The organism is Acinetobacter sp. YH16044, assembly GCF_013417145.1.
GTDB classification, from domain to species: Bacteria; Pseudomonadota; Gammaproteobacteria; order Pseudomonadales; family Moraxellaceae; genus Acinetobacter; species Acinetobacter amyesii.
The window spans coordinates 230,687-288,357 of sequence record NZ_VPEK01000001.1 but is presented as its reverse complement, the minus strand read 5'-3'; the positions used below and the strand labels follow the sequence as shown (position 1 = coordinate 288,357).

Annotated in this window: 54 protein-coding genes (2 of these 54 running past the window's edge); 21 read left to right on the top strand and 33 right to left on the bottom strand. The window is 39.4% G+C overall.

Going from position 1 to position 57,671, the window contains the following annotated elements:
- A protein-coding gene (locus FTV38_RS01280) for an Lrp/AsnC family transcriptional regulator (RefSeq protein WP_180020870.1) crosses the window boundary here: on the bottom strand, window positions 1-375 show its 5' portion. 81 nt of this gene lie to the left of the window's left edge; 375 of the gene's 456 nt are visible here — the first part of the coding sequence; the start codon lies at window positions 373-375; the stop codon falls past the left edge of the window.
- 142 nt (window positions 376-517) lie between these two features.
- On the opposite strand from FTV38_RS01280, the gene FTV38_RS01275 reads away from it, so the two are divergent.
- Window positions 518-1,264: an AzlC family ABC transporter permease gene (locus FTV38_RS01275; RefSeq protein WP_180020868.1), complete on the top strand. Its 747-nt coding sequence runs from the start codon at window positions 518-520 to the stop codon at window positions 1,262-1,264.
- A complete protein-coding gene (locus FTV38_RS01270; RefSeq protein ID WP_180020865.1) occupies window positions 1,261-1,560 on the top strand; it encodes an AzlD family protein in 300 nt (99 codons plus the stop codon). The genes FTV38_RS01275 and FTV38_RS01270 overlap by 4 nt, the downstream gene beginning before the upstream one ends.
- Window positions 1,561-1,717: 157 nt before the next feature.
- On the opposite strand, the gene FTV38_RS01265 is transcribed toward FTV38_RS01270, so the two are convergent.
- Entirely contained in the window at window positions 1,718-2,020 is a 303-nt protein-coding gene (locus tag FTV38_RS01265; RefSeq protein ID WP_168379360.1) for a hypothetical protein, read from the bottom strand.
- 200 nt (window positions 2,021-2,220) lie between these two features.
- Window positions 2,221-3,249 (bottom strand): type I glyceraldehyde-3-phosphate dehydrogenase, encoded by a 1,029-nt coding sequence (locus FTV38_RS01260; RefSeq protein ID WP_180020863.1) that lies wholly within the window; start codon window positions 3,247-3,249, stop codon window positions 2,221-2,223.
- A 175-nt stretch (window positions 3,250-3,424) separates the two neighbouring features.
- On the opposite strand from FTV38_RS01260, the gene FTV38_RS01255 reads away from it, so the two are divergent.
- The 4 genes from FTV38_RS01255 to csrA all read left to right on the top strand — a co-directional run bounded on the left by FTV38_RS01255 (window position 3,425) and on the right by csrA (window position 9,379).
- The gene (locus FTV38_RS01255; protein ID WP_180009413.1) at window positions 3,425-4,240 is read left to right on the top strand and encodes a hypothetical protein; all 816 of its coding nucleotides are present in this window, start codon (window positions 3,425-3,427) and stop codon (window positions 4,238-4,240) included.
- Between the two features lie 314 nt (window positions 4,241-4,554).
- Window positions 4,555-7,248, top strand: coding sequence for an alanine--tRNA ligase (alaS, locus tag FTV38_RS01250; RefSeq protein WP_180020861.1), 2,694 nt, complete (start codon window positions 4,555-4,557; stop codon window positions 7,246-7,248).
- 346 nt (window positions 7,249-7,594) lie between these two features.
- The gene (locus FTV38_RS01245) at window positions 7,595-8,875 is read left to right on the top strand and encodes an aspartate kinase (RefSeq protein ID WP_180020859.1); all 1,281 of its coding nucleotides are present in this window, start codon (window positions 7,595-7,597) and stop codon (window positions 8,873-8,875) included.
- 249 nt (window positions 8,876-9,124) lie between these two features.
- On the top strand, window positions 9,125-9,379 hold the full coding sequence (gene csrA / locus FTV38_RS01240) for a carbon storage regulator CsrA (RefSeq protein WP_078189080.1): 255 nt from the start codon (window positions 9,125-9,127) through the stop codon (window positions 9,377-9,379).
- A 91-nt stretch (window positions 9,380-9,470) separates the two neighbouring features.
- Here the strand turns inward: csrA and rnhB are convergent, their stop codons facing one another.
- Window positions 9,471-10,040, bottom strand: coding sequence for a ribonuclease HII (rnhB, locus tag FTV38_RS01235; protein ID WP_168379347.1), 570 nt, complete (start codon window positions 10,038-10,040; stop codon window positions 9,471-9,473).
- 93 nt (window positions 10,041-10,133) lie between these two features.
- Window positions 10,134-10,523, bottom strand: a complete 390-nt coding sequence (locus tag FTV38_RS01230) for a hypothetical protein (RefSeq protein ID WP_078189082.1) — start codon at window positions 10,521-10,523, stop codon at window positions 10,134-10,136.
- A 212-nt stretch (window positions 10,524-10,735) separates the two neighbouring features.
- Between FTV38_RS01230 and FTV38_RS01225 the strand changes: the two genes are divergently transcribed.
- Window positions 10,736-11,293 (top strand): cytochrome b, encoded by a 558-nt coding sequence (locus tag FTV38_RS01225; protein ID WP_180020857.1) that lies wholly within the window; start codon window positions 10,736-10,738, stop codon window positions 11,291-11,293.
- A 52-nt stretch (window positions 11,294-11,345) separates the two neighbouring features.
- Here FTV38_RS01225 and FTV38_RS01220 read toward each other — a convergent pair whose 3' ends face one another.
- From FTV38_RS01220 to yaaA, 4 genes are all read right to left on the bottom strand, one after another.
- Window positions 11,346-11,657, bottom strand: coding sequence for a hypothetical protein (locus FTV38_RS01220; RefSeq protein WP_180020855.1), 312 nt, complete (start codon window positions 11,655-11,657; stop codon window positions 11,346-11,348).
- Between the two features lie 119 nt (window positions 11,658-11,776).
- Entirely contained in the window at window positions 11,777-12,778 is a 1,002-nt protein-coding gene (locus FTV38_RS01215) for an adenosine deaminase (RefSeq protein WP_180020853.1), read from the bottom strand.
- A 66-nt stretch (window positions 12,779-12,844) separates the two neighbouring features.
- Window positions 12,845-14,167, bottom strand: a complete 1,323-nt coding sequence (locus FTV38_RS01210) for an NCS2 family permease (protein ID WP_078189086.1) — start codon at window positions 14,165-14,167, stop codon at window positions 12,845-12,847.
- Window positions 14,168-15,123: 956 nt separating this feature from the next.
- Window positions 15,124-15,906, bottom strand: a complete 783-nt coding sequence (gene yaaA / locus FTV38_RS01205) for a peroxide stress protein YaaA (RefSeq protein ID WP_180020851.1) — start codon at window positions 15,904-15,906, stop codon at window positions 15,124-15,126.
- 124 nt (window positions 15,907-16,030) lie between these two features.
- Here yaaA and FTV38_RS01200 point away from each other — a divergent pair, with 124 nt between their 5' ends.
- Window positions 16,031-16,657 (top strand): alpha/beta hydrolase, encoded by a 627-nt coding sequence (locus tag FTV38_RS01200; protein ID WP_078189088.1) that lies wholly within the window; start codon window positions 16,031-16,033, stop codon window positions 16,655-16,657.
- Window positions 16,658-16,938: 281 nt separating this feature from the next.
- A complete protein-coding gene (locus FTV38_RS01195) occupies window positions 16,939-17,463 on the top strand; it encodes a hypothetical protein (RefSeq protein ID WP_180020849.1) in 525 nt (174 codons plus the stop codon).
- A gap of 84 nt (window positions 17,464-17,547) precedes the next feature.
- On the opposite strand, the gene FTV38_RS01190 is transcribed toward FTV38_RS01195, so the two are convergent.
- The 4 genes from FTV38_RS01190 to pheA form a co-directional block, all read right to left on the bottom strand.
- A complete protein-coding gene (locus tag FTV38_RS01190) occupies window positions 17,548-17,919 on the bottom strand; it encodes a hypothetical protein (protein ID WP_180020847.1) in 372 nt (123 codons plus the stop codon).
- Between the two features lie 112 nt (window positions 17,920-18,031).
- Window positions 18,032-20,281 carry a bifunctional prephenate dehydrogenase/3-phosphoshikimate 1-carboxyvinyltransferase gene (locus FTV38_RS01185; RefSeq protein ID WP_180020845.1) on the bottom strand — a complete coding sequence of 750 codons (2,250 nt, stop codon included), beginning with the start codon at window positions 20,279-20,281 and terminating at the stop codon, window positions 18,032-18,034.
- Window positions 20,282-20,284: 3 nt separating this feature from the next.
- The gene (gene hisC, locus FTV38_RS01180; protein WP_078189092.1) at window positions 20,285-21,376 is read right to left on the bottom strand and encodes a histidinol-phosphate transaminase; all 1,092 of its coding nucleotides are present in this window, start codon (window positions 21,374-21,376) and stop codon (window positions 20,285-20,287) included.
- Between the two features lie 69 nt (window positions 21,377-21,445).
- Window positions 21,446-22,555, bottom strand: a complete 1,110-nt coding sequence (gene pheA, locus FTV38_RS01175) for a prephenate dehydratase (protein ID WP_078194414.1) — start codon at window positions 22,553-22,555, stop codon at window positions 21,446-21,448.
- 572 nt (window positions 22,556-23,127) lie between these two features.
- Here pheA and FTV38_RS01170 point away from each other — a divergent pair.
- Window positions 23,128-23,658, top strand: a complete 531-nt coding sequence (locus FTV38_RS01170) for a DJ-1/PfpI family protein (protein WP_078189095.1) — start codon at window positions 23,128-23,130, stop codon at window positions 23,656-23,658.
- A 145-nt stretch (window positions 23,659-23,803) separates the two neighbouring features.
- Here FTV38_RS01170 and FTV38_RS01165 read toward each other — a convergent pair whose 3' ends face one another.
- Both FTV38_RS01165 and FTV38_RS01160 read right to left on the bottom strand, forming a co-directional pair.
- The gene (locus FTV38_RS01165) at window positions 23,804-24,946 is read right to left on the bottom strand and encodes an acyl-CoA dehydrogenase family protein (RefSeq protein ID WP_180020843.1); all 1,143 of its coding nucleotides are present in this window, start codon (window positions 24,944-24,946) and stop codon (window positions 23,804-23,806) included.
- A 171-nt stretch (window positions 24,947-25,117) separates the two neighbouring features.
- Entirely contained in the window at window positions 25,118-26,464 is a 1,347-nt protein-coding gene (locus FTV38_RS01160) for a dicarboxylate/amino acid:cation symporter (protein WP_180005246.1), read from the bottom strand.
- Between the two features lie 408 nt (window positions 26,465-26,872).
- Between FTV38_RS01160 and FTV38_RS01155 the strand changes: the two genes are divergently transcribed.
- On the top strand, window positions 26,873-27,871 hold the full coding sequence (locus FTV38_RS01155; protein WP_180020841.1) for a glycosyl transferase family protein: 999 nt from the start codon (window positions 26,873-26,875) through the stop codon (window positions 27,869-27,871).
- Window positions 27,872-27,961: 90 nt separating this feature from the next.
- Here the strand turns inward: FTV38_RS01155 and FTV38_RS01150 are convergent, their stop codons facing one another.
- Together FTV38_RS01150 and FTV38_RS01145 are read right to left on the bottom strand one after the other, a co-directional pair.
- A complete protein-coding gene (locus tag FTV38_RS01150) occupies window positions 27,962-28,228 on the bottom strand; it encodes a YeaC family protein (protein WP_078189099.1) in 267 nt (88 codons plus the stop codon).
- 2 nt (window positions 28,229-28,230) lie between these two features.
- Window positions 28,231-29,169: an NAD(+) kinase gene (locus FTV38_RS01145; protein WP_078189100.1), complete on the bottom strand. Its 939-nt coding sequence runs from the start codon at window positions 29,167-29,169 to the stop codon at window positions 28,231-28,233.
- 152 nt (window positions 29,170-29,321) lie between these two features.
- On the opposite strand from FTV38_RS01145, the gene mrcB reads away from it, so the two are divergent.
- From mrcB to FTV38_RS01130, 3 genes are all read left to right on the top strand, one after another.
- Entirely contained in the window at window positions 29,322-31,715 is a 2,394-nt protein-coding gene (gene mrcB, locus FTV38_RS01140) for a penicillin-binding protein 1B (protein ID WP_180020839.1), read from the top strand.
- On the top strand, window positions 31,657-32,274 hold the full coding sequence (locus FTV38_RS01135) for a tetratricopeptide repeat protein (RefSeq protein WP_257220768.1): 618 nt from the start codon (window positions 31,657-31,659) through the stop codon (window positions 32,272-32,274). Before mrcB ends, FTV38_RS01135 begins: the two co-directional genes overlap by 59 nt.
- A 226-nt stretch (window positions 32,275-32,500) precedes the next feature.
- Entirely contained in the window at window positions 32,501-33,163 is a 663-nt protein-coding gene (locus FTV38_RS01130) for an IS1595 family transposase (protein WP_180020837.1), read from the top strand.
- Window positions 33,164-33,517: 354 nt separating this feature from the next.
- Here FTV38_RS01130 and FTV38_RS01125 read toward each other — a convergent pair whose 3' ends face one another.
- Window positions 33,518-34,417: an NUDIX domain-containing protein gene (locus FTV38_RS01125; RefSeq protein WP_180020835.1), complete on the bottom strand. Its 900-nt coding sequence runs from the start codon at window positions 34,415-34,417 to the stop codon at window positions 33,518-33,520.
- A gap of 147 nt (window positions 34,418-34,564) precedes the next feature.
- Here FTV38_RS01125 and hemP point away from each other — a divergent pair, with 147 nt between their 5' ends.
- On the top strand, window positions 34,565-34,735 hold the full coding sequence (hemP, locus tag FTV38_RS01120; RefSeq protein WP_078189103.1) for a hemin uptake protein HemP: 171 nt from the start codon (window positions 34,565-34,567) through the stop codon (window positions 34,733-34,735).
- Between the two features lie 198 nt (window positions 34,736-34,933).
- Here the strand turns inward: hemP and FTV38_RS01115 are convergent, their stop codons facing one another.
- The 4 genes from FTV38_RS01115 to FTV38_RS01100 form a co-directional block, all read right to left on the bottom strand.
- A complete protein-coding gene (locus FTV38_RS01115; protein WP_180020833.1) occupies window positions 34,934-36,253 on the bottom strand; it encodes a HAMP domain-containing sensor histidine kinase in 1,320 nt (439 codons plus the stop codon).
- Window positions 36,254-36,257: 4 nt separating this feature from the next.
- Window positions 36,258-36,926, bottom strand: a complete 669-nt coding sequence (locus tag FTV38_RS01110; RefSeq protein ID WP_180020831.1) for a response regulator transcription factor — start codon at window positions 36,924-36,926, stop codon at window positions 36,258-36,260.
- Window positions 36,927-37,059: 133 nt separating this feature from the next.
- Window positions 37,060-37,422 carry a NirD/YgiW/YdeI family stress tolerance protein gene (locus FTV38_RS01105; RefSeq protein WP_180020829.1) on the bottom strand — a complete coding sequence of 121 codons (363 nt, stop codon included), beginning with the start codon at window positions 37,420-37,422 and terminating at the stop codon, window positions 37,060-37,062.
- A 104-nt stretch (window positions 37,423-37,526) separates the two neighbouring features.
- The gene (locus FTV38_RS01100) at window positions 37,527-39,284 is read right to left on the bottom strand and encodes a GspE/PulE family protein (RefSeq protein WP_180020827.1); all 1,758 of its coding nucleotides are present in this window, start codon (window positions 39,282-39,284) and stop codon (window positions 37,527-37,529) included.
- 187 nt (window positions 39,285-39,471) lie between these two features.
- On the opposite strand from FTV38_RS01100, the gene FTV38_RS01095 reads away from it, so the two are divergent.
- Window positions 39,472-40,443 carry a hypothetical protein gene (locus FTV38_RS01095; protein ID WP_180020825.1) on the top strand — a complete coding sequence of 324 codons (972 nt, stop codon included), beginning with the start codon at window positions 39,472-39,474 and terminating at the stop codon, window positions 40,441-40,443.
- A gap of 39 nt (window positions 40,444-40,482) precedes the next feature.
- Here FTV38_RS01095 and tsaA read toward each other — a convergent pair whose 3' ends face one another.
- Window positions 40,483-41,193 (bottom strand): tRNA (N6-threonylcarbamoyladenosine(37)-N6)-methyltransferase TrmO, encoded by a 711-nt coding sequence (gene tsaA / locus FTV38_RS01090; protein WP_180020823.1) that lies wholly within the window; start codon window positions 41,191-41,193, stop codon window positions 40,483-40,485.
- A gap of 106 nt (window positions 41,194-41,299) precedes the next feature.
- On the opposite strand from tsaA, the gene FTV38_RS01085 reads away from it, so the two are divergent.
- Window positions 41,300-42,079, top strand: a complete 780-nt coding sequence (locus FTV38_RS01085; protein ID WP_078189109.1) for a ferredoxin--NADP reductase — start codon at window positions 41,300-41,302, stop codon at window positions 42,077-42,079.
- 73 nt (window positions 42,080-42,152) lie between these two features.
- Here FTV38_RS01085 and FTV38_RS01080 read toward each other — a convergent pair whose 3' ends face one another.
- The 8 genes from FTV38_RS01080 to FTV38_RS01045 all read right to left on the bottom strand — a co-directional run bounded on the left by FTV38_RS01080 (window position 42,153) and on the right by FTV38_RS01045 (window position 52,308).
- On the bottom strand, window positions 42,153-42,506 hold the full coding sequence (locus FTV38_RS01080) for a hypothetical protein (protein ID WP_373685140.1): 354 nt from the start codon (window positions 42,504-42,506) through the stop codon (window positions 42,153-42,155).
- Between the two features lie 552 nt (window positions 42,507-43,058).
- Window positions 43,059-43,820 carry a hypothetical protein gene (locus tag FTV38_RS01075; protein WP_180020821.1) on the bottom strand — a complete coding sequence of 254 codons (762 nt, stop codon included), beginning with the start codon at window positions 43,818-43,820 and terminating at the stop codon, window positions 43,059-43,061.
- Window positions 43,821-44,033: 213 nt separating this feature from the next.
- Window positions 44,034-44,846 (bottom strand): PoNi-like cognate immunity protein, encoded by an 813-nt coding sequence (locus FTV38_RS01070; protein WP_257220770.1) that lies wholly within the window; start codon window positions 44,844-44,846, stop codon window positions 44,034-44,036.
- A gap of 39 nt (window positions 44,847-44,885) precedes the next feature.
- Window positions 44,886-45,872 carry a PoNe immunity protein domain-containing protein gene (locus FTV38_RS01065; protein WP_180020819.1) on the bottom strand — a complete coding sequence of 329 codons (987 nt, stop codon included), beginning with the start codon at window positions 45,870-45,872 and terminating at the stop codon, window positions 44,886-44,888.
- 29 nt (window positions 45,873-45,901) lie between these two features.
- Window positions 45,902-47,251, bottom strand: coding sequence for a hypothetical protein (locus tag FTV38_RS01060; protein ID WP_180020817.1), 1,350 nt, complete (start codon window positions 47,249-47,251; stop codon window positions 45,902-45,904).
- 12 nt (window positions 47,252-47,263) lie between these two features.
- Window positions 47,264-50,116 (bottom strand): type VI secretion system Vgr family protein, encoded by a 2,853-nt coding sequence (locus tag FTV38_RS01055; RefSeq protein WP_180020815.1) that lies wholly within the window; start codon window positions 50,114-50,116, stop codon window positions 47,264-47,266.
- 690 nt (window positions 50,117-50,806) lie between these two features.
- Entirely contained in the window at window positions 50,807-51,370 is a 564-nt protein-coding gene (locus FTV38_RS01050) for a TetR/AcrR family transcriptional regulator (RefSeq protein ID WP_180020813.1), read from the bottom strand.
- 302 nt (window positions 51,371-51,672) lie between these two features.
- Window positions 51,673-52,308 (bottom strand): cation transporter, encoded by a 636-nt coding sequence (locus tag FTV38_RS01045; protein ID WP_180020811.1) that lies wholly within the window; start codon window positions 52,306-52,308, stop codon window positions 51,673-51,675.
- A gap of 76 nt (window positions 52,309-52,384) precedes the next feature.
- On the opposite strand from FTV38_RS01045, the gene FTV38_RS01040 reads away from it, so the two are divergent.
- From FTV38_RS01040 to FTV38_RS01030, 3 genes are all read left to right on the top strand, one after another.
- Window positions 52,385-52,801 carry a Cd(II)/Pb(II)-responsive transcriptional regulator gene (locus FTV38_RS01040; protein WP_168379319.1) on the top strand — a complete coding sequence of 139 codons (417 nt, stop codon included), beginning with the start codon at window positions 52,385-52,387 and terminating at the stop codon, window positions 52,799-52,801.
- Window positions 52,802-52,881: 80 nt separating this feature from the next.
- A complete protein-coding gene (gene yegQ, locus FTV38_RS01035) occupies window positions 52,882-54,276 on the top strand; it encodes a tRNA 5-hydroxyuridine modification protein YegQ (RefSeq protein ID WP_180010889.1) in 1,395 nt (464 codons plus the stop codon).
- Between the two features lie 9 nt (window positions 54,277-54,285).
- Window positions 54,286-54,540 (top strand): YfhL family 4Fe-4S dicluster ferredoxin, encoded by a 255-nt coding sequence (locus tag FTV38_RS01030; protein ID WP_168379317.1) that lies wholly within the window; start codon window positions 54,286-54,288, stop codon window positions 54,538-54,540.
- A gap of 286 nt (window positions 54,541-54,826) precedes the next feature.
- Here the strand turns inward: FTV38_RS01030 and ahpF are convergent, their stop codons facing one another.
- Window positions 54,827-56,392 (bottom strand): alkyl hydroperoxide reductase subunit F, encoded by a 1,566-nt coding sequence (gene ahpF / locus FTV38_RS01025; protein WP_180020809.1) that lies wholly within the window; start codon window positions 56,390-56,392, stop codon window positions 54,827-54,829.
- Between the two features lie 433 nt (window positions 56,393-56,825).
- On the opposite strand from ahpF, the gene FTV38_RS01020 reads away from it, so the two are divergent.
- Complete coding sequence (locus FTV38_RS01020; protein ID WP_257228618.1) at window positions 56,826-57,287, top strand: DsbA family protein; 462 nt, start codon at window positions 56,826-56,828, stop codon at window positions 57,285-57,287.
- Between the two features lie 232 nt (window positions 57,288-57,519).
- Here FTV38_RS01020 and FTV38_RS01015 read toward each other — a convergent pair whose 3' ends face one another.
- Window positions 57,520-57,671, bottom strand: the final stretch of a protein-coding gene (locus FTV38_RS01015; RefSeq protein ID WP_180020935.1) for a hypothetical protein. 769 nt of this gene lie beyond the right edge of the window; only the last 152 of its 921 coding nucleotides appear in the window; the start codon falls outside the window, past its right edge; it ends in the stop codon at window positions 57,520-57,522.

Sequence of the window (57,671 nt, the reverse complement as noted above, 5' to 3'; positions counted from 1 at the left end):
CGTTAAATGATGAATCTGAAACTTTCGATAGGCTTCTAAATCTGCCACGACGATACGTAAGAAAAAGTCACAATCCCCTGCCATGAGTTGACATTCAACCACCTCAGGCATCGTTTGAATCGCTGCGACAAAATCATTCACGGTTTTTGCATCTTGACCTTTTAGCCAAATCCGCGCAAATACCGTTAAACTTAAATTCATTTTTGACTGATTCAGTAAAGCCACATATTTCTCAATATAGCCTTCATCTTCTAGTTGCCTAACCCGTCTCAAACACGGCGAAGGTGATAAACCAACTAGTTGGGCCAATTCATTATTTTGTAGTTTTCCATTTTGCTGTAATGCTTGCAAAATGCGTTTATCTATCTGATCCATCAATAAAGGCACTAAATTTCACAATAATCTTTATTTTAGCAATTTTATTGCACAATAAAAGCAATCTTCCATAAAATAGCTGCCAAATGCTGCTCAGATATCCATAAAATATTGCTTTCGATCTCGCTTCATGGAAAACGTCATGTTGATGTTTAGACAAAGTACACTCAATCACACCCACTCACAGCATTCTATTGAGTTTAAACGAGGTCTAAAAACATCTATTCCAATGCTGCTGGGCATTATTCCTTTTGCATTAGTTTTGGGTGCTCAGGCAACACATAAAGGCTTTTCTAGTTTAGAAGTTCCGCTTTTGACTGGCCTTAACTTTGCCGGTGGTTCTGAATTTGCCATTTTGGAAGTTTGGACCAATCCCCCTAATATTCTCATGCTGATGTTTATTACGTTTTTAGTGAATAGTCGGCACCTATTAATGGGGGCGAGCCTTGTCCCGTATTTACGACATTTACCGAATCGTACGGTTTATACCGCTTTATTTTTTATGTGCGATGAAAGTTGGGCTGTGGGTTTGGCTGATGCGCAAAAAAAATCTAATGTTTTGGGAATTCAGCGCGCCTTTAGTTTGATGTTCTATGCAGGCTTATGCTGTGCTCTATATTTGATGTGGGTTGGCTTTACCACGCTAGGGGCAATGATCGGGCCGATACTTGGCGATATTAGTCGACTTGGTTTTGATATGGCTTTCCCTGCTGTATTTCTTTTTTTACTGCGTGGCATGTGGAAAGGCTTTAAAGCGGCGCGTCCATGGCTGGTCAGTTTGATTGCCGCATCTTTGGCTTACTTGTATCTCCCTGCGGGCTGGTATGTTCCGATTGGTGCAGTTACTGGCATTGCTTCTGCATTTTTCCTAATTGGAGATGATGTATGATCCACACTAGCACCCTGATCGCGATTCTATTTATAGCCTTAACCACTTACCAGACCCACATCTTGGGTTATGTATTACTGAAAAATCGTAGCCTCACCAACAAACAGCGTCAAATCATGGAAGTTGTTCCCGGCTGTGTATTGATCTCAGTGATCGCGCCCTATTTTGTCAAAGATCATCCTGCTGATTTAATCGTGATGGCCATTACCCTATTTGCAGCATCACGTTTTTCATTATTGCCTACCGTTGTGATTAGCATGCTTTCAGCAGCCGTGTTAAGACAAATTTTGATTTAGTCCCATACGATCATGTTTTGAATAACGAAAGAACTACGATTTAAATCCAATGATGATGAATATTAGGAATCATCTTATTTGATAAAAAATACCCATACCTTGAGATCACATGCTTCATGCAGATATCGAGCTATGGGCAGTCTTCTTTATCTTTCGATTAGCTTTGATCGGTTTTGACCACTTTTGCCAAAATGTTCACCAATTCTGCATTTTGCAATTCAACTTGCTGTAATTTGTGAGTGGTTTGATCTAATACTTCTTGCTGGATATGCATTTTCTTTGCAAGGTCTTGCATAATTTCCAAGGTCTTTTTCAGGTTGGCTTCTAGATGCACCACTTTTTCCTCGAGTGGCAAGGTTTCATGCGCGGTAGATTGCGATACGTCACGATTAAACTGTAGCCAAATTAAAAATATAACCGCCAGCGCCAATAATAAAATAAATCCCCAAAGTAACATCAACATCATGCTCAATACTCTTTATATATTTCTTTGACTTTCATCTTAAACAATAAATCGGCTGTGCTTGAATATTTTTTAAAGTTTTTCAATATTTTCGAGATACATCAACGACATTACGCATGATTTTTCATCTAATTTTAGAAAATAAAAAAACACCTACAAGCTAGTAGATGTTTTCTATATTGGATAAGTTTGAATTTTTATAAAGAGTGAAAACTTTCACATAAATCGAGCAAGCGGTTCGCATAGCCCCATTCATTGTCATACCATGCGAAAACTTTTGCTTGCTTTCCTACCACCATGGTTTGATTCAAATCGACAATCAATGAATAAGGTGAATGATTAAAATCACTTGAGACCAAGGGCTCATCGGTTACTGACATAATTTCATGATAATCAAAACGTGCAGCTTTGCTTAACACTGCATTTAACTCATGCTTGGTGATAACTGATTGAGACACAAAACTTAAATCGATTGCAGCAACATTGATAGTCGGCACACGAATCGAATAGCCATCGATTCGATCTTCCATTTTCGGCATGACCCGTTTCAACGCACCCAGAGCTGAAGAGGTCGTTGGAATAATATTTTGACCTGAAGCTCGCGCACGACGTAAGTCACGATGTGCATGATCCAATACAGACTGATCCGCAGTCACAGCATGAATTTCTGTCATGAGTGCTGTGTCTATAACAAAGGCATCATCAATAATTTTGACTAAAGGCACCAAAGCCTGCGTGGTACACGACACACTCGAAATAATTTGATCCGTCGCTTTGACTTCATGATGATTAACACCATACACAATCGCAGCATCAACACTGTCAAACGGCGCCGCACCAATAATCACACGTTTGGCACCTGCACCAATATGTTGTGTGGCTGCCTCTCGCGATCTAAATAAACCTGTGCATTCGAGTACCACATCGACATTCAGTTGCTGCCAAGGCAAAAGACTCGGCTGTGCTTCATTTAAAACTTGCACTTTGAGATGCGCTTGAGCACAAGAGATATCTAGAAAAATAGCGCCATCTTGTTCAAGAATTTCGACTTGGCCTGCAAAACGACCATGCGTGGTGTCATATTTAAACAAATGCACCATGGTTTCCACATCAGCGACATCATTTATGGCAACAATTTCATAATGAAATTCTTTTGGATTTTCAAACCAAGCGCGTAATACATTGCGTCCGATTCGACCAAATCCATTAATTGCCACTCGCTGCATGACTTACCCTTCATTTTGAAACAGTTATAAAGCGCTTATATATTAAAGGATTTCAACAATAATTCGTAATCATTAATTCTCTTAATACTTATTAAAATGGGTGTTGAGTGAAAATATTCAAAATAGCTTTTCGACTTTATAATGAAGAAAAATATTCTATAGACTATAAATCACAATGATGAAGCAAACACTACAACCATTTTATTTGTTCTGGCAAAAGCTTAAACCTACAAAGCTCTTTTACGCTTCCATCTCAATATTTTTGATATTTTTATTAGGTTCAACCGAGACTACAGCGCAAATATATCAACACTGTTCATCAGCGGAGATACAAAAATTACAACGCCTATTCTCAGACGATAATTCCTCCAATGCCAATGAACCTGTATTTCAGGACTGCATTCAACTTCAGCATAGTCGTCGATTATTAGCCCTTTCTAGTAATGCGACTGACGTGATTCAGGACAATGCGGGCAATTATGATCTAAAGCTTTATCTTATAGATAAAGGCACATTTCAAGTACTAAAAGTATTTAAGTCACCTAAAGGCATTGTGCCTACGACACGTTTAGATAATGTTCAATTTGATCTCACTCCCTATGCAAAAGATCAGGACTTGGTGGGTATTGCTTTAAAACAATCGCACATAGGCGGTATTCATTCATCAAGACGATTGCTTTACCTTTATGCCATTCAAACTGATTCAAAAATTTTAGCTGTCTTAAATGGACTAATGACCAACTACAACAGCAGTACACAAAGTGCTTGTGATGACTGGAATACTGAAGAATTGAAGCGCACCTTACACATCAGCAATCAAACCCATAAGGGCTTCCCTATTTTCTTAATCAAAGAGTCGAGCATTAGCAGCCATTACAATCACAAAAACTGCAAAGCGTCCGCTGAACATGACCAAGGTCGTTATCAGCTCAAATTTAATGGCAAGGAATACCCCATTCAACACATAAAAAAGACAGATCCTGACTTATAAGCTGATTAATTCACGCCTTTAAAATTTGAAAATGCGTTTAGGATTTAAGTAAAATTTCATCTTAAATTTATAAATAAACCAAAGTACCATTGAGTAAAAACTGCCAAAATTTTCACAACCATAATGAAAATGAATCAATTCAAATGAATTATATAAAAAGTCATATAGTTCATTGAAAATCATTGGTCGCTACACCTTTTTCCGTTATAATTTAGCGTTTTTAAATTTTATGTCAGCATCTCAAGCCAGCTTTAAAATTTTGTAAGACTTGCTTGATAGGCTATTACCAAATCGAAATTAGGAGAGACTTGGTTGTGAGTACTCGTTTTATGACATCAGCTGAAATTCGCGAAGCTTTTTTAAGCTACTTTGAATCGCAAGGGCATACACGTGTCGCGTCGAGTTCTCTGGTACCTGCCAACGACCCAACACTATTGTTCACAAATGCTGGTATGAACCAGTTTAAAGACTGCTTCCTTGGTCTTGAAAAACGTGACTACGTTCGTGCAACTTCTTCACAAAAATGTGTCCGTGCTGGCGGTAAACACAACGACTTAGACAACGTTGGTTATACAGCACGTCACCACACATTCTTTGAAATGTTGGGTAACTTCTCATTTGGTGACTACTTCAAACGTGATGCCATCACATTTGCTTGGGATTTCTTAACCAACGAAAAATGGTTAGGTCTGCCAAAAGATAAACTTTATGCCACTGTTTACCATACAGATGACGAAGCATTTGATATCTGGAACAAAGAAATTGGTCTAGACGCTTCACGCATTATCCGTATTGGTGACAACAAAGGCGAAAAATACGCTTCAGATAACTTCTGGGCAATGGGCGATACAGGTCCTTGCGGTCCATGTTCTGAAATCTTCTTTGACCATGGTGACCACATTTGGGGCGGCTTACCGGGCACTCCTGAAGAAGATGGCGATCGTTTCATCGAAATTTGGAACAACGTATTCATGCAGTTCAACCGTACTGCTGATGGTGTTCTGCATGCCCTTCCTGCACCTTCTGTAGATACAGGTATGGGCCTTGAGCGTATTTCTGCAGTTTTACAGCATGTAAACTCAAACTACGAAATTGACCTATTCCAAAACCTACTTAAAGCTGCTGCTGAAATCATTGGTTTAGATACCACTGAACTTGAAGCAAAAGCACAAGCAGAAAACAAACCAGTTGAATACCCTGCTTCACTTAAAGTTGTGGCTGACCATGCACGTTCTTGCTGCTTCTTGATTGCAGACGGTGTTAACCCGTCTAACGAAGGCCGTGGCTATGTACTTCGCCGTATTATCCGTCGTGCAGTACGTCATGGTAACAAATTGGGTGCAACAGGTTCATTCTTCCATAAAATGTTGCAGCCGCTGATCGACGTGATGGGCGCTGCTTATCCTGAGCTTGCTGCACAGCAAGCACGTATCGAAGCACAGCTTTTGAAAGAAGAAGAACAATTCGCAAAAACTTTAGAGCAAGGTTTGAAATTGCTTGAAGGCGAATTGGCTCAACTTAAAGGTTCAGTGATTCCAGGCGAAACTGTATTTAAACTTTACGATACTTACGGCTTCCCGACTGACTTAACAGCAGACATTGCACGTGAACGTGATTTAACGATTGATGAAGCTGGTTTCGAAGTCGAAATGGCGGCTCAACGTCAACGTGCGCGTGATGCTGGTAAATTTGCTGTCGACTACAACTCAATTGTCAAAGTTGAAGGCGAGACTCAATTTGACGGCTATGACGCAACTCAAGGCCAAGGTCAAATTGTTGCAATCTACAAAGACGGCGAACAAGTTGATGAAGTTTTTGAAGGTGACGAAGCACTAATCGTTCTAAACCAAACTCCGTTCTATGCAGAAAGTGGCGGTCAAGTTGGCGATACAGGTATCTTCAAAAACGAAACTGGTATTTTTGAAGTTCAAGACACCAAAAAATCAGGCGGCGCATTTGTACACCAAGGCATCGTGACCATGGGTAACTTAAAAGCGGCTCAAGCGGTTGAAGCGATTGTTAAAGCAGATATCCGTGCAGCAACATCGCGCAACCACTCTGCGACTCACCTGTTGCATGCAGCGCTGCGCCAAGTTTTGGGTACGCACGTACAGCAAAAAGGCTCATTGGTTGCCAGCGAACTTTTACGTTTTGACTTTGCCAATGATCAACCTGTTTCATTTGAACAGCTTCAAGAAATTGAACGCATTGTCAATGCTGAAGTGATTGCCAATACTGCTGTTTCAACTGAACTTTTAGACATCGATGCGGCTAAAGAAAAAGGCGCGATGATGTTGTTCGGTGAGAAATACGGTGACGAAGTACGTGTATTGTCTATGGGTACAACCAAAGATGAGAAAAACTTCTCTATCGAACTTTGTGGCGGTATTCACGTAAAACGCACAGGCGACATCGGCCTATTCAAGATCACTTCTGAAGGCGGTGTTGCTGCAGGCGTACGCCGTATTGAAGCCGTTACAGGCACTAAAGCTGTTGAAGCTGCGCAAAAAGCTGATCGTGACATTCATGCAATTAATGACTTGCTGAAAGCGCAAAAAGATCAAACTTTAGAAAAAGTTGAAGCTTTATCTCACACTGCGTCTAGCCTGCAAAAACAAATTGAACAATTGAACCAAAAATTAGCAAGCTTCCAAGCAGCTGAGTTATTAAGTCAAGTTCAAGAGATTGCTGGCCGCAAAACATTAATCACTACCGTTCAAGGTGTAGATGCGAAATCACTTCGCAACTTGCACGATGGTGTGAAATCTAAGTTAGACAATGCTGTGATCGTGATCGCAGCGGTTGATGCCGACAAAGTGAGCCTGATTGCTTCGGTTGCTAAAGAATACACTGCTGCTGTAAAAGCAGGTGACATCATCAAACACCTTGGTCAAGAGCTTGGTGGTAAAGGTGGTGGTAAACCTGATATGGCTCAAGGTGGTGCGCCTTATAGCGACAAACTTGAAGCAGTAATGACTGACCTCGTTGCATGGTTAACTGCAAAATAAGACCAAAAGTCCTATAGCTCAAAGTGACTCACCTCCTTTGAGCAAATCAACAGGTTTAAGCAGTGTGTTTTTTAATGCTGGATCCTGCTTAAACACTGTTGATGCGCGAAAGCGCAAACTCAATCATCATGTTGAAACCAATATTCAACCTCTGGCTAAATGATGAAAATGGAGTCTAAAAGGCTGGGTTCATGTGAATCCCCTGCAGACACAAAGTATCTATTTGAACTCCTCCTACCTTGGAGTTCATGAGCTACGTGGTATATTAAAATCGCGCTCAAGTGCGGTCTTAAAATATGTGTAAGTGCTTTAAGTCTTTAGACTTATTTACTTGGTAAGGATAGTTATGGCATTAATCGTTCAAAAATATGGCGGTACCTCAATGGGTACTCCAGAGCGCATTTTAAATGTTGCTCGTCGTGTAAAGCGTTGGCATGATCACGGTCACAAAGTTGTGGTTGTTGTATCTGCAATGAGTGGCGAAACCAATCGTCTACTTGCTTTAGCGAAAGCCATTACCGAAACACCTGATCCACGCGAATTAGACCAAATGGTGTCTACGGGTGAACAGGTAACGATTTCTATGTTAGCAATGGCACTTAACTCTATTGGTGTTGAAGCTAAATCACTTACAGGTCGTCAAGTTGGTATTAAAACCGACAGCGCATTTACCAAGGCGCGTATTGAAGCGATTGATACAGATGTATTGACTTCAAACCTTGACGCTGGACGTGTCATTGTTGTGGCAGGTTTCCAAGGCTTTGATGCTGAAGGTAACACAACGACTCTAGGTCGTGGTGGTTCTGACACTTCAGGTGTTGCATTGGCTGCTGCACTTAAAGCTGACGAATGTCAGATTTACACAGACGTTGATGGTGTTTACACCACTGACCCTCGTGTCGCTCCAAAAGCGAAAAAAGTTGATCGTATTTCTTTTGAAGAAATGCTTGAAATGGCATCACTTGGTTCTAAAGTCCTTCAAATTCGCTCTGTAGAATTTGCCGGTAAATACCAAGTGCCTTTACGCGTATTATCAAGTTTTGATAATGACGATGATGGCGCATTCGACGAAAACTTTAAACAAAACGTCGGGACACTAATCACCACTGAAGCGGAAGACAACATGGAACAACCAATCATCTCAGGTATCGCGTTCAACCGTGATGAAGCTAAATTAACTATTCTTGGTGTACCGGATAAACCAGGTATCGCTTCAAACATCCTTTCACCAATTGGTGATGCCAATGTTGAAGTGGATATGATTATCCAAAACGTGGAAGAAGACGGTACAACTGATTTCACTTTTACAGTTAACCGTGGTGAATTACCAAAAGCGAAAGCTATTCTTGAAGCGACTGCACAAGAAATTGGTGCACGTGAAGTTGCAACTCGCGCAGACATCGTTAAAGTATCGATTGTTGGTGTTGGTATGCGTTCACACGCTGGTGTAGCAAGCAAAATGTTTACTGCTCTTGCAAAAGAAGGCATTAACATTTTGATGATCTCGACTTCTGAAATCAAAATTTCAGTGATTATCGATGAGAAATACTTAGAGCTTGCTGTACGTGCTCTACACACTGCATTCGGTCTAGATCGTGAAATAGGTGAATCAAGCGCGCGTGCTTAATTAACCTTGCTGTGTGTCAAAATTTGTCATTGTTAGACAGATTTTGAAAAACATCGTAAAAATTCAGAGCCACTATAGTTTTTTTTATAGTGGCTCTGTTATATTAAACCTGAGGATTTTAAAATTTACTCAGTTTGCGACTGTCACAATGATTGTTTCAGATGCACTGCTAAATTTTTTTGCTTTTACAAGTTATGAATTTTACATAACAGATCATTTGCAGGTTTTGCATTTTGCAAGGAGAGAAACATGCTGATTCTGACTCGTCGTGTCGGAGAAACATTAATGATTGGAGACCAAGTTAGCGTGACTGTACTTGGTGTTAAAGGTAATCAGGTTCGTATTGGCGTGAATGCTCCAAAAGAAGTATCTGTTCATCGTGAAGAAATTTACCAACGAATTCAACATGAACGCGCAATGCACGAACATCTCCAAAACATTGATCAAGAATATCAGCCATCTTTTGAAGAAACTGATTATTCACAAAACAACTATAATCGCTAAGATTTAAGTTGTTAAATGATAAAGCGGCTCATTAGGCCGCTTTAAATTTATCTAGAACATGCGTTTACTATATAAGTTCAACTGAGCTTAATTACTGCCCTTCTAGAACTTTACGTACGGGACCAAAACTGCGGCGATGTTCATCAATCACCCCATACTGTGCAATCGCTTCGAAGTGCGCTTTGGTTGGATAGCCCTTGTGTTTCGCAAAACCATACTGTGGATATTTTGCATCCAGTTCAACCATTTCGTGGTCTCGAGTCACTTTTGCCAAAATACTCGCAGCCGAAATCTCTGGATGAATCGCATCACCGCCCACGATTGCATCACAGCTCATTGCTAAACCGGTTGGGACTTTATTACCATCGACCAACACGTGTTCTGGCTGTACATTGAGTTTTTCCACTGCACGACGCATTGCAAGTAATGATGCTTGCAAAATATTGATCTCATCAATTTCTTGTGCAGAACTTTCAGCAATCGCCCAAGCCAAGGCTTTTTCTTGAATCTCAATAAATAACTTTTCACGTTTTTTTTCAGTGAGTTTTTTAGAATCGTTTAAACCTTCAATCGGGTTATTTGGATCTAAAATGACAGCTGCCGCAACAACCGAACCCACCAATGGACCGCGACCCGCTTCATCTGCACCAGCAATTTTCATATATCTCTCACTCAAAATAAAATACGACCCTTCATTTGGATTTACTGATACTCAGCAAAACCATTGTCAGGGTCGTATAAAATGTTCTAAATCTTAGTTTTTAAATGTTTCAATCACGCAAGCATTTAAAGTATTTGTCACGATTTTAGCCGCAAGATTTGCTTGTGAAGTTTTATCCATTGCTGCTACAACCAAATCCGTTGCAGTCACGCTAGTTGTCGCTTTCTCGCCTACACATGAACACACTTCAGTTTGTAGTTCAGATTTTTGAGTTTCTGTTAATAGTTTTGAACCTGTTTTCCAGTAGCTGTTGTTATTTAGCTCAGTCACGCATTTCGCTTGAACACCCACTTTAACAGCCATCATTGCCAAGCTGTTTGCTGAAGTTGTACCTGTAGATGTACTTGTACCTGTTGTACCAGTCGCAGCACATGCAGAAAGTACAAGCGCTAATGGCGCTAGAACAGCAACTAATTTTTTCACGAATATTTCCTTTGTTCTGTTAATTAACGCGCATATTGTGCCCCAAATCACACACCATCTGATATGACTATTTAAAATAAATTCGGTAGTTGTGTAGTTAATCATCAAAGCCTGTGTTGCATATTCACAACACAGTGTCCCGATTTTAAACGACGCATATTTTTGTGGTCTGTATTAGAATCTGCATAAGATTGGACGCTTAAATAATCAACATGAGCAATAACACACAATACTACACTCGAACAGCTCAGGTCTTACATTGGCTGATGGCGATCATATTCATCGTGGCATGGTTAATTGGCTTTTATAGTGGTAATTTTCTGAGTTATGACGTCGATGGCAGCTTTAAAGGGCAAGTCATTACCCTCCATAAAAATATTGCGACTACGATTATTTTTCTGGTGGTGATACGAATCTTTTGGCGCTATACCCACCCCGCTCCAGATTTACCTGACAACATGTCCTCCGGCATGAAAACCTTGGCACATTTGTGTCATTTAGCACTTTATTTTGTACTACTGGCTTTACCTATTACAGGTTGCTTATTTAGTTGGAGCGCAGGTCACCCGGCCCCTGTCCTGTATTTGTTTGAAATACCACGCTTGGTCCAAGATAATCCTGAATTACTTGCCATCGTGAAACCGCTACATATTTGGATTTCTTGGGCAGCAGGCTTGCTCTTAGTCGGTCATATTTTGGCAGCACTGAAACATCATTTTATTGATAAAGACCATGTGCTCAAAAGCATGACACGACAACCAAAACCCTAATAAAGACAAAATAAAAGCCACATCATGTGGCTTTTATTTTGAGCATCATCTTTTAATTCAGCACTTGCTGAGCACAGCCGCGCATACTATTCAAAACCGCTTTAGATATCAGTTTATTCTTTTCAGTTTCATTAACTGCAGCAGTCATCAGATCTTTCGCACCGATATCATCCATGGCATGCTCACTCACGCACTGACAAATCGCAGCTTGATTGTCTTTTTTCTGTTGAGCACTCATAAACAACGCAGCACCTTTCCAAATTTTAGAACTATTTAACTCTTGCGAGCATTGATATTCAATCACAGGCTTTAGCATACGCTGACTTAAACTTGATTTATCTGCAATCGCAGCCGATGAAATCATTACTGAGGCTAAAAATGTAATCGATGAGGCAAATATAGAGCGATTTGAATGAGAGAAAAGCATGATTTAAACATAAAAAAGGCAGTGAATATTCACTGCCTGAGATTATACGCTGATTATTAATTCAACGCTTCAATCTTTTTAATCCAAGCTTGTTTTTCAGCATCTGAAATAAATGATGCTTCAAAAGAGTTGATTGCCAGTTGCTTTAACTCTGCATTGCTTAAATCAAGTGCTTTGGTGATCGCAATGAAGTTATCATTCATATAACCACCAAAGTACGATGGATCATCTGAATTGACGGTCACATGCACACCTTGTTGCAATAGACGGCGAATATTATGCTCAGCCATATTATTGACCACACAGAGCTTTAAATTGCTTAGCGGGCAAACGGTTAATGGCATTTTTTCTGCAATTAAACGTTGCATCAAAGCAGGATCTTCTTCTGAACGTACACCATGGTCAACACGATTTACTTTCAGCAAATCCAAGGCTTCCCATACGTATTCTGCTGGACCTTCTTCCCCTGCATGCGCAACGATAAGAAAACCTGCTTCACGGGCTTTAGCAAAAACACGTTCGAATTTTGATGGTGGATGACCCACTTCACTCGAATCTAAACCGACACCAATAATTTGATCTTTATATGGTAAAGCTTGTTCTAATGTTGCAAATGCTGCATCTTCAGATAAATGACGCAAGAAGCACATAATCAGATGTGAGCTAATGCCCAGTTTTGCTTTGGCATCATCACAAGCGCGTTGTAAGCCATTCAAAACCGTTTCAAAAGCAACCCCACGGTCTGTATGAGTTTGTGGGTCGAAGAACATTTCGGTATGAACCACATGATCTTCTGCACATTTTTCAAAGTATGCCCATGCTAAATCATAAAAATCTTGCTCATGAATCAGTACATTTGCACCTGCATAATAAATGTCTAAAAAAGACTGTAAATTATGAAAGTTATACGCTTCTTTTAATTCTTCGACTGATTGATAAGGGATTGCAATATTGTTGCGTTGGGCAATTGCAAACATGAGTTCAGGCTCAAATGTCCCTTCAATATGCACATGTAGCTCTGCTTTTGGCAAAGCGCGAATCAGCTCAAGTTGATCCATCTCTTATCCTCATAAAAATAAAAAAGGGTGCAAACTGAGTTTACACCCTTTCGCTATTTGACAGTATTAACCGCCAAATGCAGCAAATTTCAATGCCCAAAGTACAGCAATAATCCAAACCATATACGGTACAGTTTTCGCTTTACCTGTCAGCAATTTAACCAATGCATAGCTAATGAAGCCCATTGCAATACCGTCTGCAATTGAATACGTAAACGGCATAAATACAATTGTTAAGAATGCTGGGACTGCTTCAGTAATATCATCCCACTCAATATGAACGATACCTTGAATCATCAACACACCAACAAACAATAATGCTGGCGCAGTTGCAAAACCTGGTACAGACTGAGCAAGTGGTGCTAAGAACAATGCCAAAATAAACAATACAGCAACTACAACTGCAGTTAAACCTGTACGACCACCGGCAGCAACACCTGCTGATGATTCAATATAAGGCGTAGTCGAAGACGTACCCAATGCCGCACCCGCAACAATTGCAGATGAGTCAGCAAATAATGCTTTCTTCAAACGTGGTAATTTACCGTCTTTTAATAAGCCTGCACGGTGTGATACACCGACCAATGTACCTGTAGAGTCAAATAAATCAACCAAGAAGAATACAAAGATTACGCCAATCAAACTTGCTGTGAATAGACCTTCGAAGTTCATTTGCATGAATGTTGGAGCGATTGAAGGAATAGCACCTACAACACCTTTAAATTCGTTGAAGCCCAGTAGGGTTGAAATTGCAGTAATCACCAAAATACTGATGATGATTGCACCACGTACTTTGAAGTGATGCATAACCACAACCATCAAGAAGCCAAGTAAAGCCAACAAGACAGACGGCTGTTTTAAATCACCCAGACTAACCAATGTTGCAGGGTTATCAACAATAATGCCGGCATTTTTCAAAGAAACCAGTGCAAGGAATAAACCAATACCGCCGCCGATCGCCAGTTTAAGCGACATTGGAATCGCATTGACAATCGCTTCACGGATTTTGAACATGCTGATAGCGATAAAAACAAGGCCAGAGACAAAAACAGCTGCTAAAGCAGTTTGCCATTCCACGCCCATACCCAAACATACAGAATAGGTAAAGTAAGCGTTTAAGCCCATACCGGGTGCTAAGGCAATTGGATAGTTAGCAACAAGCCCCATCACCAAACAGCCAATGGCTGCTGCTAGACAGGTTGCGACAAAAACAGCGCCATGATCCATACCCGTTTCGGACAAAATCATTGGATTGACAATAATGATGTAACACATTGTCAAGAAAGTAGTTACACCTGCAATGACTTCTGTTTTGAAACTGGTTTTGTTTTCGCTCAGTTTAAACAGACGTTCAAGCATGTTCTCGGAAGATGGATTAGGAGTCGTCATGACCTAGCCCCTATGAAGTAAACTTTATGCATATAAGCATTCCACAAAATTAATCATGTGATGTATTCATCATTAATTTTGTGTATGCCTAAGCAACGAATATGCCAATTCGGCAGATTGTAGGCTTTAAAAAATCCTATTTTCAACAGCATACAACACAGTACAAATGTTGAAATTTGCAAACAAAAAAGCTGCATAAACCTATGCAGCTCCTCTATTTATGTCATTTAATTCGTATTTAATATCAATAAATACTGATCAAATTAATTTCGGCAAATTATAACACATTGATTTTTTAATGTTTCCAAATTTTCATCGCTTTTCAATTTAGTAAATTTAAGACATTGTTTTCTTTATAAAGTTTCAAATTATTATATATAAAAATAAAATATCAAGATTTAGACGAACACTTCAAGACCATGCTTGAGCTCAATGCAGAAGCTGCAAGATTGACTTTTTTTAGCGCATATAAGGTGATGCGTTCAAATCATCATTGAACACCTGATTAATTTCTTGCTGTCGCTTTAACTCTGCATTTTTATAAACACTAAACCCTAAGAACACAATGCTGAGTATAAAAATTGGTATCAGTATTTTTTTCATAACAAAATTTTATTCATGTTTAAATATTTGGCTATAATAACAAAAAACTTAAACAAAAAAGTGACGTGTTTCACAATTTTATATCTTATTAAGTCATTTAATAAGCTATTTGTTCGATCAATGTTAACTTTGTAATATATTTTAGACTGATAGACAAGATAATAACTGAATGTTTTTTCGAAGCCTTTTCCGCAAAAAACCTCAAATCATAGATCATTTCACCTGCGAAATTTAAAGCACGATCAATTTCACAGACCCACCATTACATCTCGAATGAAGAAGATAAAAAAGCCGCTGAGTTCTAAGCAGCGGCTATTCATATTCTTTTCGGTCTAAGTTTTTCAATTTCGAAATTAAGCGGCTTGTTGTTCGTCTCGCTTAAAGACCAATTCGCCCTTTAAGCTACTCTCTGCATCGAAATAATAACCATCGGTATTGAAGGACTTAATGTCTTCAATACGTTCAATTTTATTTTCCAACAAATAACGCGCCATTAAGCCACGTGCCTTTTTGGCATAGAAACTGATGACTTTATATTTGCCGTTCTTTTGATCCAGAAAAACTGGCTTGATGATTTCGGCTTTAATTTTTGATTCTTTGACCGACTTATAATATTCATCTGAAGCGATGTTGACCAAAAGTTCAGAGCCCGCTTTTTCCAAATCGTCATTGATGAGATTGGTGATGGTATTGTCCCAAAACTCGTATAGGTTATGTCCACGCGGGTTTTGCAACTTGGTCCCCATCTCTAAACGATATGGCATCATTAAATCAAGCGGACGCAATAAACCATAGAGACCCGAGAGCATACGCAAATGGGTTTGTGCATATTCAAGGTCTGAGTTTGTAAGTTTATAAGCATCTAAACCGGTATATACATCACCTTTAAAGGCAAAGATTGCTTGGCGTGCATTGGCAAAATCAAAATCAGGCTGCCAATCTCGGAAGCGCTCAACATTTAAAGTCGCAATTTTCTCACTGACACTCATCAAGCTTGAAATTTCACTTGCCGACAATTTACGTGCGACTGAGATCAATTCTTCAGAATGATCTAATAGCCGTGGTTGAGTGAATTTTTCAGTCGGTAAAGCGGTTTCGTAATCTAAAGTTTTTGCTGGAGAAATTAAAGCGAGCATAAACATCCTGATTAATTTTTAATTAAACAAACTATAACAGTAGAGTATTTTCAAATCCAATCTGTGTTTTAGATAATATTAATCTGTAAACTATAGACTCTCCCGCTTTCACATTTTAGTAATTATGTCAGAACAAATGTTCATTCAAGGGCCGATGGGTCAACTTGAAATTTTTGTTGATTATCCACAGGGTGAAGTGAAAGGATTCGCGGTAGTTACACACCCTCACCCATTGCAAGGTGGTACACCACAGCACAAAGTCCCTGTGCTTTTAGCGCAAATGTTCTTAGAACGTGGCTATGTTGTTTATCGCCCAAGTTTCCGTGGTTCTGGCCAAAGTGCAGGAATACATGACGAAGGCAATGGTGAAACTAAAGACACTATGCAAGTCATTGAATTTGCTCGTAACCAACATCCGAACCTGCCATTTTATGCAGGCGGTTTTAGTTTTGGTGCAAATGTCATGACTAAATGCTATGCCCTATTGCCAGTAGAATTGCAGCCTGTACAAACTATTTTATGTGGCCTACCAACCACAACAGTTGCAGGTGTGCGTCACTATGTGACTCCGCATATTAAAGGTGATATTTTATTTATTCATGGTGAAGAAGATAATGTCACACTGTTATCTGACTTGATTCAGTGGGCCAAACCACAGCGCCATTTAATCACGGTTTTACCAGGTGCAAACCACTTCTTTACAGGTTATCTAAAACAGCTTCGTATCGCGATTTCACGCTTTTTAGTATAAAAAATACAAAAAAATGAGTCAGCTTAACTGGCTCATTTTTTTTGCCTAGCGAACGCTCTATTCCCCCAATATTCCAGATAAACTGAACTACTCGCTTTTCGATTTATCCATTTTTTTGCATTAGTGATCATAATTCGTTCAACATGTAATGACCTAATCCGACGCTCGTTTAATTTTGATTACGTCTCAATTTTTTATCTAAAAACCAATAATTTACTTGTTTAAATAATCAACTACAGAAATAATACCCAGAAAAATTAAGATAAAATTTAGAGGGAAAAATGAAATATATTGTTGCTGTGATTTTAAGTCTAGGCATTGCAGCTTTGGTCTATTATTTTAATTCAACCCCATCCACAACGACAAATTTGCCAGCATCTACGGTTGCTGCGAACGATGGTCCCAAAGCCTATTTGACTGCGTCATACAAGATGAATGTCGATGGTCGTGATTTTAGCTTAAAGATGGTCTATGACTTTCCCAACAGCCAAGTGTGTGAAGCCCAACTCAACAGCACTGACACCATGAATATGATTTCAACCTTTAAGCAACGCTGTTCGAGTGACTCGGTGTGTAAAGAAGCTGAAATTTCGTCTTGTTCATCTTTTACCGATCAAAAATATAAAGATATGCTCGATAAAAACTATCATGACACCCATTATATTTATCTTAGCGATAGCAAATTGACTGATCAACGTGGTGTGATTGTGTTTTGGGGACTCAATGAACAAGAGTCAGAAAAAATGTGTGACTATGTGAAAAAGAGCAATCGAACCATTAATCCAATCAATATTGAATGTCTATAACCTTGTTCAATACATTCTGTTAAAAAACAAAAAAGCAGCGCTATGCTGCTTTTTTATGGATGATTTTTAATTCAAATTTTCAGATCATTTCGTCATTTGTTTCCATTGAAACTCACTATATGACTCTTCTTCTTTTAAACTGTTTTCGACCGCTTGAGCCAATTGGTTCAATAGACTTTGCTCAGTAATACGATCTAACCAATCTTGGTCTTCATCTGGATAAGAGGTAATTTCACAGACTAGACGACCGGATTCATCCTGCCCCTGACATGTCACTGAAAGTGGCAATTCATGCTGATCGACACTGACTGCAATCTGATCACCACTTTGCGATAACGTTTGAAAGCCATATTTCTCAAGCTTACTTGCTAAAAACTCAGCCACTTGAGTTTGCGTATCAGCACTGCTTTCAACTCGATTTGAATCGCTATGGGCGGTGAATTGTAGTTTTCTCATGTATCTATCCAAAGACATTCTTGTTGTATGGTTTTAGCATAAGCAATTAAAACCAAACAGCCAAGCATTTGCTTGGCTGTTGTTGAATAAATATACAAATTTAGTGAATTATTTATTCACTTACCACAATCGTTAAACCGGCTTGAGTCGCTAGCTCTGTAAATGTCGGGAAGCTGGTCGCAACGGTTTCTGTACCCACGATATTAATTTCACCCGAAGTACGTAAACCTGCCATTGAGAAGCTCATTGCAATACGGTGGTCATGATGTGACTCAATTTGACCACCTGTGAAGATTGCACCCCACTCACCCGTTTTACCTTGACCTTCAATAATGATGCCGTCATCAGTAGGCGTGCAGTCAATACCCATAATTTTTAGGCCATCTGCCATCACTTGAATACGATCCGACTCTTTCACTCGAAGTTCAGCTGCACCGGTCAAAATGGTTTGACCTTCTGCACATGCCGCTGCAATAAACAGTGCTGGAAATTCATCAATCGCCAATGGCACTTGATCTTCTGGCATATGAATGCCTTTAAGCGTGCGTGAACCACGAATACGAATATCTGCAATCGGCTCACCACCAGCGATACGCTCATTTTCAACAGTCAGGTCAGCACCCATCTGTTTTAAAATTTCGATCACACCTGTACGTGTTGGATTAATGCCAACCGCTTCGAGTGTGACATCTGAACCTTCAGTAATCGCTGCACCCACCATAAAGAATGCTGCAGATGAAATGTCAGAGGGTACTTGAATGTCTGTACCGACTAACTTGCCGCCACCTTGAAGTGAAATGCGGTTGCCTTCTGTTTTCACGTCATAACCAAATGCACGAAGCATACGCTCTGAATGGTCACGTGTTGGTTCCGGCTCAGTGACAACAGTTTCACCTTCCGCCCAAAGACCAGCCAACAAAATACCGGATTTTACTTGTGCAGATGCCATTGGTAAGTCGTAATGAATACCTTTCAGGTTTTGACTTCCGGAAATAGACACGGGCGGCGTACCACGCTCACCTGTAGTTTGAATTTGCGCACCCATTTCACGTAATGGTTTGGCAATACGTTCCATTGGACGTTTTGATAATGACGCATCACCCGTCATCACCGAATCAAACTTCTGTGCCGACAACATGCCTGAAAGCAAACGCATTGAAGTGCCTGAGTTACCCATATACAAAGCGCCTGCAGGTGCTTTTAAACCATGCATGCCTACACCATGAATGGTGACTTCGCCATTTTTAGGGCCTTCAATACTCACTCCCATATCACGGAATGCTTGGAGGGTTGCCAAGGCATCTTCACCTTCAAGGAAACCCGTGACATGCGTTGTGCCTTCTGCAATAGCACCAAACATGATAGAGCGATGTGACACAGATTTATCACCTGGCACAGTAAATTTACCTTGGAATTGCTTTGGACCCGGTAAAATTTTGAATTGCTGTGTCGTCACTTTATTTTTCTCCATCAGTGGTTTCTTTGCGAGCATGTGATTGAAATGTTGACGTGCCGCTTGTGCATGCCCCAACAGTCCCATCAACGCTTGTGAGTTTTCATCTTCAATCAGTTTACGAAGAATAGCCAATTGTTTTTCAAAGCCATCTACCGCATTTAAAATTGCCTTTTTATTGGCAAAAAAGATGTCATGCCACATATGTGGGTCGCTTGCAGCAATGCGTGAGAAATCACGAAAACCGCCAGCGGCATAACGGAAAATATCTAGATTATCTTCTCGGTTCGCAAGTTGCTCAACCAAGTTAAATGCCATCAAATGCGGAAGATGACTGGTATGGGCCAACACTTCATCGTGTTTTTCCACATCCATGCAAATCACTTCCGCTTTGGCAGCTTGCCACAATTGAATCAGTTTCTCTACAGCCCAATCTGCACTGCTAGGTAAAGGTGTCAAAATCACTTTGTGATTGGCAAATAAATCCACTTTACCAGCATGCACACCTGTCAGTTCAGCCCCCGCAATCGGATGCCCCGGTACAAAACCAGCAGGTAATTGCTCACCATAGACCGCTTTCGCTGCATCAACGACATTGCCTTTAGTACTTCCAACATCGGTAATAATCGTCTGTTCGGTTAGATAAGGTTTGATCGCCTCAAGGACTTTTTGTGTCGCACGTACAGGCAAAGCCAAGACAACGAGATCTGCACCTTTGACCGCTTCGGCAGGATCGCTATAACCCTGCTGAATAAGCCCTAAAGCTTTTGCATCTTCTAAAGTTTTTTGTGAACGCGTAGACGCTACAATTTCCTTAGCCAAACCTTCAGCAATCATGACGCGAGCTAGGCTTGAGCCAATCAGCCCAAGCCCAATAAAAGCAACTTTTTCAAATAGTGGCACAGACATGACTTAAGCTTTAGCCTCTAAGCCCAAAACTTTAGCCAATGCAGCTAAGAACTTAGCATTTTCAGCTTCAGTCCCAATTGATACACGTAAATGCTCAGGGATACCAACTGGACGAACAATCACACCTTCTTTTAATAAAGCATTGAACGTCTGTGCAGGATCTGCTTTTACATTTACTAAAATGAAGTTCGCACGTGAAGGCACATACGCTAAACCTAAAGCATCAAAGCCTGACTCAAGTTGAGCCATACCCGCTTTGTTCACTACGCGTGATTTTTCAATAAATGCTTCATCTTTAAGTGCAGCAACTGCAGCCACCATCGCAAGATGGTTCACGTTAAATGGTTGACGAATACGATTGAGGAAATCCGTCACTTCAACTGAAGCCAAGGCAAAACCAACACGTAACGCAGCCAAGCCATAACATTTTGACATGGTACGGCTCACAATTAAGTTTGCGTATTGATCTAAGAATTTCAAGCTGTTGAAGTTTTCTGGGAAATATTCCACATAAGCTTCATCTAAAACCACAATCACATTTGCAGGTACTTTTTGCATGAACGCTTCAAATTCAGCTTCTTCAAACCATGTACCTGTTGGATTATTTGGGTTCGCAATAAAAATCAATTTAGTATTGTCTTTAATTGCCGCAGCCATTGCATCTAGGTCATGTGAAAAACCTTTTGCAGGCACTTCAATCGCTTCAGCATTAATGGCTTGTGTCACCAGACCATACACAGCAAATGCGTGTTGGCTATACACCACAGAGTCTTGCTCTGAAACAAAAGCACGAGCGAAAATTTCTAGAAGATCGTTTGAACCATTACCCAACGTAATGCGGTCATGTGCAATACCAAATTGTTTTTCAACTTGGTCTTTCAAAATAAAACCGCCACCATCAGGATATCGACCAATTTCTGCAAGTTCAGCAGCAACCGCTTCTTTCACTTTGTCAGAACAACCCAATGGGTTTTCATTTGATGCGAGTTTTACGATATCTGTAATACCCAACTCACGCTCAAGTTCACTAATTGGTTTACCTGGTTGGTAAGGCTTTAGCTTTGCAATGCCTTCATTGGCTGGGACAAACGTCATTTTACACTTCCAGTTTTTTCAAATGATGAAGGTGATCAACTCCTGATGGAATTGATCACAGTTGTGATCTTAAAGAACAGCAATCGGATATGAACCCAATACACGAATTTCTTTTACTAACGGACGAATTTCTTCAATTGCCGCTTTCACGTTTTCTTGCTCAACATGACCTTCCAAGTCCACAAAGAATACATAAGCCCATTTTTCGGGTAATGCAGGACGTGTTTCGATACTTGTTAAGCTAATATTATGCTTGGCAAACGGTGCAAGAATTTCAAGTAAGGCCCCCGCACGGTCATGCGCAGAAATCAACAATGAAGTTTTATCATTGCCCGATTGCGGTACTTTCTCACGACCAATCACCAAGAAACGAGTAGTATTTTCAGGATTGTCTTCAATATTGCTATGCAAAATTTCAAGGTTGTAAATGTTTGCAGCGACTTCAGAAGCAATTGCTGCTGAGTGCCATTCATTGCGAATACGGCGTGCAGCTTCTGCATTTGAACTGAGTGCAACACGTTCTACACCCGGATAATGTGCATCTAACCAACCACGGCATTGCGCCAAAGTTTGTTGATGAGCATAAATTTGTTTAATGCTGTCTTTACGTGTGTTTTCAGACACTAGGAACTGGTGATGAATACGCAGCTCCACTTCACCAATAACATTCAGATGTGAAGATTTGAAGCAATCTAGGGTGTGGTTCACTACCCCTTCAGATGAGTTCTCTACAGGCACAAGACCATAGTGCGCACTGCCTGCTTCTACTTCGCGGAATACTTCATCAATCGTTGGAAGAGGGCGAACAACAGCGTCTTGACCAAAGTGTTTCAACACCGCCGAATGTGTATATGTCCCAACTGGACCTAAGAACGCAATACTTTGCGGTGCTTCAAGAGCTAAACAAGCCGACATGATCTCACGGAATAAACGTGCCATTGTCACATCAGACAATGGGCCTTCGTTACGATCCATAACTTTACGTAAAACTTGCGCTTCACGTTCAGGACGATAAAACAATGGATTCTCTTCTGCAGCAAATTTTGCTTTTGCCACAGCTTCAGCTAGTTTCGCACGACGGTTGATAAGTTGTTGAATCTGCATATCAACAGAGTCGATATCTTCACGAATTTGAGCTAAGTCCAGAGAAGTCGGAGTGTTTTGATCATCGTTGATCATTGTTATGTCGCCCTTCAAAAAAATTTTGCAAACAGTATAACAATAGTTAGCTTTCAAATGTTGCGCAATACGACTTTGATGGTTTCAGCCTTAAAAACATACAGTTGATTAAAGCTTCATCAGCTTAACTTAAGAGCCAAAACAGCCAAACTGATAGGTAAAGCCATAATTAAGGCAAATCTTACCTTTTGACGGCTTTATTGATCATTCATCTTGAGCAGCACAATAAATAGCCCTTCTCTTTTCCTCCAAATTTGCCTCAGATCCATCTCCTTGTATAAGCCCATCAATCAATTTGTTTCATTGGTCATTTCAGTTTTAAATTTTGCTCTCAATACTTGAAGCAAAATAAAAATTTCAAAACTTGGTTTTCATGGCATAGAAATAATTTGAAACTTAAAGATGATCTATATAAACACTTGGTCATTGATCGTTTTTTCAGTGACTTAATAGGCACTTTCATCTAGTGTTTACAGTCATTGACGCATTTATTACAAAAGACACAGGTAATTCTTATCATTGCTTTGTAGTCTAAATATCAGAAAAAAAATAACAGCCCCATAGGTACAAGTATGCACAAGAAAATTGCAGTGTTAGTGACCTACGATTTTGAAGATATTGAGTATCTTGAGCCTGTGGAGGCCTTTCGAGCCGCTCGGCACAGCATTATCAATATCGAAGATCAGGTTGGAAAAATCGTTTACGGCATTAAACGCCGTTCCCAGATCACCATTGACCAAAGTATCGACGATGCCTCTGTGCATGATTTTGATGCCTTATTTATTCCCGGCGGTTATTCCCCAGAGAAACTCGCTTTAGATGACCGTTTTATCTATTTTGTACGTAATTTTGCAGATAGCCAAAAGCCGATCTTGAGCAGTTGCCATGGTCCACAGTTGTTACTAGAAGCTGGTGTCATACAAGGTCGCCATTTCGCCCAATCTGAAACACTTAAATCCGCTTTGTTAAACGCAGGTGTGGTGGTGTCGGATCAATCGGTTGTGAATGATAATAACCTATATATATCGTCTCGCAGTACTTTAGATACACCTGAATTTATTGAAGTCTGTTTGCAAGTTTTGGGGCAACCGTCATTATCATAGGTTTCAAAATATTCACGCAAAATTAAACACACAATCTAATTCAAATAAGCAAATCTATAGAAATACATCGTCTCTATAGAAATACATCCTAAAAAAAATAGCGAAGTCTTCACTTCGCTATTTTAATTTCAGCCTGATAAATTGTTTATCGACCTAAAATACTTCGTGCCACGATTTCTTTCATAATTTCATTGGTGCCACCGTAGATTTGCTGAATACGTGCATCGACAAAGAAACGTGAAATTGGATATTCGGTCATATAACCATAGCCACCAAATAATTGAAGTAGATTATGGGCCACTTTCATTTGCATATCGGTAGAAAAGCTCTTGAGTGCTGCTGCAGTTTCAACATCAAGTTTGCCTTGCATATAAAGTTCAACATTTTGATTATAAAATGCCGCTGTAGCCAATTCGTCAATCTTAGCCTGTGCCAAGACAAAACGAGTATTTTGGAACTGTCCGATCGCCTGTCCGAACGCTTGTCGCTCTTTAACATACTGCGTTGCCACATCAATGGAACCGCGAATCGCACCAATTGCAGTCGAGGCAATTGCGGTACGTTCACGCGGTAACTCTTGCATCAAGTAAGCAAAGCCTTGTCCAGCTTGACCCAAAAGTTGCTCTTTTGGCACTTTGACGTTGTCATAAAACAACTCTGAAGTGTCTTGCGCATGCAGACCAATTTTGTCGAGGTTGGTACCTTTCTTAAATCCATCCAAATGTGTATCGACTAAAAGTAATGACACACCTTTGGCACGTGCTTGTGGATCAGTTTTCGCAGCCAATACCACAAGGTCTGCATGTTGACCATTTGAAATAAAAGTTTTCGAGCCATTGAGCAGATAATGATCACCCTGCAAAATTGCACTACTGCGCATAGACTGCAAGTCCGAACCTGCTCCCGGCTCTGTCATACCAATAGCACCGACCACCTCACCTGTGACCATTTTCGGTAACCAATATTGTTTTTGTTCTTCTGAACCAATGTGCAAAATATAAGGCGCTGCAATTTCAGAATGGCATGAAATACCTGTCGATAATGCACTAAAACCTGCGCGAGCAGATTCTTCAACTAACATCAGTGAATAATGCGTTGGGACGCCATAGCCGCCATATTCTTCAGGCACATCGACACATAAAAAGCCATTTTCACCCAAGGCATTCCATACTGATCGCGGCATAATGCCTTCACGTTCCCATTGCTCATAATGTGGTGCGACATGCTCTGCCATAAAACGGCGAAAGTTATCTCGAAATAATTCTAAGTCTGCATCATAAGCCAGCATGTGTTTCTTCCTTGGTTAAGTTTGTTGTTTTGTTTAACTCCATCCTATTGCAGTTTAGAACGGCCGTCATGCCCAAAAACTAAAGCGTTCAAATTTGGCTTTAGTCCTGCATTAAAAAAGGAAGCCGAAGCTTCCTTTTTAAATGACATCTTTTACATCACAGCATCTGCCTTAGGCATGATGTGCATTGCCTTCTTCTTGCATCTGACGGTCAATTTCTTCAGGGTTTGCCAAAGCAAAATCCAGTTTTTCTTTGTCTAATTGACCCACCCATTTCGCAACCACAATCGTTGCCAAAGAGTTACCTACAAGGTTCGTTAATGCACGTGCTTCTGACATGAAACGGTCAATACCAAGAATTAATGCCAAACCTGCAACAGGAATATGACCCACAGCAGACAATGTTGCAGCCATCACAATAAAGCCTGAACCCGTCACACCCGCAGCACCCTTAGATGAAATGAGTAGAACCAACAACAACGTGATCTGATGCGAAATATCAAGCGGTGTATTGGTCGCTTGTGCAATAAAGATTGCTGCCATGGTCAGGTAAATAGACGTACCATCTAGGTTAAATGAATAACCTGTTGGAATAACAAGGCCCACTACAGATTTTTCTGCACCAGCAAGTTCGAGTTTTTTCAACATACGTGGCAGTACAGATTCAGAAGAAGACGTACCCAGTACGATCAGTAACTCTTCGCGAATCATACGAATCATTTTGAGGATACTGAAACCGCAAATACGTGCAATTGAGCCAAGTACAAGGAAAATAAACAGCAAACAGGTAATATAGAAGCAGATGATCAATTGACCCAATTGCGCCAAACTACCAATACCATATTTACCAATGGTATAAGCCATCGCACCGAAGGCACCAATTGGCGCAAGCTTCATGATCATGTTTACAATGTTAAAGAATACATGTGCAATTTGATCAATAAACTTCAATACAGGCTTACCTGCATCACCAAGTTTATGCAATGCAAAACCAAATAATAAGGCAAATAATAGAACTTGAAGAATCTCACCCTCAGCAAACGCACCAACAACGGTGTTTGGGATGATATTCATAAAAAATTCTTGGGTAGATTGTGCTGCACCAGATTCAACATATTTAGAAATACCTGCAGTATCTAAAGATGCTGGATCTACGTTCATGCCTACACCAGGTTTTGCAATATTAATCACTGCAAGACCGATAATGAGTGCGATGGTCGAAACGATTTCGAAGTATAGTAAAGCGACCCCACCTGTCTTACCCACAGATTTCATGCTTTCCATACCTGCAATACCACTTACCACGGTACAGAAGATCACAGGTGCAATAATCATTTTAATCAGCTTGATGAAACCTTGTCCTAGTGGATAGAACAATTCACCCCAGCCTTTTACGTATTGCTCGGTACCATTGATAATTTGCGTGCCACTTGGTGAGAAATGCCCCACCAAAACACCCGCAATAATGGCAACGATCACTTGAAAATATAGTGACTTATAAATTGGTTTTTTAGCCATGACATTACTTCACGATATATTTCTGCTTCAAAGAAATATTCAGTTTTTGTCTATTTTCAAAAAATAAACAGCCCAAAACCCCTTTGTCTTCGACAAAAGAGCACCAAAGGTATTTGACTTAGCCAAATACAGAAAAACGAAATATGTATGGTGATTAAATAATCACATCAGGACCTGATATAAAATCAGCGCATTGATCAGGAGATGAAACACATACTAAAGTAGGTTAAATTTTACCTGTTTTTTAAGGGCTTGTTCTGCCACAAATGTTAATTTCGGTTAAATAATAGACCGAGTTTATTAGACGATAGTCTAAAGACATCCTTTTTTAAACCTGTTATCAGGCTGAAAAATACCAACTATAGAAGTAAACTATCCTTAAGTCCTAATTTTAAGCCCAGTATTTGCATGAACAATAAACGAAATATTTACAAAGATTTTGAACATCCTTTTGCGCAATTTGTCCGTATTGTGGGTAAAGGAAAGAATGGTGCACGTTCGCTCACTTATGATGAAGCCTACCAAGCGTTCAGCATGATCTTAAAAGATGAGGTTTTAGACGTTCAATTGGGCGCTTTCCTGATGTTATTGCGTGTAAAAGAAGAATCTGTCGATGAACTGACAGGCTTTGTCCAAGCCACACGTGATCAGCTCAAGTTTAAAAAGCTTGATGTCGATTTAGATTGGTCATCTTATGCAGGTAAACGCAAACATTATCCTTGGTTTTTATTGGCCGCATTAACGCTGGCAAAACACGGCTACAATGTCGTAATGCATGGCGCTTCAGGTCATACCATTAACCGCCTTTATACAGAACAAGTATTAGAGTATTTGGGTTTTCCTATTTGCCAAAATGATACAGATGTGGAACAGCAGCTCAATCAGCGTCATTTTGCTTATATTCCGCTCGACGTCATTTCGCCAATACTCAGTGATCTAATTTCACTGCGCAATGTGATGGGTTTGCGTTCCCCAATTCACACCCTTGCCCGCCTAATAAATCCGTTTAATGCCAAAGCCACCATGCAAGCGATTTTCCACCCAGCCTATCGTGGATCACACCAACGTGCGGCATTCCAATTGGGTTATCAAAATAGTGCTGTCATTAAGGGTGAAGGTGGTGAATTCGAACGTAACCCCGATGCAAAAACCTTAATTTGCGGCATCAAGGATGGTGAAATGTATGAACATGAATTGCCTAAACTGACGGACAACCGCAGTCCCGTCGAAGAAGAACTCGATTTGGCCGTCTTTAAAGCCGTTTGGGACGGTCAACAGGTACATGAATATGGTGAAATCGCAGTCATCGAAACCATGGGAATTGCACTGTATTCCATGGGCGCCGTCGCAAGTTTTGATGATGCAATGCAAACTGCCAAAACCATGTGGGCAAATCGTCACGCTTAAATAAGCAGTATGAAGCAAAAAATTTAGGCATGCATCAAGCCAATAAAAAGCCAGCATTAAGCTGGCTTTTTCAATCAGACAGAAAACGGATTAAACGAAACGAATCGGCTTGAACTCAGGTTCTTCCACATGCGAGTCGCAATGCTCATCTTCTTCTTTGGTCCCGCGGTCGATATAACCACTACGCTCATCTTCTGGCAAATGTTTAATTTCCCATGCATACACCGCTTGCATACAAATTTGACGTTGTTCTTGAGTCAGCGCTACGCCATTTGGCCATTTACCAATTTCAATTGCCGTTTTTAATCGACCAACAATTTCAGGATCGAGTACGGCAAGCATCTGTTCAATATTCATAATTAATCCTGCTTTAATGAGTCAAAATCTTGGTTCCAGCCTAGCTTGGTACGACATGCCATATAGAAGTCATAACCGGGTGGATGTAATAAGTTGAGCTTAAATGGATGTTTGCGGATATGTAAACTATCGCCTACACCCAATGATACACTGTGTTGACCATCGGCACTGACCATTGGTAAAACACGGTTTTCACGAATCAAAATTTTAATTTCACTTTGTCCGCCCACGACAATCGGACGTGACGACAAAGTATGAGGATGCATTGGCACTAAGGCAATCGCATCCATACTTGGGTGGACAATCGGACCACCACCAGATAATGCATAAGCTGTAGAGCCGGTTGGTGTCGAAACAATTAAACCGTCACTGTGTTGGCGGTATACATATTGCCCATCAATATTCAGTTCAAAGTCGATCATGTGTACCGATTTACCCGAGTGCAGCACAATATCATTTAAAGCTACAGCATCATAAATCGACTCGCCTTTCGAGCGAATTTCCATTTCCAACAAGAAACGTCGGTCTAGCTGAAACTCACCTTTGAGCACTTGATCTAACTTGAAAATCACTTCTGTCGGTTTGATATCGGTCAGGAAGCCCAAACGACCACGGTTCACCCCAATCACAGGGGTATTATATTTCACCAAGGCACGTGCGGCATGAAGCAATGAACCATCACCGCCGACAACGATCACCAAATCGACAACTTCACCCAATAAATTACGGCTGACCGTCTGAGTATTATTGTAGGGAACCAGCTGCGCTGTTTGCGTATCAAATACAGGATGTAATCCCAAACTCAAAATATGATCGTGGATCAAACATAGGGTTTCGATCACTGATGATTTGTCTGGACGACCAATCAACCCAATGTTTCGAAATGATTTATGTGAAATTTGCACCTGCGCTTTTGCTCCGCTTCGCCTCATTGGTATCATATCACTAACAGAAATGATTTAAAAAAACTTTAAAGTTTCGACTTTAGTGAAGTAGCTTCCAATATTTTGCATACATATAACAGTTTAAATATTGCAAAATACTGAAAAGCTTCGCATGATTAGCAAAATTTCTCAGGGTATTATCACTATTTATGAAGTCTGAACGTGGCATAGGCATAATTGCACTGATTTTTTCGCTGTTGATTATCGGCGGATTTCTCGTGTTCAGCATTTATCTTATTCGTCTAGATAATATTGTACGGGATAAATTCGAAGGTCAACGTTGGGACATTCCAGCCAAGGTATTTGCTCGTCCTTTAGAAATTTATACCAATGCGCCTGTAAGCCAAGCAGACCTCAACCAAGAACTGAAACTTTTGGGCTATAACGCTCAAGATAGCTATGCGAAAACAGGGAGTTACGTTACTTCTGGCAATGTGACCTATATCCATACGCGTGGTTTTGACTTTGGTGATAGTGTCGACCCTGAACAAGTCCTTAAAGTGACCTTTGGTGAAGATCAAATCACTGAAGTGAGTGCAACCAAGCCTTCAAGTAGTGGTATTGCCCGCTTAGAGCCGATGTTAATTGGTGGTATTTATCCTCAGCACAATGAAGACCGTGTGCTGATCAAACTTGATAAAGTGCCTAAGCCTTTAATCCAAGCTTTAATTGCTACCGAAGACCGCAATTTCTATCAACATCATGGTATTTCGATTCGTGGTACAGCACGTGCCATTGTGAGTAATGTCACAGGCGGAAAACGTCAAGGTGGTTCGACCCTCACTCAGCAATTGGTGAAAAATTTTTATTTATCGCCTGAGAGAACCATTAAGCGTAAGGCCAACGAAGCCTTAATGGCCATGCTGATTGAACTTCACTATGACAAAGATGAAATTCTTGAAGCTTATTTAAACGAAGTGAACTTAGGTCAAAACGGTAACTATTCCATCAATGGTTATGGTTTAGCCTCACAATTCTATTTTGGTTTACCCCTACGTGAACTAAATATTGCTCAGCAGGCGTATTTAGTCGGTTTGGTTCAAGGTCCAACTCTATTTAATCCGTGGAAAAACCCTGAAAGTGCGATTAAACGCCGTAATATTGTGTTGAACAATATGGTGGTGATGGGCTATTTAACTCAGGAACAATATGAAACTGAGTCTGCACGTCCATTAAATGTCATTACAAAACCAACATTGGGCCCTTCTCGCTTCCCAGACTATATGGATATCGTGCGTCGTCAACTGCGTACTGAATACCAAGAAAGCGATTTGACCAATCAAGGTCTGCGTATTTTCACCGCGATGGACCCGATTGCACAAACCCGTGTACAAACTGCATTTAAAGAATCTGTGGCCCGTTTAAGCAATGCCAATCCAGCACGCTTAAAAGAATTACAAGGCGCGGTATTGGTGTCTCATCCTGAAAATGGTGAATTGGTTTCAGCAGTGGGTTCAACGCAGGACTTTACTGGCTTTAACCGTACAATGGATGCTAAACGTCAAGTTGGTTCATTGCTAAAACCTGTGATTTACCTCAGTGCGATAGAATCCAACCGCTATAACTGGGCGAGTCAAATCGAAGACAGTCCGATCAGCATTCAAAGTGATGGCAAAGCTTGGACACCGAAAAACTATAGTGGTGGTGCACATGGTGTTGTACCAATGGTCGATGCCCTATCAAACTCTTATAACCTCTCTGCGGTACGCTTAGGTCAAGAGTTCGGTATGTCGACTTTTATTAACCATCTGAAAAAGTTTGGTGTGACGTCTAATATTCCAAACTACCCTTCGATTTACCTCGGTGCTATTGATATGTCACCGATGGAAGTCATGAGTGTCTATGGAAACTTTGCAACCGGTGGCTTCAAATATCCAGTGAAAGCTATTCGTTCAGTGGTCGATGCCAATGGTCGTTTATTAGATCGTTATAGCTTAACGGTACAACCGACTATTGCACCTGATGCAGCCTTTATCTTGAACTACGGTTTACAACAAGTGATGAGTTCAGGGACAGGCCGTTCTGCTTATGCATCATTACCGGCTTCACTTAAACTTGCAGGTAAATCAGGAACAACCAATGATACGCGTGACTCATGGTTTGCAGGTTATTCAGGTAATTACTTAAGTGTGGTTTGGTTAGGTTTAGACAACAACAAAGTTACAGGCTTAACTGGTTCGTCAGGAGCACTTCCGGTTTGGACCAATGTCATGAAGCAGTTACGTCAAAAGCCAGTTAATTTACGTCAACCAGACAGCGTACAGTGGCATTGGTTAGACCGTTATTCAGGTAATTTATCTGCACAGCATTGTACAGGTGCGATGTATATTCCTCTGTCGCGCAACTCTATTCCAAATCAAGCGACGGCATGTGGTTCGACACAATATGAAGTAGAACCTTACACAGTTGATACTGAAGAGACGCAGCCAACTCAGGAACAAAATGATAGTTTAGGTGACTACATTCGTGAAAGTGATGTCGATAATGACCAGGGTTCATCTGATCAACCTCGCATCATCTCAAGTGGAGAGTATACAAATTAAATTGCAAAACATTAAAGTTTTAAAAACGTTCAGTATTCTGAGCGTTTTGACGATCATTTTGGCTGGTTGCCAAACCATAGTCGAACCTGAGCAAAAGCCGCCTGCTCCACCTGAAAAAAAGGCAGATATCCATGACTCTTCTGGGGTCATTATTACGCCATATGACCATCCAGAAATTAAACGTCAACGCATCGTTATTCCTGAGCAGAAAACCCAAATTCAAAAATTTGATGATGGTCGTGACTTGCCTGCATTCAAAAAATTGATGCAAACTACGCAAACCGCTTATGCCAATGGAAAATGGAATGAAGCTGAAAGTGCGGCAACTCAAGCACAGCGTTTGGCACCACAATCTGCGGAAACTTTTTTATATTTGGCAATGATCGCCAATCGAAAAAATCAGCCTGCGAATGCAGAATCGTTGGCACTGCGTGGATTAAGCTATGCTCAAACCAAGCCGATGAAACAACAGCTTTGGAATGTTGTTTTAAAAGCCGGTCAAATGCAAAAGAAAAGCAGCACCATTCAAAAAGCACAACAAGCAATTAAAGCTCTTTAAGCACCCCGTAAAAAAGCTTGATCTTAATTGAGATCAGGCTTTTTTATTCATTACATACTAAAAGTAAGTTTATTTCTAAAAGTTATTTTAAATCTGAATATCGACTTTCAAATACAAATTTAATTCAATGCACGTATTTTTAACTGATGTTACGCACCTAAAAGTAATTTCGCATATTAAAAATGAAGGCTCTAGACTAGCAGAATAGATATTTTATTCTAGAATCATGATAGAAAACAGTAAATTAAGTCACTATAAGATTAAAAAAATTATTCAGTGCTTTTGCATTGATATTCCTGCTTCTAAAACAGCCTTATTGCTTAACTTGAACCGTAATACCATCAACTATTGGTACATGCTTTTTAGAGAAGCAATCTACGATCATCAAACAGATTTAAGAGCAAAGTTTGTAGGTTCTATTGAAGTTGATGAGAGCTATTTTGGAGCAAAAAGACAACGTGGTTTTCATGGGAAATTGAAGCGAGGTCGAGGTACTTTAAAACAACCTGTATTTGGAATATTTGAAAGGAATGGTCGAGTTTATACAGAAATAGTCCCTGATTGTAAAAAGACTACATTACAACAAGTTATCTTAGGTAAAGTTGCACTTGAAAGTGTAATTTATAGTGATGGTTGGCGTGGATACAATGGTTTGGTAGATGTTGGTTACTCAAAGCATTTTAGAGTAAATCATGGAGCGAATGAATTTGCCAGAGGACAATGTCATATAAATGGAATAGAATCATTCTGGAGCTTTTGTAAAAGAAGGCTAGCAAAGTTCAACGGTATATCAAAAGAGTATTTTGATTATCATCTTAAAGAAACAGAATGGCGTTGGATGAGGAAGCCTAATGAGCTAGCAACAGAGTTGTGGGACCTCATTAGGTAAAACTAAGTGCAAATCTGCTAGTCTAGAGCCAAATGAATTTTAAGTCTATTCAACGGTGTCTTACATCTAGGGTTTGAATAAAGGGATTAGCCTTCGGCTGGAGGTACTCTTACAAAACAATGGTTCTCATTAGGCAAAATGAGAAGCGTGCTTCGCAAGGAAACCATCTTGCGGTGCAATGCACCTCACCGACAAAACTCGTTCACTAGCGTCAAATTATTCAAAGTATCGCAAAACCATTTTTGATTAGAAGGAGTCCTATCTCAAACACTTGCGGATGACCTTACCGTGTATCATTCTTTTATCTGAAGCAAACTGTGCGTCTGATGTTACTGCGTAACATCAGTTTTTAATTTAAAAACTGCGAATACCGGCCACCCCATAAGCATGGTGTTGCTGTGCAATAGGTAGCAATTCAGGACGCATTCCACCTAAAGCAAAAACAGGGATTTCTATGCTTCGTGCAATCTCAGAAAAATGCGCCCATCCCATTCCTTGCGCCTCAGGATGACTTTGTGTCGCCAGAACTGGGCTCATAAAAATAGCATCACAGCCAATTTTTTGCGCATGCAGCACAGAAACTTGATCATGACAAGCTGCGATATAGCGCTTCCCAAGCTGTAAATCACCTTTATTTTTTTTCAGCAATTGGTACTGCTTAAGATGTAAAGCCGAAATATGTGCTTGCACCTCTGTAGAGAGCAATGACCATAGATCTTCATTAATCATCAGTTGTTTTAAAATCACTGTTGGTAATTGATTTAATGCCTCTGCATTTTCTGCGCTGGCATCGACTCGCCAATAATACAAAAGCGTCTCTTGAAGCGTTTCAAATGTTGGTAGATCAGCAGTGATTTTGATCTGTTGCTGCCAATATAAACGCTGCAAAATAGCTTGATTGGCCTTTGGAAAATTCAAGCTCATCAGTTGTTGACGCGAATACCAGGCCCATGGCTTTTGGATTTCATTCAGCAACGCATGCGGGACGGTGGCATGAAATAAATGTAATTTCACAATAACATCATCATATTCATGTTGAATAAAATCAAAAGCATGCCAGTCGTGTAAACCGATGCCAACTTCTTCAAAAATTTCACGACGACACGCTTGTTCAGGACTTTCACCCTGCTCGACTTTACCACCCGGAAACTCATGTTTATTGCCCTGATGTTGTTTTGCTTCACGCCAACCCACCAGTACTTTGTCTTGATGCAATAAAATCGCAATGGCGACATCAATTTGCGGTTTCGACATAGTTCCTTGCTCTCTGCTCTGTTCCAATTGATAACCAAGTGTAAGCAAATTTATCTTTTTTATAAAATCCTAAAATTACCGTTGACAGGCCTATTCGATAATGATTATCATTTAAACCATTCAGAAATACACCACGGAGTCGACGGAATGAACGCACCATTTAGCCTTTTTACTCGTAGCAATGAAGCACACCACTCACTGCCTATGCTACATTCAAACAACCTTTTTGCCTTAGGACGTGAAATTCGAATTATGCATGCAGGTGAAGAATATCGACTACGTTTAACACGAAATAATCGCCTTATTTTGACCAAATAATTTCTGATAAAAATAATAATTATCAGCGCAATAAAAATAATCGTGGACACAAGCAGTAAGCCATTCGCTTACTGCTTTTTTAAGTTTTGTACTTAGTTAAATTAAGTTTTATAGCTACTCAAACTTAATTTAAATCGCAACACTCATCTTCCTCTCACAACACTCTTTCGTTCAAATTCAATAGAGCAAATCGTGTTTTTAGCGGATTGGAAAAGTGAGTTGTACCTTTAAGCCGCCCAGTTCAGAGGCATCCACACTGAATTGACCTTGATGTAACTGTACAATTTTTTGTGCAATTGAAATGCCTAAACCTGAACCTTGTGTCTTTGTTCCTAATACGCGGTAAAACCGTTCGCCAATGCGTTGCAATTCTGCGGCTGTCAGTCCTGCACCTTGATTTTCAATCGTCCAAGCCGCCTGCTGTGCTGTTACCGTTAAATCAATCTTGACCTGTCCTTGCTCAGGACTATAGCGGATGGCGTTATCGACTAAGTTTCGCAGACAGCTAAACATCAATTCGGCATTCATAGCAAACCGTACAGTGTGACTCTGTAGCTTCAATTCGATCTGCTTTTCTTCAATAAACGGCTGTAAAGCATCAATGACTTGTAAACTCAGCTGTTCTAAGTCGTCCTGTTTTTTATCTAATTGCTCCGATTGCGTCGGGTCGAGCCGCGCCAAAATCAGTAGATTTTCTAAAACCCTTGTCCCTCGATTAACATCGTGCTGTATGCTCAATAAATCGTGCTGAATGTCAGGATATTTCCGTTTTAATACCTGAAGTCGCATTTGAATCGCAGACAATGGTGAGCGTAATTCATGTGAGGCATCTGAGGTAAAACGCTGTTCCGCCTCTAAGGCTTGATCTAATCGGCTTAATAAAAAATTCAGCTGTATTTGGATCGGCTCTAGTTCCTGTAATACAGGTTCAGGTAAGACGATGGCTTGTAGGTCATCTACATTTTTTTCAGCGATTTGTTTTGAAAATAGCTGTAAAACTTTCAATTGACGTTTAATCAAAATATGCAGTAATAGCCATTGGATTAACCAGACAATCAACAGAATCCCTGCATAGCCTAGTACGCTTTGCAGCGTTTCCCTCAGCCGTGTTTTCATCGGTTGAACGATTTGTACGGTTAATCCATCGTCCTGAAGTGCATAGCTACGCCAAAGCGCGCCTTCTCTCCATTGATAATGCAACCCTTGTTTTAAATTGGGCTGATGTTCAAATGCTGTGTGTTGTTCCGATGTGGTTAAGACTTGCGACCCTTGCATGAGTTGATATTGCATATCAAACTCTTCACTCAGTTCATCTATTTGTTCGTCTTGCTTCAGCGTTAGATCAGTAGCAGTAAGCATATCTGCCACTTCGTCCATCAGGGCATCGTGTACATTCATGATGTGATACAAACCAAATCCCAACATCAGACACAGAGAGATTGCTCCCGCCCAAATTGCACTGAGCAGTGAGGTTTTAATCAGTTGCGACTGTAAGGAAATGCTTTTTTTATCACTCATAGACTTAACTTTGTTGCGGAAGATTCATGCGATAACCCAAACCCCTTAAGGTTTTAATGTAATCACTGCCAATCTTCTTACGCAATTGGTAAATAAAAACTTCGATCGCATTACTTTCAACTTCATCGCCCCAAGCATAGAGTGATTCTTCGAGTTGGCTACGCGTCATAATATGCTCTGGATTCAACATCATCTTATGCAAAATTTGATATTCACGCGAAGTCAACGTAATCAATTCCGCATTTTTACGCAGCGTTTTGGCATGTACATCTAAACTTAAATCACCAAAAGTCAGACAATTATCACGCTGCTGATGATGCAAGCGTAATTGGGCACGTACCCTTGCTGACAACTCTTCTAAGCTAAACGGTTTCACCAAATAATCATGGGCTCCCAGATCTAAACCTTCAACACGATCTGCAATACTGTCCCGAGCAGTAATGAATAAAACTGGTGTAAACGGATGCAACTGTACGATACGTTTTAAAATTTCATCACCAGTTACTTTTGGTAAGCCACGATCTAAAAGTATGCAATCATATTGATGTTGTTCTAAAGCCAAAATAGCGTGATCGCCGCGATCAACCCAATCGACACTATAGCCATCCATTTCAAGCCATGTTTTTATACTGTCTGCTTGGGATGCATCATCTTCTGCCAATAAAATTCGCATCTTACCTACCCTATTTCTATGGTCACGACTTCAGTGTATCGAACTTTTGCTCATATCTGCTCATAACATAAAAAAACCACAGCAAGCCGTGGTTTTTTTCATGGAGCAGCACTGTATTGAATGACAGGCTAAATTAAAATCTTACTTGATCGACATCCACTTCAACGCGTTTTGTTGGTTTGTAATCAATGTCGATTTCACCAATGAGCGTTACCGGTGTTTTAGCTGAAATTGCTTTGCCTTGCCAAAGTTCATCATCAATATCCACTGTAATGCTGCCTGTGCTATCGCGGAACTGATATTTTTCATCGCCCATCGATTTCACAACATAACCTTTCAATTGAACCTTACTGTCATCTTTTAAGCCTAAGGCATGTTTCACTGATGTGGTTTTCATCGGTGCAACAGCTGTTTGATTAACTGCTGTATTCGCGACTGCAACCGATGCCACACCTGCAAATGCTAAACCACATACCAATTGAGTGAATGTTTTCATCTTCGATCTCTCTTACTTTGTCTATTTCGATAGCGCTATTTAAACAAAGCAAGATGAGTCGAATCTTAAGCTGCAAAGACGTTTTTATTTATTTGATCGAACCATTAGTTGAGCGGTACGACACGCAGAACTTCTTCTAAAGTCGTCACACCTGCAAGTACTTTACGCGCACCTGCAATTCGTAATGGTTCGACATGCTCTTTACGTGCCTGTGTACGTAATTGGGTTAAATCTGCATTGGCACCAATCAATTGCTTGGTTTCAATACTGAGCGGCATAAATTCATAAATCCCCACACGGCCTTTATACCCCGTTTGACGACATTCATCACAGCCCACCGCCTCGTAGACAAAATCAGGCATTTGTATCGCATATTCAAAGGTCAAATGTTTCCACTCTTGTTCATTGATAAAAGTCTCACGCTTACAATGTGGACAGAGTTGACGAACCAAACGTTGTGCCAAAACCCCTAAAATGGTCGCTGCCGTTAAAAAAGGCTGAATCCCCAGATCATGTAATCGCGTCAAACTCGATGGTGCATCATTGGTATGTAAAGTTGAAAGCACCAAATGACCTGTTAATGCAGCTTGGATTGCCATATTTGCCGTATCATGATCTCGGATCTCCCCGACCATGATAATGTCAGGGTCTTGACGCATTAAAGCCCGTACACCATCAGCAAAGCCTAAATCAATCCCTGTATTCACCTGCATTTGGTTAAAGCTCGGCTCTAACATCTCAATCGGGTCTTCAATCGTACAGACATTCACTTCTTCAGTTGCCAATTGCTTGAGCGATGAATAAAGCGTGGTGGTTTTACCCGAACCCGTCGGACCAGTCACTAAAATAATACCGTGACTATGACTGGTTAAGGCCTTCCAATCATCTAACAGACGCCCTTCAAAACCGAGCTGTTGGAAACTACGTACCAAGACTTCAGGGTCAAAAATACGCATAACCAACTTTTCACCAAAGGCCGTTGGCAACGTCGATAAACGCAGCTCTGTTTCTTGGCCTTTGGTTGTACGGGTTTTTAAACGTCCATCTTGCGGTTTACGTTTTTCAGCCACATTCATCCGACCTAAGATCTTAATTCGCGAGACCACGGCTGTCAGGGTATTTGCGGGCATGTTGTAGATGGTATGCAATACGCCATCGATACGAAAACGCACCTTTCCTGTATCTTTACGCGGCTCGAGGTGAATATCACTTGCACCTTGTTCGAAGGCAAACTGTAAGACCCAATCGACAAGCTTCACAATATGCTGATCATTGGCATCTGGATTTTGTGTATCACCTAATTGTAATAGCGCTTCAACGCCTTTATTTTCACGGTCATAACTCGATGATTTTTGCGAATTACTGACCGCACGACTCACTTGGTAATATTCAACCAAGTAGCGCTGTAGTTGATCTGGACTGAGTAATACACGTTGAATCTTTCGTGGTAAAACTGTTCTTTCTAAATTGGCAATCCATTCATTTTTATAAGGTTGATCCGTTGCAATCAACACATGCTCATTTTGTAATTCAACCGCTAAAATGCGATTTCGTACTGCAAATTCCTGCGACATAATGGCTGTCAAAGCAGGCACATCAGCTTTTAAAGGATCGATAATATAAAACGGCACACCAGACTTTTCTGCCAACCATTGACAGAGTCTATTGAGTGTTAAGGTAGACTGCGAATGACTCTGATCGACTAAATTAAAATTGGCAATCCATTGTAGAGGATGCCATTTCAACTGCTCACGCTGACGGTGCGTGGTTTGAATCAGCATTTTGTCGCGTTCAGTAATTCGTCCATCTTTTTGTAATTGGTCTAAACACCAAGAAGTGTCAATTTCAAAATTAAAAGTCATTGTTCTATGTTCCCCAAACATAGAACTACTATAGCAAAAAAATTCTAAAGGCACGCTTGTGTCATTTGTGTTTTGCACATAGGTTTTCTGAAAGCATACTATTTTTTTTATTAATAAAAACATTCATAAATTTAAGCTATAATAAATTTGCCTCTCAGGGCTTTATAACAACGATATAAGAAGATTTATGATGAAAATAAAAATATTAGCAATTTATACGATGACTATTCTTAGCATAACTGCCTGCGGCAGTGGCGGTGGAAGCTCTACATCTAATAATAATTCCAGTGAAAATCCACCAGTACCAAATGCTGCTTTCCAACAGTGGTCAACTTTTGAACTCGACAGTGAAAGTGATGTGCTGTCATACGAAAGTGATACTGCAACTATCGATAATGGTAAATTATATACTTCAGAAAGTAGCGATTCATTTATGGTCACAACGAATGGCTTGTATGATGAAGGATCTCTACACAGTTCGTATGGCTATCTGAATGGCAATATATCCATTGCAAATAATGTGTGGACGCTAAGTCCTCATTCCTCTATTAATTCATCAGGTCTAAAAATTACAACAACAATGAAATCTTTCAATCTTGAAGGTGAAATCATTGCCTCTCAAGTTGATGCCTATAATTATTGGATCATAAAAAATAATATTACTGATTCAAGCAACTATATTTCTAACGATGCTCTCAAATACTTAACAGCTATTTCAAATATTAAGTTTCCCGCTGGTTCTCGCTGTTTACAATTAAATAAAGTATCAAATAGTGAACAGTATTTAGATTTAACAGATTCCTCAGATAGTGAAAGTCAAAGTTTTTTAGCTGACTGGTGGGCTGATCTTAGTACAGATATTACTGCGAAAAAATACATCATGAAAGATACTGTAGCCTATACCGTAGCTGATGATGAGAGTGAATATGGCGTAGCTCAATATAAAAATCGTTTCTATGACGCTTACCCATCTCCTAAAGGAGTGGAATACAATATGCAGGATTTAATTAAGATTATTGATAATTGGATAAATACTTCAACAAATCCTACTCAAAAAACTCAATTTTTAGAGTTTAAACAATTAGCTGAGAACTCTTGCAGCATGTATAACGATGTTGCTCTTAACGCAATCAAACAAAGTTTTGCAGCAAATAAATAATTTACACATTTAATAAAAAAGGAGCTAAAAGCTCCTTTTTTATTGAGATATATCAATAATCAGAATTTGTAGATCACAGACCTGAAATTTTACATTCAATCCACCAAATAACATGCCATACACACGTTCATCATCATGCTGATAAGCAGGACGTGGATCTAAACTCAATACTTGTTCCAGTTCTGCTGTTAATTGTTCGGTTAAATTGCCATTATTCAAAAATACCTGTTTTTGTTGCTCAGCGTGCTCTGACCAAATCACAGATTTTCTTTCTGGCTCATCCTGCGCATAACCGCTTTGCGCATCCATAACTGCATCTGAATATTGAATATAGGGTTTGATATCTAAAATTGGTGTTCCATCCAACAAATCACTACCGACCACATAGACACATACCGATTTTCCGACTTTTTTCACTCCTTTGAGCTGCACAACCGACAAGCCCATAGGTGACGGTCGGTACATACTTCGTGTCGCAAATACCCCGATTTTTTGATTACCACCTAAACGCGGAGGACGAACTTGCGGACGAAATTTTGTCGAATCTGCATTTTTATTTTCATGAAACTGCCAAATCAGCCAAAGATGACTAAAATCATCAATCCCTTCGAAAGCCAATAAATCGTTATAAGGTTCTAGCATTTCAATATAAGATTCGACTTGCACCAAATTCGGCTGACGTGGAATACCAAATTTTTCTCGGTAGGGAGATTTCATATACCCGATAATTGGCATTTTAAGCTCAGACATAATCACTTTTTCTGATAAGTTCAATTAAATATATTCAGTTTATCGAGAATGATTTTAGATTAGAATAGTAAGCTGTTCTAATTTGATAATTTTATTGAGACCTTTAATGGCTGCTTTTAACGTCGAAAAGATTACTCACGTCCACCATTGGAATGACACTTTATTCTCTTTTAAAACCACTCGCGATACTGCGTTACGTTTTAAAAACGGTCAATTTGTGATGATCGGCCTTGAAGTAAATGGTAAGCCTTTAATGCGCGCTTATTCTATTGCAAGCGCAAACTATGAAGAAGAATTAGAGTTTTTCTCTATTAAAGTTCCAGATGGTCCTTTAACGTCTATTTTACAAAAAGTAAAAGTTGGCGATGAAATTTTAGTATCTAAAAAACCTACAGGTACGTTGGTTCTAGATGACTTAAACCCTGGTAAAAACTTATACCTACTTTCTTCAGGTACAGGTCTTGCACCGTTCCTTTCTGTAATTCGTGACCCTGAAACTTACGAACGTTTTGAAAAAATCATCGTTGTACATGGTACACGTTTCATTTCGGAATTGGCTTATCAAGATTTAATCTTAGATGAAATTCCTAACCACGAATTCTTTGGTGAATTAGGCGCGAAAGAAAAATTGGTTTACTATCCTACGGTAACTCGTGAAGAATTCCATACTCAAGGCCGTGTAACTACTGCCATTGAATCTGGTCAACTTTTCGAAAAAATTGGGCTTCCACGTTTCAACCCTGAAACTGACCGCGCAATGCTTTGCGGTTCACCTGCATTCCTAGACGACGTTGCTGCACTACTTGACCAGCACGGTCTGAAAGAATCTCCTAAGATGGGCGTTCTAGGCGACTACGTGATTGAACGTGCATTCGTTGAAAAATAATTAGCTGAAAATTAAAAAGCGCATGTCATCATGCGCTTTTTTTTTATCTATATGCCACTAATGACTGATACAGCTATTTTTCTTCTTTTACCTTCAATTCATCAATAATTTTTGCTCTCCACTCTAAACCTTTCTCAGTAGCATCAGGTAATTCATTCGATAAATTAATTTCCACACTGTCATCTGGATATATATGTACAGCTAAATATTTTTTATCTTTTAAATTTTCATTCGTCAATGTGGGGACATTGGTTGCAATATGCTTTTTAGAGCTATTACCTTCTCCCCATTTAATATATTGAGTTCCTGTTATCACTGCTGATCTTTTCGTTCCACTACCTAGCCCTCCACCTAACTCTTCTCCATTTAATTCAACAATATAAGGAATATATCTTGCATCATAACCATAAGATGTTGTGGTCAACACATAAGTTTTTGTTGAATTAGTATTACACCCTATTAAAATTATTGCTGAAAGTATGATAAGTATTAAATTCGTTTTTAAAAATTCATCATTATCCTTTAAAAAATATGGGGTTTTAATTTATTTAATTAAAAATAATAATCAAAGAAAATTTAAAATATTATCTATTAGAAACGAAGAACCAAAAGGAAACTCTATCCTATTTATCACCATCAAGCTGCCAGTACACATACCCATCCATTCCAACATACCTCGAATGGCATCTACTTATTCAGTCAGATACCAAATCGTTAGACCCCAAGGGTTATCTTTAATCTCAGGCATAACATCACCCTGTTTAAAATAACGTTTTTCCATGTTATTCGCAGGACTATACCATTCACCTATTTTAGGGCAAATTTGTCCTACTTCGCTTCTTAGCGTTTTTGCACATGGGTTACTTATATCATTTTGGAAGGTACAAATTCTCGGGAAAATTTAACCAAATCTTTTGGATAAATCATATGTGTTATTTCGCTATCATTTATCAACACACATCAGACAACACAAATCATTTCAGCTTCGATCGGTAAACTTGCCCCCTTCATTTGCGACTCTTTCAATCAAGTACCAATCTGTTTTCTCATAATATGTTTCATAAGTTTCTGGATCTATTGTAGTGGGAATTACACTACCAAAACCTCTATCATCTTCATTACTATGAGCCATAAATTCTATTCGGTTCGGCACAAATTCGGAAATATATAAACCTTTTATCGCAACTTTTTCATTCGATTTTACTTTAATACTTTGATTTATACGATAAATGGGATATGACACAGGAATATTAATTTTTGAAATATCAAATATTTCATCAACAATACTTTCTTGATTCCAATACGTTGGATAGGTATTTTCAATAATGAATGCCTCGGCCTTAGCCTTTGTATAAAAATCCCAACATTCTTTCACATTTTCATGAGGTAGTTCATCCATCCATTTTTTTGAAAACTCACTCATACCTTTGTCATTCGATCGAATCTCTGATGCGCAATCTAAATATGTTAGATCGCCTTCTTTTATTCTTATATAAGCAAAATCTAAAGTATCCATGGTTTTTCTTAAAAGCGGTAAAACCGTCCCTCCCCAATTGATGTCAACTTGCTCTGGCATTGGAAAATCCAGATAATTACAGGGTAGATTTCTCATACAAACGGCAAACAGCAATTCCAAACGATCTAAAAAAGATTGATAGTTATTTCTCATGCTATAAAAAAATTCTTTAGAACTAAAATGTTCTAATAAATATAAAAATTTAGGATCGATTTTAAAATTCATATTCAGCCTAAAATTAATGCCCCGAAGGGCATATTTTATTTATTCTTCACCATTAAAATACCAGTACACTTCACCCCAATCTGCCTTAGAAAGTGTTGGTAACATTTCACCTCTTAACACATGAACGCGTGAATCCACTTGTGCAGGGGTTGTCCAATAGCCCGTTTTTGGGGATTTTTCGCCAGCTTTGACTTTTAATACAGTTAGTTTGTCTTATGTTACTTCAGATTGAGTATTATTTTTACGAGCCCATGCAACTATATCTTTAGGATAAAACAAATGTTTATGTAAAGAACTGTCATCCAAATCTAGTAAATAAACAAGAGCTGCTGCTTCAAAAGCCCAATAACCAACATATGAATAATTATCTAAATTTAAATGACTATTGTACCAAAGTGTATTTTTATGCATTTGATACCACTCAGCCAAATATTCATCCAACAGTTCAATCGCATGATTTTTGTTATTTTTAATTATTACATTATCAATCACATCGCATAATATTGAAAAATTATAACTATATATCCCATCTCTTTCAGTATCTGGATGATTAGAATCCGTTAGTTTTAAAAACTTATTAATCACTTCATCTTCACTAAAAGTTCCTCCATCCTCGCCATTGATTAATTGTTTAATTGTAGATAATAAATTATTTTTATTTAGCAATACTGCTAAGCTAATTGTAGTTAATGCAATAAAACCACCTTCACCACCAATAACAACTGGCTTTTTACTTGCTTTAAAAACTCCTAATGCTTCTGCTTGTTTTTCATAACCTTCTATTACTTTTTCAAATAATGGAGATATTTCTTCTATTGGCTTTCCTGCAGTATAATGAAGATATAATAAAGAATGATAGATCCATGTAATAGATTGCCATCTTGAAGCTTCTCCACAATTATATTGATCATCTTCAAATGCATCACTTTCTAAATATAAGGGTATTCCTTCTTCATTGTATTTTTTAGTCTTTAAATAATACTCTTCAGTTAAAAAAATCTGTCTTTTATATTTATCGAAATTCATATTAATCCTAAAATTAATGCCCCGAAGGGCATGTTTTATTTATTCCTCACCATTAAAATACCAGTACACTTCACCCCAATCTGTTTCAGAAAGTGTTGGTAACATTTCACCTCTTAACACATGAACGCGTGAATCTTCTTGTGCAGGGGTTGTCCAATAGCCCGTTTTTGGGGATTTTTCGCCAGCTTTGACTTTTATTACAGTTAGATTCTCTTGGGTTACTTCAGATTGAGTATTATTTTTACGAGCCCATGCAACTATATCTTTAGGATAAAACAAGTGCTTATGTAAGGAACTATCATCTAAGTCTAGTAAATAAACCAAAGCAGCTGCTTCAAAAGACCAATAACCACAATATTTTAGTTCTTCTGCAGGCTCTAAATGACTATTAAACCAAAGTGCATTTTTATTCATTTGATACCAATCAGCTAAGTATTCATCTAAATATTTAACAGCAGTTTCTTTATTATTTTTAACTAGCACATTATCAATCACATCACATAATTTTGAATAACCTAATGCAAATAAATTTCCTTCGTTAAATGTTGGATGTGAAGGATCATTAAGTTTAAAAAATTTATTAATAATTTCATCTTCACACGTATGACTTTCACCCTCACCATTGACTAATGAATGTATACGATCAAATAAATCATTTCGATTTAATAAAAAAGCCAGACCAAGTATATTTAACGTTTCATTTTGAGTTGGAATGACAGAAGGTTTTTTTGACTTATGGAAGATAGCTAAGGCTTCAGATTGTTTTTCAAAACCTTCTATAACTTTTTCAAATAAGGGGATAACTTCCCCTATAGATTTTCCTGCTGTGTATACAAGGTAAAGTAGAAAAGAATAATCATGTGTTATAAGCGTCCAACGCCTATCTTCACCACAATTGTATTGATCATCTTCAAACGTATCACTTTCTTTCCAAAAATCAACGTCTTCTATATAAAAATCATAGGCACTTTTATAATAGTCTTCAGTTAGAAATTGTTGTCTACGTCGTTCTGTAAAATCTAACATTGTTGATTCCTCATTTTAATCATCTAATTTTATTTCGTATAACCATTTTTGGTATTTGCTCGAGTAACTCGATTGTTCAGAGCCTCATCAATTTTAGCTGCACCCCAAAAATTTGATGGTGTATGTTCATTTAGATGCTTTGTATGATCAATAGGTTGCTGATCTTGAATAGAAACGGCTAACGTATTTAAATGCTCCACAGTTTCAGGATGAGCATAATTAAAATAAAGTAAATGACGGCTGTAACTAGGTAGAACTTGTCTTTTTTCTACAATAGATAAGCGTGCTTCAACCCATTTTTCACTCATTTGCTGATTACTCAAATACTTCTGCTTTGGCACAAGTTTCTTTTCAGAACGTTTATCTTTTTTGGCATCAGTCCTTTCTTTATGTCGATCTCTTGTATCTTGTTGCTTATCTAAATCATTCAATAAAGAACCTGGTCCTGTTCCCTTCCCCATACTTAAACTTGCTTTGGCCTCAATCACGGCATAGGTCTTGGTATTCATTATACCAAGATCTTTTTTATCAGACTTCCAAATCGCATCAATTCCTTGATCATGAATTCCTACATGCAGTTTAGTCATTGTGCGTTGTAGTTTTTCATTGGGTTTACTGCCTGAATCATGGGAAACCTTGATTCCTAATTTATTAGCAACCCAATAATCAGCCATATGTTCACCTACACCTCCAACTTCTAAATTAGATAAAACTTTTGAAATATCGGTCTTTGACAGTGTACGGCCTTTAGTGCCTTTGCCATCTCCATTTTGCCCTGTTTTTCCATTGTAAGTCGTACCATGAGCGGAACTATTTTGATGACCATTTCCATTACTGTTTTGTCTTCGATCAGCAGAAGTCTTTGGTACTTTGGATTTCCAATGCAAGACTTTTCTTGCCAACAATTGTATTAGTGATGATATTGAGTTCTCTAAGAAATTAAACGTAAGCTCTATACTTTGATTAACCCAATACTTTGCCCATCTACTATCAATATTATTATTCGAAGCATTAATAGAAGCCTGCTTACCACTTCGAATTAATTCCCTTATTTTCTTATCACTGATTACTTCTGCCAACCATTTTTCAGGATCTCCATGAATTTTACAGTGCGTCATAATAAAACGAATTAATTCAAACAAAATTTCTGGCTTTCTATTGACTATTCTTAGACCTGCTTTGACTCCATCTCCAGGTCCAGGAATAAACCCAATAATACACAACGCAACTTCGAAGTAATGATCATCTGATTTTTCTTGATATAGGTTATAGGATGCTCTAGCTAGATCAGCCACATCAAGTGCAATACCTGCCGGTGAAAAACCTATAGCTATAGCCTGAGTAATTGTTGCGACATCATCTTTATTTAAATCAACCATATAAAAACCTATTTAGTCTTCTAAATCCCAATCTTTTAATAATTCTTCAAGCTCGATCTCATCTTGAGCAGTAAAAGTTTCTAATGCATTATCTTCCAGAACTTCAATTTCAACTTCGCGTTGATCTTCTCCATACCAGACTGTATAAGATTCATTGAGGGGAATATTAGGAATTTTTGCGAAGCCTTTATCATCCAAATGACCTTTAAACTCTTGACCACTTTCAAAAATTACAAGATAAGGTGCATTTTTCATAGGTTCCAAATCAGGCCAATGATAATTCAGCTCTAAAAAGTTCTTTAGATCCCCTAATGCGGGTAAACTGTAATTAACTTGTTGTCCGCCCACAAACTTATGCTGCCCCGCCTTTACCTCAAATTTCGCTGCAGTTGTTGGAAATATTCCTGCACTGGTAATTTTAAGTTGTGATCCACCAGCGGTAAGAATAATTTCCTTTGGACTTTTTATATCAACATTTTCTTCCGTTGAAATAATTTGAATACCCTTTCGTGCAATCAAATCAACCCCATCTCCTTGGGCTTGGATTTCAACTTTGCCTTTGCCTGCATAAGCTCGTAATCCCTCTTGTGCTGCAAATAGACTGATCTTGCTTTGTGCATGGGCAATCAAGGATTTTTGACTGCTGAGATTGATGCTATCGCCTGCACTTTGGCTGATCTGTCCATCGGCTGAAAGATGAATATCTTCCTGACTACTCACAGCAATTGAGTTTGGTGCAGATAAAATCATTAAGGCTTGTTTAAAGGCATCAGCTTTTTCTTTACTGCCTTTTTCAATTTGTCCAAGGAAGTTTTTCAGGTTATCTAAGACTTCAAGTGGGTCAGTTTGCTGTTTTTTCGCCACTTCACTTAAGGCTTTGCTGCTGTTTAAGTTGGCTTCGATTTGTTCTTTCGCCGCTTGTGCATCGAGGTGCATTGCTGCTGCTTGTTGTTGTGGGTGTGTGCTGACAAGGAGCCCTTGTCCTGCACGCACTGCGCCCCATTGGTCGGTTCTCAGTTCAAAGCCTTCGCCTCTTCCCTCACTTTCTGCGGTTTCTTTGGGATGACTGAGGTTCCCTAGGTTGAGCTGGGTGGCACCATGGGTACTTTGTAATTGTGTTGAGATTTGTCCTGTGGTGTCATCAAAGCGCAGTTGTCCAAAGCCTTCACCTTGGACTTCCTTACTTTTTATTCCAGCCAGTTTTTTGGTGTCTGGCAGTTTGCCTTTACCATCAAATTGGGTCGGACTGCGCTGTGCCTCATGTATACGCCCCACCACAAATGGTCGGTCGATATTGCCGTCAAAGAAATCGATGACCACGATTTCATTAATGCGCGGTAAGAATCGTGCTCCATAACCTTCACCTGCCCATGGAGTCAGTACATCTACCCATGCAGAGTCCGTGTCATTGTCATTGCTGCCTGCACCGCCATCATGGCTGTGGTCATCTCCACGGGTAAATAAGAAGCGGACTTTGATTCGTCCCCATTCATCGACATGTATTTCCTCACCGCTTGGTCCAACGACTTTAGCACGTTGCGGATGGGTGCTTGGACGGTGTTCGAGTGGGTTATATTCAGGAACAGTCGCAATATTGCGGCGTTGTAATGTGAGCTGATTGGCCTGACGCTCGGCCTGTTCATGGATGGGTTTAATGTTCCACTGACTTTGTTCAATCAGTTGATTGACTTGTTCAGTAAGGTCTTTGGGTAAGTTATTTTGGTTATAGAATTTCTTTTCTGTGATTAAAAATTGTTTGTCTGCACCACTGTGTTGATCGATTTCAGGGTGTTCATTCAGTTCAAACCAATAACCCACTTGTGTATCACGCACGGTCGATTGTGCATTGAATTTTTTAGATTGCAGCTCATGAAAGCGTGTTAGATTTTGATTCAGTTTTTCAATCTGACTATTGGATGAGGCGGTGGCTTGGTCTTCACCTTTTAAGTCTTGCATCCATGCAGGGCTGATATGCCATGCTTGTTCCAAACTTAAGCTGGCATTGTCTTGGCTTTGGCTATGCTGATGTTTGCTTTGAACTGAGCCTGCGCCTTCTTCTTGGCTGAGTCCATCAGCTTGCCAGCGCTGTACGTGTACCGCAGTCGGCTGAATGCTACGTTCACCAATCAAGCTGGTGATGCTGTCTTGTTTTTCAGTGGCGCTAGAGCGATGAAAGCGGATACTACGACGGCTGAGTGCTTGATATTGGCTATTGTCATCAATCAGGCGGAGTTTTTGTTTTTCAATTTGGGCTGAGGAATGCGGCACTTTCAACTGTGCTTCATCGATGAGCCAGTTAATGCCTTCACTGCGCCAAAGTCGCGTTAAAAAGTCATAATCGCTTTCATTCGACTGCATGATGAAAGGTCGTACATCATAGTTCTGACTTAAACCGCTTAGATCTAGCGTTAGACTGGCAGCAAAGAGCGGACTTTTGCTTTGCCATTCTTTAAAGAGAGTTTCACTGACATCGCGCACCGATTTGTTCATAAACACACGACTGTTGCGGCGTTTATGCCATAGCGACGTTGCGTCTTCTAGAGTGAGTTTATATAGGGTGAGTGAACCGTCACTCTGCCCTTGGGTGGCTTCGGTAATAATACCCGTGGTACGGAAGAGTTCGCCCTGATCGGTCACTTGATCAACGGCGACTTGTGCGCCAATAAATTGTTTTAATGGAATAAGTGCATTCGTAGATAGGCAAATCAAAGTCGCTTGCACGCCTTGGTTTAAGACATGCTCCCCATCAATACGTTGAATAAAAAGCTCGTCATTCAACGCAGGGTTGGAAAATTGCACATGAATGGCACGTTTTTGGGCGGATAGACCCAATTGTTCTAATACAGCAAATATTTTGCCTAACATAATAAAAATTCTAAATTGTAATCATGGAAATAATTTTGCTGCTAGTTTAGTCAAATTCATCAATAAACTTAATGCTTAAAACCATAGAAGATGTTTCGTTATGTAAAATCCACGATTCAAAAATTCACTTAAAACTAAAAAGCTGAGAACCCACTCACTAAATACTTCTTGCATATAAAATATTCACCAAATGGTCTTAGACCATGCACTTGCATCCAACAAGCAACGTCATTCACACAAGTGTAAAAATAGTTTATCGTCTAATTAGCACCGAGCTTAGTGATTAATTTTTTAATATTATCTTTAAAAATAGTAGATTAATTTAAACTCAAGTCAGATTAAAAAACACACAACCCTTTCTTTCCTGTCTTGTAATTCACCTAAGATCCCCTATAATTCAAAAAAAACAGACAAGTCTGTCTATTTTGCTGCAAAAACCGAATGAATTTAGCATTCAGAGGGTAAAAATATAAATGAGAGAAAACGTATAAAACGTTCGAAAATCAAATCATTGACTTAAGCTAACAAAGTGAATGATTTGAACGCACAATTGTCAGCAAAGCGCGATTACCCCAAATAATCGCGCTTTTTATTTTCTTAGAATCTTAAGTCATGTGAAAAAAATTGATGGTTAATCAATACAAATAAGTCGTCGCTAGATTTAAAACCTAGATGCCTACAAACAAATTTTTAAGCAGCCAATTCCAAACGAATTAAGGTTTCAACTCGCTTCCAATACTCTGCTAAATGCACTTGGTTGGGGTCAATTTGGGCTTGGATGGTCATGCCATCCAAAATACTACTCAGAAATGCAGCGAGTTGTTCAGTTTGCTGAATGCCCAGATTTTGTAAGGCAGTACTTAATTTTGATTTGAGCCACTCTTTATAGTCAATCGCAGGTTGCAATGAAGACGGATAAACTTTAGATATTTCTTCTACTGCTTTTTGAAACATACAACCATTGAAATCTGCAGTATGAAACCAAGCATCGTACCAAGCAAAAATGGTTTTAATATGTGAAAGATGGTCTTCTGGATCACATTCTGCAATAGCAGCTTCAAGTGATTCCTGTAAATTAAGATTTCGAATCACGAGACATTCTTCAATTAATTTGGCTTTAGAGGGGAAATATTTATAAAACGTCATTTTAGCAACGCCCGATTCCCCAATAATTCGATCTATACCAATCGAGTTATAGCTATAAGAATTGAAGAGTTGGAGCGCAACGTTAATGATGTCTTGCTTTTTCGACATTTAATTTACCTGATGCACCAATGGAGCCTAAACATAAAGCTTTTAAGGTAGAAAACCTAATTTTTAAACATGATTTTCGCGCGCTATTGTAAAGCATAACTTAATGGGAGTCTGTAGATAAAACCTGAGCACCCCATTAAATACAGTCTGATTTCAGATGATTTATCGAATTAGCAGTCAGGAAAATTTCGTATAAAACTGACGGCTATTTTAATTTCAACTAGCGATTTAACGACTATTCATCTGCGTTAAAAACATGGATAAAATGAATGCCATTAACGGTGGATTTAAGAGTAAGTATTTTAAGAGCAATGGGTACTCAGAATATCTTTTTGCTTACGCTCTTGCAGTGCTTTTCGAATCACCTGATAACCACCCGTTAAACCTAAGATCGCCATGATTGCGGCCACGATCAAATCTGGCCATAGACTGCCTGTACCAAACACCCCGACTGCAGCCAAGATCACTGCGACATTACCAATCGCATCATTACGGCTACATAGCCAAACGGATTGCATATTGGAGTCACCTTCACGGAAGGCATATAAGACGTATGCACAGATGACATTAGCGACTAAAGCTAAGATACCAATTATACCCATGGTGATCGGTTCAGGAGCGATCCCATTGGCATAAGCATAGAGCACTTTGGCAATCACAACGATCCCAAACGCTGTCATGACAAAACCTTTCACCAAGGCGACTGTTGCACGCCAATATAAACTGGCGCCAAGCACGGCTAATGAAACCCCATAATTTACAGCATCACCAAAGAAATCCAGCGAGTCCGCCCAAAGCGCAGAAGAATGTGCATAAGCCCCACCAATCACCTCCACCAAAAACATCATGGCGTTAATGATTAAGGCAATCCAAAGTGCGATACGAAATTTACTGTTGGGTTTGTTTGGTGCTGGCTCATGACTACATGTACATGCCATAAATGTGCTCCAATTTTAAAATCAATGGATTTGTATTACTCTTATTCAAAACTATGGACTCACTCCAAGGTCAAGCATGAACGTACAAAAACATTATTTGATTAAAGAATTGTCCACCAAATCTGGGGTAAGCATTGACAGTATTCGCTTTTATGAAAAGAAAAAACTGCTGAAACCTAGCTTCCGCGCAGACAACAATTATCGCTATTATGATGAAGAAATGTACAAACGTTTGGTTTTTATTAAGCGCTGTCGAAACCTCGATATTTCTCTCACCGAGATTCAAACCCTGCTTGAACTTGAGCAATCACCTACACAAAGCTGTCATGCCGTGAATGAATTAATTGACAATCACATTCGTCAAGTTTCTGAAAAAATTAAAGAATTAGAAAATTTTAAAATACAGTTAAGTAAGCTCCGTGCCAGTTGTAATGAAACCAGCCAAATCAATGATTGCCAAATTTTAAAACATTTGGAAAACGGAATATCTTGAAAACCCAACTAAAATACTTGGTTGAATCCTTTTTTTAGATCACTACAATAAAGCCATAAATTTTTTATGCCTTTATTGACATGACGATTCAACACGTAACCGAACTCCTCTCACCTGCTGGCTCATTGAAAAATATGCGCTACGCTTTTGCTTACGGCGCAGATGCCGTGTATGCAGGTCAGCCGCGATATAGCTTACGTGTACGCAACAATGCTTTCGACCATGACAATTTAAAAATTGGCATTGAAGAAGCTCATGCCTTAGGTAAAAAGTTTTATGTGGTGGTAAACATCCAACCGCATAACTCAAAACTGAAAAATTTCATCCGTGACCTTGAACCTGTGGTTGCCATGAATCCTGATGCACTGATCATGTCTGACCCTGGTCTGATCATGATGGTGCGTGAACATTTTCCAGAAGTGTCCATTCATTTGTCTGTACAAGCCAATGCGGTGAACTGGGCAACGGTTAAATTTTGGAAAAATATGGGACTGACACGTGTCATTCTGTCACGTGAATTATCAATCGAAGAAATTGAAGAAATTAAACACAATGTACCTGATATGGAAATTGAAGTTTTCGTACATGGTGCATTATGTATGGCTTACTCCGGTCGTTGCTTACTTTCTGGCTATATGAATAAACGTGATGCAAACCAAGGTGCATGTACCAATGCATGCCGATGGGATTATAAAATTCACGATGCAGTTGAAGATGAAACTGGTGATGTTATTCCAGTCACACAAATTAAAGAATCATCATGCTGCAATAATAAAAATGCCGATGAGCAACACGCCCTAGAACAACACCAATTCGGCGAGCCGGTTTTATTACAACGCAATGAAGAAGACATGTTTGCTGCCGAAGAAGATGAACATGGCACTTATTTCATGAACTCAAAAGACTTGCGTGCTGTACAGCATGTAGACCGTTTAACCAAAATGGGCATTCATTCTTTAAAAATTGAAGGCCGTACCAAGTCTTACTTCTACTGTGCGCGTACCGCTCAAATTTATCGTAAAGCCATCGATGATGCCCTTTCTGGTAAACCATTTGACCCAGCTCTCATGTCACAACTTGAAGGTCTTGCGAACCGTGGTTATACCGAAGGTTTTTTACGCCGCCATGTTCATAGTGAATATCAAAACTATGAAACCGGCTCTTCACGTTTTGATCATCAACAGTTTGTAGGTGAAGTCTTAGAACGCAATGGTGACTCTCTTAAAATCGAAGTGAAAAACCGTTTTGTTGTAGGTGATTCTTTAGAACTGATGACCACTTCAGGCAACATCACCTTCGTTTTAACTGAAATGAAAGATAAAAAAGGTAATCTAATTGACGATGCCAAAGGTTCAGGTCATATCGTGGATATTCCTGTACCTGCCGATGTGGATATGCGATACGCCTTACTGATTCGTAACTTACCCAATTCGACAGTGGATATTTCGGCTTCAACTTTAGCTTATCAGGCTTGAGTTTACTTTATGGCTTTGTTGATTACAGACAAATGCATCAATTGTGACATGTGTCTACCTGAATGTCCCAATGATGCCATTTATGAAGGCTCAAAGATTTATGAAATCGATGTCGCACGTTGTACTGAATGCGTCGGTTTCTATGCGCACCAAACTTGTGTTTCAGTTTGTCCGATTGAGTGCATTGTGCCTCATCCTGAATACATGGAGACAGATGAGCAGTTAATGGAGAAGTTTAAAGGTTTGAATTTATTTAAATCTTAAATTCGTGATGTGATTGGTATATTAATTGCATACTCCGCTTTATATTTTATAGAGAAACAACCTTGGGGAAAGTATAAAAATAAGGTTGTAAAACAAAAATAGCTGGGCAACGAATAGGATTCAAAATGTGTGGGGACATTTTTGAATCCTAATTTTGCAGACAAAAAAAGGAACTCCGGTGTTAGCATCCAAAGTTCCTGTAAAACGAGAATATTAAGAAAAATAATATTCAAATGACAACATTCAGCGCGGCCAGCGTGTTTCTCGAAACACACTGGCCTTTCTTTTATTGACCCGAACGGATGATGTAATCAAAAGCAGACAATGAAGCTTTCGCGCCTTCACCTGTTGCAATGATGATTTGTTTGTACGGTACTGTTGTACAGTCACCTGCAGCAAATACACCTTTGACATTGGTTTCGTTACGCTCGTTAATTACGATCTCACCACGGTTTGAAAGTTCAACCGCTGTTTCTTTTAAGAAATCAGTATTTGGTAACAAACCGATTTGTACGAAGATACCTGCCAATTCAATCGTTTTGATTTCATCTGTTGCACGGTCTTTGTAGTTCAGTGCAGTCACTTGTGAACCATCACCAACTACTTCTGTAGACAATGCATTCATGATCACAGTCGTATTCGGCAAGCTGTTTAACTTGTCTTGAAGGACTTGGTCAGCACGAAGCTTGGTATCAAACTCAACAAGCGTTACATGTTCAACAATACCTGCAAGGTCAATCGCCGCTTCTACACCTGAGTTACCACCACCGATCACCGCAACACGTTTACCTTTAAACAATGGACCGTCACAGTGTGGGCAGTATGCAACACCACGTGTACGGTATTCTTGTTCACCCGGAACATTCATCTCTCTCCAGCGTGCACCTGTTGAAAGAATCACTGTTTTAGATTCAAGTTTTGCACCATTCTCTAAAGTCACTTCAACTAGACCATTGGCAGTTTGATCTGCACCTTTGATGTCAGATACACGTTGCAAGTTCATAATGTCCACACCGTACTCACGTACATGTGCTTCCATTTCAGCAGCAAACTTAGGACCTTGAGTCTTTTGAATCGACGTGAAGTTTTCAATGTCCATCGTATCCATGACCTGACCGCCCATGCGTTCAGCCACGATACCTGTTTTAATGCCTTTACGTGCTGCATAGATTGCAGAGGTATTACCCGCAGGGCCACCACCAATCACAAGGACATCAAAGGCATCTTTAGCATTTAGCTTTTCAGCATCTTTTGCGGCAGAGTTGGTGTCTAATTTGGCAATGATTTCTTCCAAGGTCATACGACCTTGACCGATATGGTTGCCGTCTTGGAAGACCATCGGCACAGCCATGATTTTGCGTTCTTCCACTTCTTCTTGGAAGAATGCACCATCAATCATGGTTGCAGTTGTACCCGGGTTATAGATCGCAATTAGGTTCAAGGCTTGAACCACGTCAGGACAGTTATGGCAGCTGAGTGATACGAACACATCAAAGTCAGTTTTAAGACCTAAACCTTTAATGGTATTCAGTACTTCGTCAGAAACTTTCGGTGCATAACCAGAGGTTTGTAACAATGCCAAAATCAAAGAAGTGAATTCGTGGCCCATCGGTAGACCTGCGAAGAATACACGTGGTGTTTCACCTGCTTTTGCAATACCAAAGCTTGGCGCACGGCTGTTGTTACCGTCAAAACGTGCAGTCACTAAATCAGATAAGGCAGCAACTTCAGTTACCAATTCTTTAATTTTGTCTGATTTGTCAGTGCCGTTTAAAGTCGCGACGATTTCAATCGGGCCTTCAAGGCGTTCAAGTAAGGTTTTTAATTGAGCAGAAGTATTTTGATCTAACATTGCTAACGTCTCCAGAGGAGTAAATTTATTTGATGAGAGAATGATAGAACAAACCATTAAATAGGTGAAACGGTTTGTTTTTATAAAATTAATCGATTTTACAAATCAAATGATTAAATTTCTTTCTAAATCATAAATATATATACGTATAATAACATTAAATTGATTTACTTCGTACACATATATCGTGATAAATCCCTCATTTTTTTCTTTTTTATTGAAATTACACCAAGCCTATGCAAGACATACGCACGACCTGATCAATTACAAAATCTTTATAAAGCTTTAAGTTTCATTTCAGCAAGTCGGCTTTAAATCAAAGGAAATATCAGATGATTTGACTGCTTTTGAGTTCCATCAATAAAGCCACAATCAATCCCTTGCATCAATCAGCCATCGATCTACAAGTATAAAATCAACAGTGAGCAGAATAATGAAAATTGAATTTGTCTTTGATATTGTTTATCCCATGAGTTATGTCGCATTTCAAAAGTTAAAACAAAACTGGAATGAACATACAGCAACCCGTGTAGAGCTATTGCCGATTCAACGCGTTCCTGAAATTCCTGAACAAGGCTTAGATGTGCTGCAGTATTTAACCGATAAGTATGGTGCGAGTGCAGCAAAGCGAAAACTCGAAATGACGAAGTTCGCCGCTTATAGCGAAGATGTGATTGTCAATATTGAGTACATGAAACGTATGCCAAACAGTCAACTGGCTCATCAAGCTATATTGGCCTTGGACAATATTCTGGATCAATATGCCCTGACTCAAGCCTTATTCCATGCATTATTTGCACACGGTCAAAATATTGCTGATATTCAGGTTTTAAAAAGCATCATTGAAGGCATTGGTTTAGATGGCTCAAAAGTACTGCGCTCAATTCAACATTAAGATATTGCAGACCGTCAGCATGAAATTACACAATATGTAAAATCAAAGGGACAGCACCCCATTCCTTTTTACCTTGTGGATGGCGAAGTGAATGATCAGACTTTTTCTACACAGGAACTCCGACAACTTTTTCATCGCGCAAGTTAATCTACCTAAGAATAAAAATCCCCATACAATGTGATGGGGATTTTTATTCTGAGCAATGCAGTTATCTAAAAAGAAAATATGCCTGTTAATGAAGTCCCTGCTCAATTCGAATAATCCGTGATTTGAACTGCTGAGAAAGCAGATACAAAATTAAGCTCAAAACCAGCGTGAGTACTATCACGACGATCAACACCCAACGTACAACAACTTCTACTACATTGGCTTGCTGAACTTGTT

Coding starts and splice junctions, on each gene's coding strand:
- FTV38_RS01060 (WP_180020817.1), bottom strand. CDS start 47,251: ATGGTTGATTTAAATAAAGATGATGTCGCAACAATTACTCAGGCTATA.
- FTV38_RS01220 (WP_180020855.1), bottom strand. CDS start 11,657: ATGATTTCATCGGCTGCGATTGCAGATAAATCAAGTTTAAGTCAGCGT.
- FTV38_RS01255 (WP_180009413.1), top strand. CDS start 3,425: ATGATGAAGCAAACACTACAACCATTTTATTTGTTCTGGCAAAAGCTT.
- FTV38_RS01185 (WP_180020845.1), bottom strand. CDS start 20,281: ATGTCTGTGCCACTATTTGAAAAAGTTGCTTTTATTGGGCTTGGGCTG.
- FTV38_RS01165 (WP_180020843.1), bottom strand. CDS start 24,946: ATGCTGGCTTATGATGCAGACTTAGAATTATTTCGAGATAACTTTCGC.
- mrcB (WP_180020839.1), top strand. CDS start 29,322: ATGAAGTCTGAACGTGGCATAGGCATAATTGCACTGATTTTTTCGCTG.
- FTV38_RS01225 (WP_180020857.1), top strand. CDS start 10,736: ATGAGCAATAACACACAATACTACACTCGAACAGCTCAGGTCTTACAT.
- FTV38_RS01130 (WP_180020837.1), top strand. CDS start 32,501: ATGATAGAAAACAGTAAATTAAGTCACTATAAGATTAAAAAAATTATT.
- FTV38_RS01105 (WP_180020829.1), bottom strand. CDS start 37,422: ATGAAAACATTCACTCAATTGGTATGTGGTTTAGCATTTGCAGGTGTG.
- FTV38_RS01145 (WP_078189100.1), bottom strand. CDS start 29,169: ATGATACCAATGAGGCGAAGCGGAGCAAAAGCGCAGGTGCAAATTTCA.
- yaaA (WP_180020851.1), bottom strand. CDS start 15,906: ATGCTCGCTTTAATTTCTCCAGCAAAAACTTTAGATTACGAAACCGCT.
- FTV38_RS01135 (WP_257220768.1), top strand. CDS start 31,657: ATGACCAGGGTTCATCTGATCAACCTCGCATCATCTCAAGTGGAGAGT.
- FTV38_RS01210 (WP_078189086.1), bottom strand. CDS start 14,167: ATGACGACTCCTAATCCATCTTCCGAGAACATGCTTGAACGTCTGTTT.
- FTV38_RS01270 (WP_180020865.1), top strand. CDS start 1,261: ATGATCCACACTAGCACCCTGATCGCGATTCTATTTATAGCCTTAACC.
- FTV38_RS01095 (WP_180020825.1), top strand. CDS start 39,472: ATGATGAAAATAAAAATATTAGCAATTTATACGATGACTATTCTTAGC.
- FTV38_RS01150 (WP_078189099.1), bottom strand. CDS start 28,228: ATGAATATTGAACAGATGCTTGCCGTACTCGATCCTGAAATTGTTGGT.
- FTV38_RS01030 (WP_168379317.1), top strand. CDS start 54,286: ATGGCTTTGTTGATTACAGACAAATGCATCAATTGTGACATGTGTCTA.
- FTV38_RS01085 (WP_078189109.1), top strand. CDS start 41,300: ATGGCTGCTTTTAACGTCGAAAAGATTACTCACGTCCACCATTGGAAT.
- FTV38_RS01155 (WP_180020841.1), top strand. CDS start 26,873: ATGAACAATAAACGAAATATTTACAAAGATTTTGAACATCCTTTTGCG.
- FTV38_RS01125 (WP_180020835.1), bottom strand. CDS start 34,417: ATGTCGAAACCGCAAATTGATGTCGCCATTGCGATTTTATTGCATCAA.
- hemP (WP_078189103.1), top strand. CDS start 34,565: ATGAACGCACCATTTAGCCTTTTTACTCGTAGCAATGAAGCACACCAC.
- FTV38_RS01160 (WP_180005246.1), bottom strand. CDS start 26,464: ATGGCTAAAAAACCAATTTATAAGTCACTATATTTTCAAGTGATCGTT.
- hisC (WP_078189092.1), bottom strand. CDS start 21,376: ATGACGTTTGTCCCAGCCAATGAAGGCATTGCAAAGCTAAAGCCTTAC.
- FTV38_RS01200 (WP_078189088.1), top strand. CDS start 16,031: ATGTCAGAACAAATGTTCATTCAAGGGCCGATGGGTCAACTTGAAATT.
- yegQ (WP_180010889.1), top strand. CDS start 52,882: ATGACGATTCAACACGTAACCGAACTCCTCTCACCTGCTGGCTCATTG.
- FTV38_RS01050 (WP_180020813.1), bottom strand. CDS start 51,370: ATGTCGAAAAAGCAAGACATCATTAACGTTGCGCTCCAACTCTTCAAT.
- FTV38_RS01275 (WP_180020868.1), top strand. CDS start 518: ATGTTGATGTTTAGACAAAGTACACTCAATCACACCCACTCACAGCAT.
- FTV38_RS01190 (WP_180020847.1), bottom strand. CDS start 17,919: ATGAGAAAACTACAATTCACCGCCCATAGCGATTCAAATCGAGTTGAA.
- FTV38_RS01110 (WP_180020831.1), bottom strand. CDS start 36,926: ATGCGAATTTTATTGGCAGAAGATGATGCATCCCAAGCAGACAGTATA.
- ahpF (WP_180020809.1), bottom strand. CDS start 56,392: ATGTTAGATCAAAATACTTCTGCTCAATTAAAAACCTTACTTGAACGC.
- rnhB (WP_168379347.1), bottom strand. CDS start 10,040: ATGAAAATTGCTGGTGCAGATGAAGCGGGTCGCGGTCCATTGGTGGGT.
- FTV38_RS01100 (WP_180020827.1), bottom strand. CDS start 39,284: ATGACTTTTAATTTTGAAATTGACACTTCTTGGTGTTTAGACCAATTA.
- FTV38_RS01040 (WP_168379319.1), top strand. CDS start 52,385: ATGAACGTACAAAAACATTATTTGATTAAAGAATTGTCCACCAAATCT.
- FTV38_RS01195 (WP_180020849.1), top strand. CDS start 16,939: ATGAAATATATTGTTGCTGTGATTTTAAGTCTAGGCATTGCAGCTTTG.
- FTV38_RS01045 (WP_180020811.1), bottom strand. CDS start 52,308: ATGGCATGTACATGTAGTCATGAGCCAGCACCAAACAAACCCAACAGT.
- FTV38_RS01260 (WP_180020863.1), bottom strand. CDS start 3,249: ATGCAGCGAGTGGCAATTAATGGATTTGGTCGAATCGGACGCAATGTA.
- FTV38_RS01245 (WP_180020859.1), top strand. CDS start 7,595: ATGGCATTAATCGTTCAAAAATATGGCGGTACCTCAATGGGTACTCCA.
- csrA (WP_078189080.1), top strand. CDS start 9,125: ATGCTGATTCTGACTCGTCGTGTCGGAGAAACATTAATGATTGGAGAC.
- tsaA (WP_180020823.1), bottom strand. CDS start 41,193: ATGTCTGAGCTTAAAATGCCAATTATCGGGTATATGAAATCTCCCTAC.
- pheA (WP_078194414.1), bottom strand. CDS start 22,555: ATGATCAACGATGATCAAAACACTCCGACTTCTCTGGACTTAGCTCAA.
- FTV38_RS01070 (WP_257220770.1), bottom strand. CDS start 44,846: ATGAATTTCGATAAATATAAAAGACAGATTTTTTTAACTGAAGAGTAT.
- FTV38_RS01020 (WP_257228618.1), top strand. CDS start 56,826: ATGAAAATTGAATTTGTCTTTGATATTGTTTATCCCATGAGTTATGTC.
- FTV38_RS01055 (WP_180020815.1), bottom strand. CDS start 50,116: ATGTTAGGCAAAATATTTGCTGTATTAGAACAATTGGGTCTATCCGCC.
- FTV38_RS01170 (WP_078189095.1), top strand. CDS start 23,128: ATGCACAAGAAAATTGCAGTGTTAGTGACCTACGATTTTGAAGATATT.
- FTV38_RS01215 (WP_180020853.1), bottom strand. CDS start 12,778: ATGGATCAACTTGAGCTGATTCGCGCTTTGCCAAAAGCAGAGCTACAT.
- FTV38_RS01115 (WP_180020833.1), bottom strand. CDS start 36,253: ATGAGTGATAAAAAAAGCATTTCCTTACAGTCGCAACTGATTAAAACC.
- FTV38_RS01065 (WP_180020819.1), bottom strand. CDS start 45,872: ATGTTAGATTTTACAGAACGACGTAGACAACAATTTCTAACTGAAGAC.
- FTV38_RS01075 (WP_180020821.1), bottom strand. CDS start 43,820: ATGAATTTTAAAATCGATCCTAAATTTTTATATTTATTAGAACATTTT.